The 52,849-nt window shown below is 69.4% G+C and carries 55 protein-coding genes and 1 pseudogene (2 of these 56 only partly in view); 26 read left to right on the top strand and 30 right to left on the bottom strand.

Annotation, left to right across the window (positions count from 1 at the left end):
• The 3 genes from BLT27_RS06150 to BLT27_RS06140 form a co-directional block, all read right to left on the bottom strand.
• Window positions 1-51: the 5' portion of a DUF7333 family protein gene (locus BLT27_RS06150; RefSeq protein WP_089732160.1), read on the bottom strand. It extends 141 nt beyond the left edge of the window; only the first 51 of its 192 coding nucleotides appear in the window; it begins with the start codon at window positions 49-51; the stop codon falls past the left edge of the window.
• A gap of 159 nt (window positions 52-210) precedes the next feature.
• Window positions 211-933, bottom strand: a complete 723-nt coding sequence (locus BLT27_RS06145; protein ID WP_089732159.1) for a hypothetical protein — start codon at window positions 931-933, stop codon at window positions 211-213.
• Window positions 934-988: 55 nt separating this feature from the next.
• A complete protein-coding gene (locus tag BLT27_RS06140; RefSeq protein ID WP_089732158.1) occupies window positions 989-1,819 on the bottom strand; it encodes an aldo/keto reductase in 831 nt (276 codons plus the stop codon).
• Between the two features lie 140 nt (window positions 1,820-1,959).
• On the opposite strand from BLT27_RS06140, the gene BLT27_RS06135 reads away from it, so the two are divergent.
• Window positions 1,960-3,156: a DUF6498-containing protein gene (locus tag BLT27_RS06135; protein WP_089732157.1), complete on the top strand. Its 1,197-nt coding sequence runs from the start codon at window positions 1,960-1,962 to the stop codon at window positions 3,154-3,156.
• 36 nt (window positions 3,157-3,192) lie between these two features.
• On the opposite strand, the gene BLT27_RS06130 is transcribed toward BLT27_RS06135, so the two are convergent.
• The 3 genes from BLT27_RS06130 to BLT27_RS06120 all read right to left on the bottom strand — a co-directional run bounded on the left by BLT27_RS06130 (window position 3,193) and on the right by BLT27_RS06120 (window position 5,429).
• On the bottom strand, window positions 3,193-3,783 hold the full coding sequence (locus BLT27_RS06130) for a DUF7110 family protein (RefSeq protein WP_089732156.1): 591 nt from the start codon (window positions 3,781-3,783) through the stop codon (window positions 3,193-3,195).
• Window positions 3,784-3,899: 116 nt separating this feature from the next.
• Window positions 3,900-4,241: a glutaredoxin family protein gene (locus BLT27_RS06125; RefSeq protein WP_089732155.1), complete on the bottom strand. Its 342-nt coding sequence runs from the start codon at window positions 4,239-4,241 to the stop codon at window positions 3,900-3,902.
• Window positions 4,242-4,367: 126 nt separating this feature from the next.
• Complete coding sequence (locus BLT27_RS06120) at window positions 4,368-5,429, bottom strand: DUF5787 family protein (RefSeq protein ID WP_089732154.1); 1,062 nt, start codon at window positions 5,427-5,429, stop codon at window positions 4,368-4,370.
• A gap of 102 nt (window positions 5,430-5,531) precedes the next feature.
• On the opposite strand from BLT27_RS06120, the gene BLT27_RS06115 reads away from it, so the two are divergent.
• Window positions 5,532-6,167 carry an HAD family hydrolase gene (locus BLT27_RS06115; protein ID WP_089732153.1) on the top strand — a complete coding sequence of 212 codons (636 nt, stop codon included), beginning with the start codon at window positions 5,532-5,534 and terminating at the stop codon, window positions 6,165-6,167.
• A gap of 37 nt (window positions 6,168-6,204) precedes the next feature.
• On the opposite strand, the gene BLT27_RS06110 is transcribed toward BLT27_RS06115, so the two are convergent.
• A complete protein-coding gene (locus BLT27_RS06110) occupies window positions 6,205-6,855 on the bottom strand; it encodes a helix-turn-helix domain-containing protein (RefSeq protein ID WP_089732152.1) in 651 nt (216 codons plus the stop codon).
• An 85-nt stretch (window positions 6,856-6,940) separates the two neighbouring features.
• Between BLT27_RS06110 and BLT27_RS06105 the strand changes: the two genes are divergently transcribed.
• Window positions 6,941-7,870, top strand: a complete 930-nt coding sequence (locus BLT27_RS06105; protein WP_089732151.1) for an alpha/beta hydrolase — start codon at window positions 6,941-6,943, stop codon at window positions 7,868-7,870.
• Between the two features lie 103 nt (window positions 7,871-7,973).
• On the opposite strand, the gene BLT27_RS06100 is transcribed toward BLT27_RS06105, so the two are convergent.
• Window positions 7,974-8,420 carry a bis(5'-nucleosyl)-tetraphosphatase gene (locus BLT27_RS06100; RefSeq protein ID WP_089732150.1) on the bottom strand — a complete coding sequence of 149 codons (447 nt, stop codon included), beginning with the start codon at window positions 8,418-8,420 and terminating at the stop codon, window positions 7,974-7,976.
• Window positions 8,421-8,521: 101 nt separating this feature from the next.
• Here BLT27_RS06100 and BLT27_RS06095 point away from each other — a divergent pair, with 101 nt between their 5' ends.
• The 4 genes from BLT27_RS06095 to BLT27_RS06080 all read left to right on the top strand — a co-directional run bounded on the left by BLT27_RS06095 (window position 8,522) and on the right by BLT27_RS06080 (window position 11,408).
• A complete protein-coding gene (locus BLT27_RS06095) occupies window positions 8,522-8,854 on the top strand; it encodes an uS10/mL48 family ribosomal protein (RefSeq protein WP_089732149.1) in 333 nt (110 codons plus the stop codon).
• A 256-nt stretch (window positions 8,855-9,110) separates the two neighbouring features.
• Window positions 9,111-10,382: an amidohydrolase gene (locus BLT27_RS06090; RefSeq protein ID WP_089732148.1), complete on the top strand. Its 1,272-nt coding sequence runs from the start codon at window positions 9,111-9,113 to the stop codon at window positions 10,380-10,382.
• An 81-nt stretch (window positions 10,383-10,463) separates the two neighbouring features.
• Entirely contained in the window at window positions 10,464-10,904 is a 441-nt protein-coding gene (locus BLT27_RS06085) for a hypothetical protein (protein WP_089732147.1), read from the top strand.
• A gap of 75 nt (window positions 10,905-10,979) precedes the next feature.
• A complete protein-coding gene (locus BLT27_RS06080; protein WP_089732146.1) occupies window positions 10,980-11,408 on the top strand; it encodes a hypothetical protein in 429 nt (142 codons plus the stop codon).
• On the opposite strand, the gene BLT27_RS06075 is transcribed toward BLT27_RS06080, so the two are convergent.
• On the bottom strand, window positions 11,409-12,779 hold the full coding sequence (locus BLT27_RS06075; protein ID WP_089732145.1) for a geranylgeranyl reductase family protein: 1,371 nt from the start codon (window positions 12,777-12,779) through the stop codon (window positions 11,409-11,411).
• Window positions 12,780-12,888: 109 nt separating this feature from the next.
• Here BLT27_RS06075 and BLT27_RS06070 point away from each other — a divergent pair, with 109 nt between their 5' ends.
• A complete protein-coding gene (locus BLT27_RS06070) occupies window positions 12,889-13,224 on the top strand; it encodes a 2Fe-2S iron-sulfur cluster-binding protein (RefSeq protein ID WP_089732144.1) in 336 nt (111 codons plus the stop codon).
• Here the strand turns inward: BLT27_RS06070 and BLT27_RS06065 are convergent, their stop codons facing one another.
• Both BLT27_RS06065 and BLT27_RS06060 read right to left on the bottom strand, forming a co-directional pair.
• Window positions 13,225-14,103, bottom strand: coding sequence for an AAC(3) family N-acetyltransferase (locus tag BLT27_RS06065; protein ID WP_089732143.1), 879 nt, complete (start codon window positions 14,101-14,103; stop codon window positions 13,225-13,227).
• A 66-nt stretch (window positions 14,104-14,169) separates the two neighbouring features.
• Window positions 14,170-15,330, bottom strand: coding sequence for an MBL fold metallo-hydrolase (locus tag BLT27_RS06060; RefSeq protein WP_089732142.1), 1,161 nt, complete (start codon window positions 15,328-15,330; stop codon window positions 14,170-14,172).
• Between the two features lie 110 nt (window positions 15,331-15,440).
• Here BLT27_RS06060 and BLT27_RS06055 point away from each other — a divergent pair, with 110 nt between their 5' ends.
• Window positions 15,441-16,073 carry a rubrerythrin family protein gene (locus tag BLT27_RS06055; RefSeq protein ID WP_089732141.1) on the top strand — a complete coding sequence of 211 codons (633 nt, stop codon included), beginning with the start codon at window positions 15,441-15,443 and terminating at the stop codon, window positions 16,071-16,073.
• A 49-nt stretch (window positions 16,074-16,122) separates the two neighbouring features.
• Window positions 16,123-16,779, top strand: a complete 657-nt coding sequence (locus BLT27_RS06050) for a DUF6517 family protein (RefSeq protein ID WP_089732140.1) — start codon at window positions 16,123-16,125, stop codon at window positions 16,777-16,779.
• A gap of 1 nt (window position 16,780) precedes the next feature.
• On the opposite strand, the gene BLT27_RS06045 is transcribed toward BLT27_RS06050, so the two are convergent.
• The 5 genes from BLT27_RS06045 to BLT27_RS06025 form a co-directional block, all read right to left on the bottom strand.
• On the bottom strand, window positions 16,781-17,203 hold the full coding sequence (locus BLT27_RS06045; RefSeq protein ID WP_089732139.1) for a hypothetical protein: 423 nt from the start codon (window positions 17,201-17,203) through the stop codon (window positions 16,781-16,783).
• 35 nt (window positions 17,204-17,238) lie between these two features.
• Window positions 17,239-18,027, bottom strand: a complete 789-nt coding sequence (locus BLT27_RS06040) for a hypothetical protein (protein WP_089732138.1) — start codon at window positions 18,025-18,027, stop codon at window positions 17,239-17,241.
• A 21-nt stretch (window positions 18,028-18,048) separates the two neighbouring features.
• The gene (locus tag BLT27_RS06035; RefSeq protein ID WP_175526402.1) at window positions 18,049-20,682 is read right to left on the bottom strand and encodes an alkaline phosphatase PhoX; all 2,634 of its coding nucleotides are present in this window, start codon (window positions 20,680-20,682) and stop codon (window positions 18,049-18,051) included.
• 422 nt (window positions 20,683-21,104) lie between these two features.
• Complete coding sequence (locus BLT27_RS06030; protein WP_089732137.1) at window positions 21,105-21,968, bottom strand: 2-oxoacid:ferredoxin oxidoreductase subunit beta; 864 nt, start codon at window positions 21,966-21,968, stop codon at window positions 21,105-21,107.
• Window positions 21,965-23,719, bottom strand: a complete 1,755-nt coding sequence (locus BLT27_RS06025; protein ID WP_089732136.1) for a 2-oxoacid:acceptor oxidoreductase subunit alpha — start codon at window positions 23,717-23,719, stop codon at window positions 21,965-21,967. Before BLT27_RS06025 ends, BLT27_RS06030 begins: the two co-directional genes overlap by 4 nt.
• 124 nt (window positions 23,720-23,843) lie before the next feature.
• Here BLT27_RS06025 and BLT27_RS06020 point away from each other — a divergent pair, with 124 nt between their 5' ends.
• From BLT27_RS06020 to BLT27_RS06010, 3 genes are all read left to right on the top strand, one after another.
• The gene (locus BLT27_RS06020; protein ID WP_089732135.1) at window positions 23,844-24,482 is read left to right on the top strand and encodes an FAD-dependent oxidoreductase; all 639 of its coding nucleotides are present in this window, start codon (window positions 23,844-23,846) and stop codon (window positions 24,480-24,482) included.
• 115 nt (window positions 24,483-24,597) lie between these two features.
• Window positions 24,598-25,182: an NUDIX domain-containing protein gene (locus BLT27_RS06015; protein WP_089732134.1), complete on the top strand. Its 585-nt coding sequence runs from the start codon at window positions 24,598-24,600 to the stop codon at window positions 25,180-25,182.
• Complete coding sequence (locus BLT27_RS06010; RefSeq protein ID WP_217639100.1) at window positions 25,179-25,748, top strand: NUDIX hydrolase; 570 nt, start codon at window positions 25,179-25,181, stop codon at window positions 25,746-25,748. Before BLT27_RS06015 ends, BLT27_RS06010 begins: the two co-directional genes overlap by 4 nt.
• Before the next feature lie 24 nt (window positions 25,749-25,772).
• On the opposite strand, the gene mce is transcribed toward BLT27_RS06010, so the two are convergent.
• Window positions 25,773-26,159 (bottom strand): methylmalonyl-CoA epimerase, encoded by a 387-nt coding sequence (gene mce / locus BLT27_RS06005; RefSeq protein WP_089732133.1) that lies wholly within the window; start codon window positions 26,157-26,159, stop codon window positions 25,773-25,775.
• 117 nt (window positions 26,160-26,276) lie between these two features.
• On the opposite strand from mce, the gene BLT27_RS06000 reads away from it, so the two are divergent.
• From BLT27_RS06000 to BLT27_RS05985, 4 genes are all read left to right on the top strand, one after another.
• Entirely contained in the window at window positions 26,277-26,516 is a 240-nt protein-coding gene (locus BLT27_RS06000) for a YgaP family membrane protein (RefSeq protein ID WP_089732132.1), read from the top strand.
• 63 nt (window positions 26,517-26,579) lie between these two features.
• Window positions 26,580-27,692 (top strand): aminotransferase class V-fold PLP-dependent enzyme, encoded by a 1,113-nt coding sequence (locus tag BLT27_RS05995; RefSeq protein ID WP_089732131.1) that lies wholly within the window; start codon window positions 26,580-26,582, stop codon window positions 27,690-27,692.
• Between the two features lie 87 nt (window positions 27,693-27,779).
• Complete coding sequence (locus tag BLT27_RS05990; RefSeq protein WP_089732130.1) at window positions 27,780-28,760, top strand: hypothetical protein; 981 nt, start codon at window positions 27,780-27,782, stop codon at window positions 28,758-28,760.
• A 90-nt stretch (window positions 28,761-28,850) separates the two neighbouring features.
• Entirely contained in the window at window positions 28,851-29,768 is a 918-nt protein-coding gene (locus BLT27_RS05985) for a hypothetical protein (protein ID WP_089732129.1), read from the top strand.
• Window positions 29,769-29,795: 27 nt separating this feature from the next.
• Here BLT27_RS05985 and BLT27_RS05980 read toward each other — a convergent pair whose 3' ends face one another.
• Window positions 29,796-31,478: an acyl-CoA mutase large subunit family protein gene (locus BLT27_RS05980; RefSeq protein ID WP_089732128.1), complete on the bottom strand. Its 1,683-nt coding sequence runs from the start codon at window positions 31,476-31,478 to the stop codon at window positions 29,796-29,798.
• A 96-nt stretch (window positions 31,479-31,574) separates the two neighbouring features.
• On the opposite strand from BLT27_RS05980, the gene BLT27_RS05975 reads away from it, so the two are divergent.
• Window positions 31,575-32,273 (top strand): hypothetical protein, encoded by a 699-nt coding sequence (locus BLT27_RS05975; RefSeq protein WP_089732127.1) that lies wholly within the window; start codon window positions 31,575-31,577, stop codon window positions 32,271-32,273.
• Window positions 32,274-32,291: 18 nt separating this feature from the next.
• On the opposite strand, the pseudogene BLT27_RS20135 reads toward BLT27_RS05975, so the two are convergent.
• Window positions 32,292-32,621, bottom strand: a pseudogene (locus tag BLT27_RS20135) (hypothetical protein).
• A 78-nt stretch (window positions 32,622-32,699) separates the two neighbouring features.
• On the opposite strand from BLT27_RS20135, the gene BLT27_RS05965 reads away from it, so the two are divergent.
• A complete protein-coding gene (locus BLT27_RS05965; RefSeq protein WP_175526397.1) occupies window positions 32,700-32,990 on the top strand; it encodes a DUF8142 family protein in 291 nt (96 codons plus the stop codon).
• Window positions 32,987-33,160 (top strand): deoxyribodipyrimidine photo-lyase, encoded by a 174-nt coding sequence (locus BLT27_RS19045; protein ID WP_139172264.1) that lies wholly within the window; start codon window positions 32,987-32,989, stop codon window positions 33,158-33,160. The genes BLT27_RS05965 and BLT27_RS19045 overlap by 4 nt, the downstream gene beginning before the upstream one ends.
• Window positions 33,161-33,167: 7 nt before the next feature.
• On the opposite strand, the gene BLT27_RS05960 is transcribed toward BLT27_RS19045, so the two are convergent.
• The 3 genes from BLT27_RS05960 to BLT27_RS05950 form a co-directional block, all read right to left on the bottom strand.
• Window positions 33,168-33,785, bottom strand: a complete 618-nt coding sequence (locus BLT27_RS05960) for a GNAT family N-acetyltransferase (protein WP_089732126.1) — start codon at window positions 33,783-33,785, stop codon at window positions 33,168-33,170.
• A gap of 77 nt (window positions 33,786-33,862) precedes the next feature.
• A complete protein-coding gene (locus tag BLT27_RS05955; RefSeq protein ID WP_089732125.1) occupies window positions 33,863-34,180 on the bottom strand; it encodes a DUF7521 family protein in 318 nt (105 codons plus the stop codon).
• A gap of 2 nt (window positions 34,181-34,182) precedes the next feature.
• Window positions 34,183-34,524 carry a winged helix-turn-helix domain-containing protein gene (locus BLT27_RS05950; RefSeq protein WP_245707639.1) on the bottom strand — a complete coding sequence of 114 codons (342 nt, stop codon included), beginning with the start codon at window positions 34,522-34,524 and terminating at the stop codon, window positions 34,183-34,185.
• 124 nt (window positions 34,525-34,648) lie between these two features.
• Between BLT27_RS05950 and BLT27_RS05945 the strand changes: the two genes are divergently transcribed.
• The 3 genes from BLT27_RS05945 (at window position 34,649) to folP (ending at window position 38,974) form a co-directional block, all read left to right on the top strand.
• Window positions 34,649-35,080, top strand: coding sequence for a hypothetical protein (locus BLT27_RS05945; RefSeq protein WP_089732124.1), 432 nt, complete (start codon window positions 34,649-34,651; stop codon window positions 35,078-35,080).
• 57 nt (window positions 35,081-35,137) lie between these two features.
• A complete protein-coding gene (locus BLT27_RS05940) occupies window positions 35,138-36,004 on the top strand; it encodes a hypothetical protein (protein WP_089732123.1) in 867 nt (288 codons plus the stop codon).
• 495 nt (window positions 36,005-36,499) lie between these two features.
• Entirely contained in the window at window positions 36,500-38,974 is a 2,475-nt protein-coding gene (folP, locus tag BLT27_RS05935; protein ID WP_089732122.1) for a dihydropteroate synthase, read from the top strand.
• A gap of 3 nt (window positions 38,975-38,977) precedes the next feature.
• On the opposite strand, the gene BLT27_RS05930 is transcribed toward folP, so the two are convergent.
• Window positions 38,978-40,048, bottom strand: a complete 1,071-nt coding sequence (locus BLT27_RS05930) for a glycosyltransferase (protein WP_089732121.1) — start codon at window positions 40,046-40,048, stop codon at window positions 38,978-38,980.
• A gap of 567 nt (window positions 40,049-40,615) precedes the next feature.
• Between BLT27_RS05930 and BLT27_RS05925 the strand changes: the two genes are divergently transcribed.
• A complete protein-coding gene (locus BLT27_RS05925; protein ID WP_089732120.1) occupies window positions 40,616-42,619 on the top strand; it encodes an AMP-binding protein in 2,004 nt (667 codons plus the stop codon).
• Window positions 42,620-42,721: 102 nt separating this feature from the next.
• Here the strand turns inward: BLT27_RS05925 and BLT27_RS05920 are convergent, their stop codons facing one another.
• The 4 genes from BLT27_RS05920 to grpE all read right to left on the bottom strand — a co-directional run bounded on the left by BLT27_RS05920 (window position 42,722) and on the right by grpE (window position 48,379).
• Window positions 42,722-43,438 (bottom strand): class I adenylate-forming enzyme family protein, encoded by a 717-nt coding sequence (locus tag BLT27_RS05920; protein WP_089732119.1) that lies wholly within the window; start codon window positions 43,436-43,438, stop codon window positions 42,722-42,724.
• A gap of 579 nt (window positions 43,439-44,017) precedes the next feature.
• The gene (dnaJ, locus tag BLT27_RS05915; protein ID WP_089732118.1) at window positions 44,018-45,193 is read right to left on the bottom strand and encodes a molecular chaperone DnaJ; all 1,176 of its coding nucleotides are present in this window, start codon (window positions 45,191-45,193) and stop codon (window positions 44,018-44,020) included.
• A 103-nt stretch (window positions 45,194-45,296) separates the two neighbouring features.
• Complete coding sequence (gene dnaK, locus BLT27_RS05910; RefSeq protein WP_089732117.1) at window positions 45,297-47,195, bottom strand: molecular chaperone DnaK; 1,899 nt, start codon at window positions 47,193-47,195, stop codon at window positions 45,297-45,299.
• Between the two features lie 149 nt (window positions 47,196-47,344).
• Window positions 47,345-48,379, bottom strand: a complete 1,035-nt coding sequence (grpE, locus tag BLT27_RS20490; RefSeq protein ID WP_089732116.1) for a nucleotide exchange factor GrpE — start codon at window positions 48,377-48,379, stop codon at window positions 47,345-47,347.
• A 121-nt stretch (window positions 48,380-48,500) separates the two neighbouring features.
• Between grpE and BLT27_RS05900 the strand changes: the two genes are divergently transcribed.
• Window positions 48,501-49,865, top strand: a complete 1,365-nt coding sequence (locus tag BLT27_RS05900; RefSeq protein WP_245707637.1) for a DEAD/DEAH box helicase — start codon at window positions 48,501-48,503, stop codon at window positions 49,863-49,865.
• On the opposite strand, the gene BLT27_RS05895 is transcribed toward BLT27_RS05900, so the two are convergent.
• The gene (locus BLT27_RS05895; RefSeq protein ID WP_089732114.1) at window positions 49,816-50,286 is read right to left on the bottom strand and encodes a hypothetical protein; all 471 of its coding nucleotides are present in this window, start codon (window positions 50,284-50,286) and stop codon (window positions 49,816-49,818) included. The two genes, BLT27_RS05900 and BLT27_RS05895, sit on opposite strands and share 50 nt — an antisense overlap.
• Before the next feature lie 89 nt (window positions 50,287-50,375).
• Here BLT27_RS05895 and BLT27_RS05890 point away from each other — a divergent pair, with 89 nt between their 5' ends.
• Complete coding sequence (locus tag BLT27_RS05890) at window positions 50,376-51,893, top strand: DUF790 family protein (RefSeq protein WP_089732113.1); 1,518 nt, start codon at window positions 50,376-50,378, stop codon at window positions 51,891-51,893.
• A 153-nt stretch (window positions 51,894-52,046) separates the two neighbouring features.
• Here the strand turns inward: BLT27_RS05890 and BLT27_RS05885 are convergent, their stop codons facing one another.
• Both BLT27_RS05885 and BLT27_RS05880 read right to left on the bottom strand, forming a co-directional pair.
• Complete coding sequence (locus tag BLT27_RS05885) at window positions 52,047-52,550, bottom strand: DUF7122 family protein (protein WP_089732112.1); 504 nt, start codon at window positions 52,548-52,550, stop codon at window positions 52,047-52,049.
• Window positions 52,547-52,849: the 3' portion of an RsmB/NOP family class I SAM-dependent RNA methyltransferase gene (locus BLT27_RS05880; RefSeq protein ID WP_089732111.1), read on the bottom strand. The gene runs 624 nt beyond the window's last position; 303 of the gene's 927 nt are visible here — the last part of the coding sequence; its start codon lies beyond the right edge, outside the window; it ends in the stop codon at window positions 52,547-52,549. The genes BLT27_RS05885 and BLT27_RS05880 overlap by 4 nt, the downstream gene beginning before the upstream one ends.

The following is a 52,849-nucleotide window of genomic DNA, read 5'->3' as shown; positions in this document are numbered from 1 at the left end:
CGCGATGAGGGCCAGGAACGCCACTGCGGTCTTCGTCTGGTCGAGTTCCATACGAGCTTCTGGGGGCCGGAGATAGATAATCCGTACGGAGCCAGTGAAGCTCGCTGTCGGTTCGGGCGCCGTCGCGCTGGCCCGGAGTATCCGTCGACTCGCCGACGGTCCGGCCCCGCACCGCGGACTCCCGCCCCGCACCGCGGAACCCAGCCCCCGCTACTCCGTCGGCCGAACCAGGTTCGCGAGCGTCACCAGAATACCGAGCGCCCAGCCGACGGGGACGGAGACGCCGAGCCAGAGCAGGACGTAGGCGACGCCGGTGAGGTCGTACTCGGTGCGGAGGTACTCGTTGATGCCGCCGACGGCGAAGACGTTGTCGAGGAACCAGATGGCGAGCGACTCGCTCTCGGTGAACACCAGCTCGCCGAGCGCGGGCGAGTAGAACGCGGCGACGACGGGCGGCAGGAAGACCGCGGTCGTGGCGAGCGGATAGGCGAGGACGACCGTGGTGACGCGGCCACCGACGCGCGCGAACCCGAGCGCGAGCGCGGTCGAGAGGGTGGCGACGCCGGCCGCAGCGACGACGGCGAGGAAGCCCGTGAAGGTGAACCGGACCCACGCGGCCGCCGAGAGCGCACCCCAGAGCAGCGCGACGAGGAGTACGGTCCCGACGACGCCCAGCGCACCGGCGAGGTCGTCCAGCCGATACGCGTTGTACCGGGCGACGACGCCCGCCAGCGCGAACGGATAGACGAGCGCGACGACGACCGCGCCGACGGCCGCCCAGCCGGTGTACGCGAGCTTGCCGCTCGTCGTCTCCGGTTTCCACTTACCCAGGACCGACTGGTCCGCCCCTCGTTGGCGCGGAAAGAACAGCTCCATCCAGGTCTCGTGCAGTCGCTTCAGGTCGACGCCCACGCCCTCGACGAACCCCGCCATATCACCTGGGTTCGCCCGCGTAGCGTTTTACCTTTCGGCTGGCACCGGGCGACAGCTACCAGGGGGCGAAGTCGGGGTCGACCTCCCGCTCGCGCTCGTCGATGGCGTCGATGGCCGCGACGTCCTCGTCGTCGAGGTCGACCGCGAGCGCCCCCCAGTTGTCGCGGATGTGGTCCTCGCTCGTCGCCTTCGGGATGGTCGTCACGCCCTTCTCGCGGAGCCAGGCGAGGCTGACGGCGGCCGCACTGACGTCGTGTTTCTCGGCGACGCGCTGGATCTCGGGCACGTCGAACACCTTGCCGCGGGCCAGGGGGGAGTACGCGACGACGTTCACGCCGGCGTCCTCACAGCGGGCGCGCAGCTCCTCCTGCGGGAGCAGCGGGTGGCACTCGAACTGGTTCGCGAACAGCTCCGCGTCGAGAGTGTCGATGGCCTCGTCGACGTGCTCGGGCTCGAAGTTCGAGACGCCGACGCGCTCGACTTTCCCCTCGTCGACGAGCTGGTCGAACGCCGAGAGCGTGGGCTCCGGGTCGTACGCCTCGGCCGGCCAGTGGACGTACAGCAGGTCGACGTAGTCGACGCCGAGCTTCTCGAGGCTCTCCTCGGTGCTCGAGAGCACGTCGTCGTGGGCCAGCTCGCTGATCCACACCTTCGTCGCGAGGAACACGTCCTCGCGGTCCACGTCGGCCTGCTCGATGCCGCGGCCGACGGCGGCCTCGTTGCCGTAGATCTGGGCCGTGTCGATATGCCGATAGCCCATCTCGAGGGCCGTGGCGACGCTGTCGGCGCACTGGTCGGGGTCCTCGTTCTGCCAGGTGCCGAGGCCGAGCATCGGCATTCCGTCGGCGGTGGGGACGCTCTCGGGGGTCTGTGAATCCTGAGACATCGTGTCCGGAAGGAGGCGTGTGACGTGGAAATGGGTTGTGGATGCGGCGAGGGCGTCCCGCGCCGTCGTGACACCGATGCAAAAAGCACGTGTGGGCGGACACGAGACTGGAGACGACGCGGTCCCATCGCCTCACACCCATGCCTCACCCCGGTTCGACCCGACGGACGCTCGCAGCCATCCTCGGCGCGAACGCCCTCCCGGTCGTCGGCGTGCTCGCGCTCGACTGGACTGTCTCGACGGTGCTCGCCCTCTACTGGCTCGAGACCGGTGTTCTCGTCGCCCGCGGGGGCGTCGAAGGCCTGTTCGCGGGCCGCCCACCCGCGACCGAGGCCGGGGGCTGGGCGCCGTTCGAGGACCTCGCCGACAAGCGCGGCGGTGTCGTGCTGTACGACGCGCTCGGGCCACTCTACCCCCGGAACGTCCCGGTGGCCGTGGGCGCGCTCTGGCTCGTCCTCCTCGTCTGGCCGCTGGGGGGCGTCGGCCTCTCCGTCGTGGGCCCCGACCGGTTGCTCGCCCCCGGGAGCGCACCGACGGTCGCCGTCGCACTCGCCGGCATCGTCGTGTCCAACGCGGTGGGGCTCGCCGCCGCGGTCCGCCGTGGCCGGTACGACGACCGGCCCGTCCACGCGGCCATCCCGCAGGGGCGTATCGTCGGCCTCGTCGCCCTGATTCTGGCCGCGGGAGCGTTCGCGAACCCACCCGAGACGGCGACCGTCGCCGGGACGAGCCTCGTCTTCGGCGTCGTCGTCGCGGTGAAGCTCTGTCTCGACGTGGGCGCGTTCCTCGCCGCGCGCGGCTCGGTCCCGGTGCTCTCGCGTCTCGCGGCACGCACCCAGGAGTCCGCTCCCGAAGAGCCCGCCCACGTCCCCACCGGGGACCCCGCTGCCCGCGTCCGGACGGACCGGACCGCGGTCCGTCTCCGGGCGGTCGGCCTCGGAATCGTGTCCGCGGTCCTACCGCCGTCCGGGCTGGTCGCGTTCGGCGGCGCGTTCCTCACCTGGGCCTTCCACGGCACGCTGGCGGCGGTCGCGCTTGCCCTCGCGGTGCTCGCGGTCGCGGTCCTCGTCCGCGTCGTCGAACAGGATGTGCTGTTCGGCCACCTGGAGTACCGCATCTACGACGAGGGTGTCCTCGCCTACGACCGGTTGCTCGACGCGCCCCAGTGGTTCGTCCCGACGCACGACATCGCCGACACCCGGACCAGCGACGGCCTGCTCGGGCACCGGTTCGGCTACGACACCGGCGTGCTCCGACTCCAGCGTCGCGACGGTGGCGACGCCCGGCTGGTGTTCCTGGACGACGCGGATCGGGTGCTGGCGACTGTCGACCGCTGACGAGAAGCCGCTCCGGAAGCCTCGGTGGAGAACGAGTCAGTCGCTGATGAACTTGTTGTCCCGCCAGTTGACGCCGCTGTTTGCGGCCTGGCCCTCGGACCGGCCCTCGACGACCTCGATGGAGGCCGGGCGGTCCTCGCCGTCGACGATGCGGGTCGCGTCGAGGTCCGTGTCGCGGGCCGTGATAGCGGTCAGCGTGCCCTTCTCGGCCTCGCGGGCGATGGCACACAGCACGAGGAACATCTCGTACTGGAGCAGCGAGTTCTGCAGCACAGTCTCGCGGTCGCCCTTGAACGCCGCGAACTCGACGAGTTCGGAGGGGATCTCCTCCTCCTCGTCCTCCTCGTCGCCCCAGCGCGGGCCGCGGTGCTGGTCCTCGGGTTCCTCCTCGTACACCCGGTTCTCGGTGACGCTGGCTTTCAGCTGGGCGGTCGGCGTGTACTTGCTCACCGATTTGTCGGCCGAGATGGCCTTGAGAATGAGGGTGTTGTTGCGTCGTGTGATGTCTACGGATTCGATACCGTCTGGAAGCTCCGGATCGCTCGAGAGGAACTCCCGAACGTCTTCGAGGGGGAGTTCCAGTGTCGAATGGAGCCTGAATACCTGACCGGAGTTTTCTGCTGACATGGTAAATGGGGGTGTGACGACGTGTCCGCTGGCCGTTCGCTCGGTCGCTAGTAGGGGCGTTGCGCTTAAATGACCTGCTGTTTATTTCCGACTGGTCGCCTGTTAAACTCTGCAGATCAGCCGACGAGCGTGGATTCGAGCTCGTCGCGCTCGTCGAGCTCCGCGAGGACGTCGCTGCCGCCGACGAACTCGCCGTTCACGAACGTCTGCGGGATGGTCTCCCAGCCGGAGTGCTCGGAGAGTGCACTGCGGAACTCCTCGAGCGAGTCGAGCGTGTCGACCGTCTCGAACTCCTCGCGGTACTGGCCGATGAGCCCGAGGGCACGGTCCGAGTAGCCACACTGGGGCATCATCTCCGTGCCCTTCATGAACAGGACGACCTCGTTCTCCTCGATAGCCGTCCGTACGCGCTCGTCGACTTCCTCCTGTGGGAGGCTCTGGTTCGGGTCGAACGTCATTACACTCCCGTAGGTTGGGCGGCCGGAAAGAAGTTGCGTCAACGGGTGCGTGTGCGCCGGACAGCCGTGCCACGGGGGTCGCACGCCGAGACTCGGGGGAGACGGGCTGCCGCCCGGTCCGGTGGGTCACTCGACCTCGTCCATCCCCGGCCGTCGGCGACGGCGACGCCGTGCCAGCAGCCGCTTCGTCGCGGCCCCCGGACCGCCCTCGATCGGCCAGCCCCTGGTCCGCCACGCGGGCGGTTCGGGCTCGAACTCGGGACACGCCCCAGAGCACTCGCCGGCGGTCTGGCAGCGGGATTTCGCGTCACACCAGGGCAGGACCGCGCCGTCCGCCCGGGGCCGGTAGTGCCGGCAGTCCGGGCGCATCGTCTCGACGTAGGAGCGCCAGCCGCGGGCGTAGGCGCGCTCGGCGATCTCGCGCCGCTTCGCCGCCTTCCACGCGGAGTCGACGTACTCGAAGCGCGCGGCGGAGGCGTCGAACGCGTCGCCGTCTGGCCGCTCCAGGATTCGGGTGCCGGGGTCCGTGACGGCCAGCGAACGGGCGTGCCAGGCGACGCTTCCCGTTGCCACACCGCCGGTGTCCGCCGTCTCGAGGGTGACGATGCCGGCCTCCACCGGTAGGTCCTCGAGCAGCACGGGCTCGACGGCACCGTCGGTGGCGCGGGTCGCCACCCAGGCCTCGTCGGCGAGCGAGAGCGCCACGTCGTACTCCAGCTGCGTGACGAGTGCGTCCGCCGCGCTCGCGTCGAGATCCGGCTTGTTCTCGATGGCGACGATGCGCCGGCACCAGTCCGGGTAGGGCCACCTGCGGCGGCACTCGATACGGTTGCCGGTCTTGCGTGTCTCGACGACGCCGCGGTCGGCAGCCCGGTGCAACGCCTCGCGAACGTACCGCCACGGGTAGCCCGGGTGCGGGAGCGCGTCGCGGTAGTAGGTCCAGTCCTCGGGCGCGTGCCGGACGACGTGGAGGAGGTCCGAGTCGAGCGCGTCCAGCCCGAACCGCGCCCGCTGGCGCAGCCCCGCTGGGTCGCACTCCAGGACGAGGGTGTCCCAGCGACGGTCCCGGATGCCCAGCTGGCGCGCGACGACGACGACCGAGTCGTCGCGCGCGGGTTCCCACGCGCGCTCGGCCCAGCGACAGGCCCGAAGCTCGAACGCGAACTCGGTGTCCTCGCCGGGGAGCATGCACGGCCCTGCGCGTTCGAGTACCGAAGCAGTTACGGGTCGACGACGGACGGGCGGCGGTTCGACAGATTGAACACTGGTCGGGAGTTCCGAAAGAATCCGATGCATCTCGTCCTCGACTACGGCGGCGTCATCGTCCAGAACGGCGACGAACGCGAGCACGCGCACCTACTGGGTGCCGACCCCGAAGCGGACCCCTACCCGGGGTGGATCGCCTACCTCGCGTTCCGCAACGGCTTCGTCCAGACCACGGACGGGTACGTCGACCTCCTCTCGACGCTCACGGGGGCATCCGAGGACGCGTGTCTGGACTACGTCGAGAAGACGTGGCTCGACCCCGAGTTCCCCGCGGCCAACGCCGATGCCCTCCGGACGCTCGCTGCCGAGCACACGCTCGTGCTCTTCAGCAACATGGCGCGCCCGTGGGTCGAGACGGTGCTCGCCGAGCACGGCGTCCGCGACTGCTTCGACGAACTCGTCGTCTCCTCGGAGATCCAGCGCGCGAAGCCCCATCCGAGGGGATACGTCGAGTGCCTGCCCGAGGGCGACGAGCCGGTCGCGTTCGTCAGCGACGAGTACAACGAGGACCTCATGATGGGCGAGTGTCTCGGGATGACGTCGGTGTGGGTCGAGAACGAGGACGACGAGACACCCTACAGGGAGCCCGACGTCCAGGTTCCGTCGCTCGCTGCCCTCCCGGACGCGCTCGCGTCGAACGGCGGACCGGTCGGTCGGTGACTCGCCGGCCGGCAGCGTCGAACCGCGTCCCGACCCGCTACCCCCGTTGCCCGCCGACAAAGCCCCGCACGAGCGCCCCTTCGGCCTTCCGGAGGAGCTCGCCCGCAGTGCTCCCCGCACAGCCGAGTTCTGCCGCCACGTCCGCGACACTCCCCGTTCTCGGCACCTCGTAGTAGCCCACCGCGACGGCAGCCGCGAGCGCCTCCCGCTGGCGCGCGGTCACGTCGACCGCGGGCGTGGCCCACCGTCTGAACGCCGCAACCCGCTCGACCGTCGCGTCGACGTGCTCCCGGAGGTCCGCGTGGAACGCCGCGAGGAACTCGCTCTCCCCGACGGCCTCGAAGCGGGCGCGCCCACCCGGCTCGAACGTCACCGGTGGCAGGAAGACGACGCCCGAATCGGCGACGAGGTCGAGCACCGGCGCGCCGAGTTCGTACTCGGTCTGGTGGACGAACGCGTAGGTGCCGCCGTCGCCCGCGACGAGGTCGACGGTGGTGCTGCTCTCGACCGCGTCGAGCAGCGACCGGACCGCGTCGGGCTCCCCCTCGTACCAGGCCAGCGTCGTCACCGTGTCCATCGGCCCCCACATCAGCAGCTCCGCGCGCGAGACCGGACTCTCTTCGAGCTGGCGATGCATCGGGTGCGCCAGGGACGGCGGGTAGTCGACGGCGAAGGTGACGCGTCGCACGGAGGGACGGTGCACGCCGGTAGTATTTAAAACGCCGCATCCATCCGGCCAAACTCCCTCTCCACTTCGGCGGGAACGTGTCCGTATGAGCTCGTCGCCCGACCTGCAGGACGCGCCGCCGGCCGACGCCGAGAGCGCCGGCGCGCGACCTGCGGAATCCGGCACCACCGCCACCGCCACCGCCACCACCGCCACCACCACAGACGGCCGCACCGTCGCCTACGCCGAGTACGGGGCCGCGGACGGCACGCCCGTCGTGTTCCTCCACGGGACGCCCGGCTCGCACGTGCTCGGCCGGCTGTTCGACGACGTGGCCCGCGAGCGGGACTGCCGCATCGTCGCCCCGGCCCGCCCCGGCTACGGCGACTCGGACCCCGCACCGGACGCCACCGTCGCCGACATCGCGGACGACCTCGTCGCGGTCCTCGACCACGCCGGCGTCGAGCGCGCGCCGGTCGTCGGGTTCTCCGGCGGTGCGGCCGTCGCGATCGCACTGGCCGGACGCCACCCCAACCGCGTCGAGGCGGTCCACAGCGTCTCCGGTGTCGCTCCGCCGTCGCTCCGGACCGAACAGCCGGCCGTCCAGCGACTGCTCGAGACGCTGGCGACACGGACGCCGCGCCTCCTCTCCGGCCTCGTCCGCGGGCAGTCCTGGGTCGCCGACCGCGGCTCCCCGTCGGTCGTGGTCTCGCAGTACACCGACAGCGAGGGCGCGGCAGCGCTGTCCGAGGCCCAGGCGGAGACGTTCCGCCGGGACTTCGTCGTCGGCGTCGGCCCGCAGCGGACCGGGTTCGTCACCGAGACGCGCCGCTTCGGCCACACCTGGCCCGTCCAGCCCGCCGAGCTCTCGGTGCCGCTGCACTGCTGGCACGGCGACCGGGACGCGAACGTGCCCGTTGCCGACGCGCGCCGGGTCGCGGACGCCGCAGACGGCGTGCTGACCGTCCGCGACGCGGACCACGCGACCGCGCTGGTCGAGTGCCGCGCGGCGCTGCTCGACGCCTGTCTGGAATGACTGCCGTGCCAGTTGGTGCATGGCCGGTGCGGAGTGCTGGGCCGTCGCTCGGCGGGTAGAATGGGAGAGACGATTGCGAGACGGCTCGCGGAGCCGGTGGCGACTAGTCGTCGCCGGCTTCTTTCTCTGCTTCGAGTTCGTTCAGGAACTCGTGGGCGTCCTCGAGGATTTCGCGTGGTCCGTCCTGCGTGACGGTGTTGAACGCCTGTTCGTAGTCCCGCCACTGGAGGTCGCGGTGCTCGGTCGAGAGCTCCGCGCTGGCCTCGAACGACCGGGCGATGAACAGGTGGACCGTCTTGTGGATGGTATCGCCACCCGCCTCGAAGACGTAGTCGTACTCTTTTCTGAATCCGTCGATGAGACGGAAGTCGTAGATGCCTGCTTCCTCTTTCACTTCTCGAATAGCCGTCTGCTGGAGTTCTTCGTCTCCCTCGACACCGCCCTTCGGGAACTCCCAGTCACCAGGGCGGCTCTTTAGCAGAAGGTACTCGCGCCGGCCCCGCGTGTCGCGAAAGAGGATGGCACCTGCGCTCGTAGCTTCGACTGCCATTACCACCTTGTAAAGCGTCACCAGTTAAGAGAATATCGGACGGTCCGCGTCGCGTCTCAATGGGTTTTTCACCGTCAGCCGCGACCAGTTCCAATACGACCATGAGCTTCGTCACACGCCTCACGCTCCAGAGCGGGGACCGCGCCGCCCTCGACAGCGTCGTCGAGGACATCCGCGAGCGCGTCTCCCGGAAGGGTGCGGAGATGAAAGGCCCCCACTCCGCCCCACCGGAACGCCTCCGCGTGCCGCAGTACAAACAGCCCACCGACGACACCGCCACCCAGTTCGGCGCCTGGGACTACACCGTCTACAAGCGCGAGATCGAGATCGTCGGCCACGACGAGCTCGCCCACACCATCGCCGCCGGCTCTGCGTTCCCCGACTCCGTCCACGTCGCCGCCGAGGTCGAACAGGTCCGGTCGCAGGGCTCGTAAGTCGTTCTCTCCGTCCAGTATTCTCTCGGCCGTTCTCACCTGGTTTCGCCGGTCGAAACGAGTGGCATCTCGAACAGCCAGAACGCTTCCGCCCGCTCGGTACGCTCCCGAGCGCGCGCCACCCGGTTGATTCCGCGCTGTCGCCCGCTGGAGGCTCCAATATGTGTGAACGCTCGAGCCGGTGCACCCGACGCCACAGCCGGAAACGCACCGCGACAACTCCGCGGTTAAGTGCCTCGGGCGCGTCGCCCCGGATATGGTAGACAGAGACAGACTCGTCTCGTTGCGGCGGGCGTTCCACCGCCAGCCGGAGCCGGCGTGGCGCGAGTACTGGACGACCGCGCGCATCGTCGAAGAGCTGGAGACCATCGGCGTCGACGAGCTCTACGTCGGCCCGGACGCGCTGAACACGGACGAGCGGATGGCCGTGCCGCCGGCGGCGGAGCTCGAATCGTGGTACGAGCGGGCGCTCGACGCCGGCGCGGACGAGGATGTGCTCGAACAGCTCCGGGGCGGACACACGGGCGCGGTCGCGGTCGTCGAGCAGGGGGCGGGCCCGACGGTCGGCCTGCGGGTCGACATCGACGGTCTCCCGCGCGAGGAGTCCACGGACGAGGCGCACGAGCCGGCGGCGGCGGGCTTCCGCTCGGGGACCGGCGCGATGCACGCCTGCGGGCACGACGGCCACGCGACCATCGGTCTCGGCGTGCTGGAGGCCGTGACGGAGAGCGACTTCGCGGGGACGCTGAAGGTGTTCTTCCAGCCCGCGGAGGAGGTCGTCGGCGGCGGGAAGGCGATGGCGAAGTCCGGCCACCTCGACGACGTGGACTACCTGTTCGCGCTCCACCTCGGACTGGACCACCCGACCGGCGAGGTCGTCTGTGGCATCGACGAGTTCCTGGCGGTGAAGCACATCGACGTTCGGTTCACCGGCGAGCCCGCCCACGCCGGCGCGAAGCCCGAGGAGGGCGAGAACGCCGTGCAGGCGGTCGCCAGCGCGATCCAGAACCTCTACGCGATACCGCGACACTCCGACGGGGCGACGCGGGTCAACGTCGGCCGGCTCGAGGCCGGAAACGCGACGAACATCGTCGCCGAGGCGGCCGCCATGGAGTGCGAGGTCCGCGGCGTGACGACGAAGCTCAAGGACTACATGGACGAGCGCGCCCACCGCGTCATCGAGAACGCCGCGGCGATGCACGGCTGCGAGTCCGAGACCAGCGTCGCCGGCGAGGCTCCCTCGGCGCGGAGCGACGACGAACTCGTCGACCTCGTGGGCCGAACCGCGGGCGGGAACGCCGACGTGGAGCGCGTGGTCGACCGCGACGCCCTCGGCGGCAGCGAGGACGCGACGTTCCTCATGCAGGCGGTCCAGCAACGCGGCGGCCTCGCGGCGTACGTCTGCGTCGGCACGGACCACCCCGGTGGCCACCACACCGCGACGTTCGACGTGGACGAGGACAGCCTCCCCATCGGCGTCGACGTCCTCGCCGGGACCATCGAGGCCGTCGCCGACGAGCGACCCTGACGGCGCGGGTTACTTTTTCCGATTGTTTCGCGAACTCTTCTCCGAAAGTATTATTTAGCACCGTCTTTTTTGACTAAATTAATGTCAGACTCTCCTGTTCGAACCGTCGGCGTCTCGGTCGCGGTCCTCGCCGGGAGCCTCACGGCGTCCGTCCTGGTGGTCGTGGGGCTCGCGCTGGGGCCGTTCGCGGTGGACCCGGGTGTGGAGGCCGTCTCGGCCTACGGGCCCTGGACCCTCGCCGGGGTCACGCTGGCCGCCGGCTTCCTCCAGACGTTCGTCACGACCGCAGTCCACCAGCAGTACGGCTGGGCCCGCGCCCCGGGCGTCCTGGTCCACCTCGCCTGGACGGCCGCCCTGGGCTACGCGCTCGTCACCGTCGGTATCAGCATCGTCCCGCTGGTGCTCTGCCTGGCGAACGCCTTCGCGACGGTCGGCCTGGTCAACGCCGGCGAGGCGTTCGACACCAGCCGCACGGACACCTCCGAGATGCACGCCACCGACATCGGCACCGGCTACCGCTGAGCGAGCATTCTATCCCATGCTGTGGCGATAATTTTAGGCCGAACCTTTTTGTTTTCAGTTGGCCAACCAGTTTCCATGGGGAGACCGACGTACCGGCCGACGACCGTCACGTTCGCGGCGTTCGTCGCGGCCATCGGGGGGTTCTGGACGCTCATCGACAGCGGCCTGCTGTTCGTCATCGGCGCATCGTTCGAATCACCGCTCGTCATCGCGTTCGGCGGAGCGATGATCGTGTTCGGACTGCTCCGGATACTCGTCGCCGGCGCGCTGTTCCAGATGCGGACCTGGTCGCGCCCGGTCGGGATGCTCCTGTTCGCGCTCGCCGGCGTCGTCAACGTCTGGACTCTCGTCACGGCCGGTGGCGGTGGGAGCATCGTCGCGCTCGTCGCCAACGGGGGCGCGTTCGTCGGACTCGCGCTGAGCGGTGACGCGTTCACGCCGGACATCGAGAGCGCCGACATCAGCGACGAGCCGGCGACGAAAATCGGGACGGGGTCGCGGTAGTCAGTACTTCGGCTCCGCGCCGGTCGTCTCGTACACCGCTTCCATCAGCGAGTCCCGCTTGGACTGCCAGAGCTCGAAGTCGGCGGGCGAGCTCGGGTAGTGCTCGTAGTGGTCCATCAGGTCGTCGGCGCACTGCTTCGTGCGGTAGAACTGGAGGATGTTCCGCCAGTAGCCGAAGCTCTGCACCGCGAGCTTGGCCTTGAACAGCGTGCTCATCTCGGTGCTGCCCTCGTACAGCGCCTCCGCGAGCTTCTCGCCAGGCAGGGAGGCGAGCAGCCCCATCAGGTCGTCGACGTCGACCGCGGTCGAGAGGATGTTGTACACGTCCAGCGCCGCGTAGCGAGCGCCGAAGTGGTCCATGACGCGCTCGTTGTACTCCCAGAGCGTCTCCTCGCTCACGTCGCCCCGCTCGATGGCCTCGATGGCCTGCTCGCCGGCGTACTTGCCCGCGTAGGCCGCGCCGGCGATGCCGCCGCCGGTGGTCGGGTTGACGTGACCGGCAGCGTCGCCGACGGCCATGTAGCCCGGCGCGACCGCCGAGTCGTAGGGTCGTCGGGTCGGGAGCGCGGCGCCGAGCTTGTCCTCGACCTCCGCGCCCGCGAACTCCCCGCGGTCCCGGAGGTCCTGTTTGAGGTCGTCGACGAGCGCCATCGGCTCCTCGGTCATCTGGAAGCCGAGGCCGGCGTTGATCTCCGTGTCGGTCCGCGGGAAGTACCAGAGGTAGCCCGCCGCGCGCTCGGTCGGCTTGAACACCAGCGCGTCGTCCCACTCGACGGGCTCGTCGACGTGAACGATCTCGCGGTAGGCCGAGCAGAACTGCGAGTAGTTGACGTTGGTGTCGAACGTCGCGTCGGAGAAGTCGACCTTGTCCTGCAGCAGTGAGAGCGAGCCCGCGCCGTCGATGACGACCTCGGCCTCGTACTCGACTGGCTCGCCCTTCCTGTTCGCTGTGAGTCCGGTGACGACGCCGTCGTCGTCCTGTCTCACGTCCTGGATGACGGTGTCGTAGTGGAACTCCGCGCCGGCGTCTTTCGCCCCCTGGATGACACAGCGGCCGTACTCCCAGCGGTCGATGACGGCCAGCTCGCCCGGCACCGGAATCTCCAGGACCGTGTCCTCCTGGGGGATCTCGAAGCGCCCGTGGTCCACGCCCGTGTTGGTGAAGGCCGGTTCCAGCTTCTCCTTCGGGATGGCCTCCGGGAACGCGTCCGCGCCCTTGAGAGCGTCCCCGCAGGCGATGTGCCCGGCTTCCTCCTCGTCCTTGCGCTCTACGACGACGACATCGTATCCCTCTCGGGCGATTGTCGCCGCCGCGTAGCACCCCGACGTCCCCGCACCGGCGACGGCGACATCGAACTCGTGGCTGGTCATGCTCATCCGTCGCAGCCGCAGGGAAAAAACGTTTTACTCCCGTTTCTGTCGCCTCACCGACCCCAGAAAAGGATAAAGAGTTTAGTCCGGAACCGCTGTAGCCGAAGCTATGACCGACTACACCGTCGAGTTCGTGGGGACCGGTGAGTCCATCACCGTCTCCGACAAGCAGACCATCCTGAAGCGATGCATCGAGGAGGGCATCGCACAGGAGTACTCCTGCCGGGTCGGGATGTGTCTGGCCTGCTCCGCCGAGATCGTGGAAGGCGACGTGACCCAGCCGGCCGCCCGCGGGCTCACCGAGGCGGAGCGCGAGAACTACGCGCTGACATGCATGGCACGCCCAACCTCGGACCTGAAGCTCGACCGCGGGAAGTACCCTCCGAGCATCGAGGACGACGCCGCGGTGGCCGCGGACGCGGGCGCTGCCGCGGACGACGACTGACTACGCCGACTCCCCGTCCGTCGACGACGTCTCGTCGGCGTCGTCGGCCGCTCGCTCAAGCGACTCGGGTCTGTTCTCGCCGAACCACGTCTCCGCGAAGTCCACGAGCGCGCGCTGGTCGACGAGCCGCGACTCCGCCTCCCCGACCCGACCGACGGTCACCGCCGCGGGGCGCTCGGCTTCGAACGCGTCGCCGACCAGCGGGAAGTCGCTCGTGTCGAGGGCGACGTCGTCGAACGCCAGCCAGATCCGTTCGCCGTCCCGGATGGCCGGGCCGCCGCCGGTCTCGCGCTCCGTCGGGAACTCGCCGCGGTACTCGGCGAGGTGGCAGGAGGTGGCCGTCTCGTAGTCGGTGCCGAGCATGAGCACCGAGGCGTCGTGGTCGTACAGCCGTGCGAGCGGCGTCCCCTCGCCGAGCGGTTCGTCGTCGGGGTGCGGGCGGACGATAGCCTCGGCGTCGGCACCCCACGCGGCGAACGAGACGACGGGGTGGTCGCTCCGGACGACGCCGGGGTACGACCGGAACGTGTTCGGGATGGCCCCGATCCGTGGACAGGGCGTCGACTCGGGGCGGAACGCCGGCATCGTCTCGCGGATGGTCGGCTCCCACTCGTCCGGGACCGGCGGGTTCTGCCAGCCGCTCGGGTCGGAGTAGTCGCCCGTGAACGTCGGCAGCACCAGCGTCCCGGCCTCGGTGACGGTCCGCTGGAGGGCGTCCACGACCGCCGCCGGGCCGCCGCAGACCCAGCCGAGCGCCGACAGCGAGCTGTGCACGAAGACGGTGTCGCCCGCCGACAGCCCCAGCTCGCGCAGGTCAGAGACCAGCCGCTCGACGGTGATCGGTTCGTCGCTCATCGCCTCGGGTGCCACGTCGCTCATCTGCGTGCCGTGGAGTCACGGCGCACCCGGTAAAAGTCTTCAGCAGGCGTGCGAGCCGTTCACACCTCACCGCGCCGCGCAGTTGTTGGGCCCGAGCTCGACCGCGAAGGCGTCCTCGTCGTCCAGCGTCTCGCGGCCGAGGTTCGTCTCGATGATGCGCTCGTACTCGTTGGGCTGGGGCGGCAGCGCCGCGAGCACGTGGTCGACGAACTCGTCGCGTCCGAGCGAGAGCGCCTCGACGCGGTCGCGCACCGTCCCGAGGGTCGCGGTGACGGTCCCGTCCTCGGCCCGCGGCGTCCCGTCGTCGCGGTGTCCCGGCGCGACGACCATCGCATCGGGGACGGTCAGCAGTCGCTCCCGCACGGAGTCGTACAGCTCGGCCGCCAGCTCGGCCGCACCCTCGTCGCCGTCCTCCAGGTCCGGCCGGGCGACGGTGTCGACGAACAGCCCGTCACCGGTGAACAGCACGCCGCTGGCGACGAGCGTCGTCATCTCGGTGGTGTGGCCGGGGGTCGCGACGGCCTCGATGTCGGTGTCGCCGACGGTGAGCGTCTCGCCGTCGGCCAGCGGGCGCACGTCGTACGCGAGGCCGCGCTCCCTGGCCAGCTCGGGGAGGACGGGCTCGGCGTCGCTCGCGACGGCGACGGCCCGCACGCCGGAGACGTGGTCGGCGTGAACGTGGGTGTCGATGGCGTACCGGATGTTCGCGCCCCGCTCGCTCGCGTCGGCGACGTACCGGTCGGCGAACGCCCGGAGCGGGTCGACGACCGCTGCCTCGTCGCCGTCGACGATCATGTAGGAGAGACAGCCACTCGAGGGCCGGTCGTACTGGACGACGGTGCCCGACGCGGCCTCGATATCGCGGGCGACGAGCAGGCGCGCCCAGGCGTCCATCCCGCCGGCGAGGTTCCGGGCGTCGTAGCCCGCATCGACGAGGAGTTCCGCGGCGTGCGCGCTCGCCTCGCCGTGGCCACAGACCGCGACGATGGGTTCGTCGGGGGCCTCGCCGACGAGCGAGTCCACGTCGCCGGTGACCTGCGCCTGCACGAACCTCACGTGGGGTACCTGCACCGCGCGGACCTCCGGGCCGTCGACGTGCCACGCCTCGAACTCGTCGCGGTCGCGGACGTCGAGCAGGGTGAACGGCTCGCCCGACCGGAGCAGCTCGTCGAGGGCTCGCGGGGAGAGCGACGGCGGCGCGCCGTCGGCTTCGGATGGGGCACTCATACCCCACCGTACGCCCGGCGGGAGGATAAAAACCGTGCGTGGACCGTTCGGTCCGCCAGAACCGCCGGTGTGGGACAACGTTGAAGCCGACACCGGCCGACACGTCAGGCATGGATGCGACCGCCTTCCGCGAGTCTGTCGAGGCCGCGAAAGCGACCGAGCTCGACCGACTCGGCTCCTCGAAGCTGCTCATCGCGCTGACCGACGCGGCCCTCTCCGAGGAGGCCGTCCTCCGAGCCGCCGCCTTCAGCGAGTTCCTCGCCCGCGAGACGTTCGAATCGTGGGCCGCCGACGAGCCGAACGGCGAGGCGAGCGCGGTGTTCGCGGACGTGGCCGCACAGGAGGCCGAGCACTACGAACGCGTCGTCGACGCTCTCGGCGAACCCGTCGAACCCGAGAGCGTCGGCCCGATGCACGCCTACCTGCGCGACCGCGACGACGCCGTCGAGCGCGCCGCCGCGGGGCTCGTCGGGCGCGGCCTCGTCAGCCTCCGGACGCACCTCCAGGTCGTCGGCTTCTTCGTCAACGAGGCGGACGCGGCGAACGCCGACCTGTTCCGCGACCTCCGGAGCGAGACCGAGGCCTCCCTCTCGGCGGGCCTCGACCTCCTCGACTCGGTCTGCGAGGACGACGCCGACTGGGAGCGTGCCCAGGCCGTCGCCGAGTACGTCGTCCAGCTCGCCTACGACGACTACGCGGACTCGCTCACCGAACTCGGCGTCGACCCGAAACCCATCTGTTGAGCCGGCGAAGGCCGGAACCTTGATTGCCGGAGGTGGCGAGGGACGAAGCATGGCTTCGAGACGCCTCGCGACGGTTCTCGCCGTGACCCTCCTGCTGACTGGTGCCGGCTGTATCGGCTTCATCACCGGCGAGGAGCCGCTGACCTACAGCGCCGAACGGGCGACGGTCGCCGACAGCGCGCTCGGCGACGGCGGAACGGGCTACACGGAGCGCTCCGTCGACCAGGAGGTCATCGAACAGACCAGCGAGGACCTCGGCAATCGGACCGTCGTCATCGAGAACTGGCTCGCGCGGTACGAGAAGCAGGACGACTTCATCGACGAGACCGTGGGCGTGTTCGCGGTCGTCTCGACCCACGAGGTCGACGTGGTGGGCGAGCCGCAGAACCCCATCGCGAACATGAGCGAGGGAGAGGTGCTCACCGAGCTCGTCGGCCAGTACGAGACGTCCTACGGCGACCTCTCGGGTGCCGAACGCACCGACACCCTGCAGGCCACGATGCTCGGCGAGCAGACCGACGTCGCCGTCTTCACCACCACGACGAACTTCGCCGGCCGCGAGGTCGAGGTGAACATCTACGTCAGCGTCGTCAAGCACGGCGACGACTACGTCGTGGCCATCGGCGGCCACCCGACGCAGCTGCCCGACGAACGCGACAACATCCTCGACCTCATCGAGAGCATCGAACACAGCGACGAGGAGTAACTCAGTCGAGCCCGCGCTCCCTGACCTGCTCCCGGATCTCGTCCGCGCGGGTCCGGACCCGTTCCGCGTATCGCTCGACCTTCTCCGGCCGCCGCCCGTAGAAGGAGGCGACCCACTGCGCGTCGCTGTACGGCTGTGTGAGGAAGTACGCCGCGAGCGTGTCCCGGCCCGCCTGGACGACCTCCGGCGGGATGCCTCGCTCGCCGGTGCCGGCCTCCTCGAAGCCGTTCACGTCGAAGTACACGTCTGCGTACAGCTCGGCGAGCTCGCGCGATTCGAACTCGCGGCCGCAGTGCTGTGGTGCCTCGAACCGGTAGCGAGTCTCGCCGGAGTCGCCGGTGACTTCGACGATTCGCACGTCGAAGACGTACTCGCTGACGACGGATTCGGTGCCGTTCGGTCTCTCTCGGTTTGTCCGTGACATGGGTGGGTGGAATAGCAAACGGTGGAGGGTGGTCGCTACAGTCGCCGACCCGCGAGGAGCCCGACGACCAGGAACGCAGCCCCGACTGCCGCGAGCACGATTGTCGGGACGCCACCGCCGTCGGGGGACGACCCACCGTCAGTCGGTGCGTCGTCCGGGCCGTCGGCGCTCGCCGGGTCGGCGTCGGTGCCGGGCGGCGCGGCGTTGGGTCGGACACCCGCCGTCGCCGTGCTTCCGTCGGCGTCCTCGACGGGGGTCCCGGTGGCGTGCGCGGTAGTCACCGTGACGACACCGGGCTCGGTCGCGGGCTCGAATCCGCGACCGTCGTCGGCGTCGAACTGCACCGGCTCGACGGTGACGCGGACCTCGCCGGGGTCGATCCCGGCGACCGAGAGGGTCGCGAGGGTCACGTTGCTCGCCCCGGGCTGGACCGACCGGTTCAGGTCGGCCGCCTCGAGGGCGACCGAGCGACCGTCGTCGGTGACGGCGGGGTCGGTCGTCATCGCGAATCGGTCGGGGTAGCTGGCACCCTCGATGCGGGCGACCTCGGCGTCCACGACGGCGACGCGGAGGTAGTAGCCCGCGAGGCCGTCCGGGGCGGACGAGAGCACGACGTCGACCGCGGTGGTCCCGTCGTCGCTGACGGTGCCACCGACGAAGTGCAGCGTCGGCTCCGCGGGCTGGGCGGCGGTCGAGTCGCCCGGGACGGCCGCGACCGTTCCGCTGAGGGCCAGACCTGCAAGCGTGAGTACCGCGAGCGCCAGTGTCGTGACCGTCACGGTGAACGCGACGTCACGCGTCACACGGGAGGTGTTCGAGGGCATGGGTAGGGGTACGCTGGTGCGTCAGTTCACTTCCTCGTACAGCGTCACGATGTCGTCGTAGTCGAGTTCGCCGTTCTCGTTGAAGTCGTAGGCCGCCGGGTTCAGCTGGACGCTGTCGGAGTCGAACTGCTGGAACAGGACGACGATGTCGTCGTAGTCGACCTGCCCGTTGCCGTTGACGTCCTCGTACAGGCCGTCGCCGTCGGGGTCTGTCGGCGGGTTCGGGCCGACGACCGGCGGCGGCCCGGCGACCACGATGCCCTTGCGGGTGGTCGCCTCGATGGGGCTCCCCTCATCGTCGTCGAGCTGGGTGACCTCGACAGCGAGGTCGCTCGTCCCCGTGTTCTCCGCGAGGATATCGAGCGAGGCGAGGGGCACGTCTATCTCGCCGGGCTGGACGGCACGGTCGACGTCCGAGAAGCGGATCTCGACCGACGAGCCGTCGTCGCTGACGGTGGCCTCCGTCAGCCCCACGTCGTCGGGGAACTCGACGCCGGTGATGCTCGCCACGTCGGGTTCGGTGACCGTGACGGTCAGGTCCCCGCCCGAGACGCCTGCCGGGAGCGAGGAGACGAGCAGGTCGGCGCTGCCGGTCGCCCCGTGCTGGACCGCGATGGACTGGACGTCGAGGATGACGTCGGGCTGGTAGACGTACAGCGCGTCGTTCGGGTACGAGCGACCGAACTGGTCGGCGTCCTCGCAGCAGAGCACGCGACCGTCGTCCATCACGTAGACGTTGTCGACGTTGACGAGCGCGTCGTCGGCCACGTCGGCCGGGTCGCTCGCGTCGGGCCCGGTGATGACCGGCTCCAGCACGGAGACATCGTAGTTGCGCTCGAGCTCGGCGCGGTAGACGACACCGCCGTCGACGCGGTCGAGCTGGATGTCGCCGACGTCGTTCGCGAGGTCGTCGTTGAACTCCGAGATGCCGAAGTAGACGAAGTCGCCGGGGCCGGCGTCGTCGCGGCTGTCGACGCCCTCGGCCTTGTTGAACTCGATGGACGCGCCGACCTCCTTGGCGGCGGCGCGGGTCTCGAGGAAGGGGACGCGACGCAACTCCTCGTCGACGCCGTCGGGGCCCTCGCTCTCGTACTGGGCGGCCCACGCGAGGATCTCCTCGTTCGTGATGTAGTTCCGGTTCCCCTCCTCGACGACGGTCTGGTCGGCCTCCGCGATGGCCCCTGCGAGGTCCTCGGTCCAGTCGGTCTCCGCGTGGGTCTCCAAGTACGTCTCCTGGGTCACGTCGTCGTACTCGGCGATCCACGAGGCGACCTCGGCGTTGGTCGCGTGGCCGAGTTCGAGCCAGTCGACGTGCAGCGGGACCTCCGCCGGCGAGCCACCGGCGGCGGCCGCCCCGTTGGTGATCTTCGGCGCGTACAGCGTGCCCGCAACGTCCATCGGGTCCTCGTAGCTGTCGATGGGCTCGTCGGCGACGAACTTGTAGATGCCCTTGCTGTCGCCGTCGGAGCACTCGTAGACGGTCTTCCTGTCGCCCTGCACGTCGGGGGCCTCCCACGCCGCCCGGCCCATGACGTAGTACTTCACGGGCTGGGGCGTGTCGGCTGCGGGCTCGCGGATGTCGACGTGGTAGCCGTAGCGGTACGGATTCGGGTAGACGTCGCCGATCGGGTTCGTGGTGTTCTGCTCGTTGCCACCGGTCTGGTCGACCGGCTCCGCGCCGAGGTAGTACGCGAGGAACTCGACGCCGGTGAGCGCCCAGTAACCCTGGATGTCCCACGAGTTCTCCCCGTAGTAGTCGTCGACCGCGCCCTGAATCTCGCTCGGGTTCGGGCGGTTCCAGAACTGGCACGCGCCGACGTGGCCCCGTCCGGTCCCCGCCTCGGCGATGTCGCCGACGGTCGAGGTCATCGAGACGCGCGGATGGGCGTAGTTCTCCTCGGAGGAGAGCATCGTCCCCCACGGACTCAGGTCGCCGTAGCAGTTGATGCGCGTGCCGCCGACCTCGCGGAAGGCCTCGGTGTTCGAGAGGTTCATCGCGTTCTCCAGGTCCGCGCTCCACTCGCCGTCGTCGTCCTGACTGAGTGGGACCCGCGAGACGTTGCCCGGACTGTTCTCCCAGTTGGTGAACAGGTAGCCCTCGGTGCCCTCGTCGTTCGTCGCCACGAACTGGTTGCAGTCCGGGTTGTACCCCGCGTTCCCGTACTGGGTGCCCGCGAAGTTCTCGCGCGAGATGTTCGTCCCGTCGGGTGTCTGGGAGACGCCGAGCAGCTCAGCGCCGCCCCGTATCTCGTCCTCCTCCTGTGCGAGGGGGACCCACTCGCCCTCGCCGGAGCGGACCGCCCCGCGCTCGGCTTCTGTCTCCGGAATCGACAGCTCCTCGAAGTCGCCGTTGCTCCCGTCCATCTCGAACTGGAACCCGCTGAAGTAGCCGACCCCCGCCCGGTCGAACGGCGGTTCGTTGTCGCGGCTCGGGTGCTGCAGGCTGTACAGCAGCGACCCGTCCGCGAAGACGTAGGGACCGGTCACCTCCGCCCCCAGTGCGGTCGTCGAGAACCGCTTCAGCTCCCCCTTCACGCTCGGTGCCCCCGGTGTGTCCGGATCGTCGACGACGGCCGTCGCCTTCCCCGCGACGCTGGCTCCCAGTGCAGCGGCCACGGACGACGCCATCAGGTTCCGTCTGGTGAACTCCATGATGCAGGTGAGCGATAGCAGCATCGGCCAAAAGCGCTTTATAATAGATGTACTGCCCGCGCCCCTCGTCTACGTTCCAGCACTACTGGCAATCACCGGATATGTACCGACTATAGACGGCTATCCGTCTACTGTCACGATTCGCCGACAGGTCGAGCCGACGCCGAACGAATGATAGTAGCGGAGCTGCCAGAACGTGTCGAAGCAGCGACCCGGAACGGTCGCGACGGGGGGGGGAAGCGTCGATACGCGACGACCGTCGACCGAGAGACGTCCGCGCTCGCGTCAGCGGGCTCACGGACCTCCGCAGGCTCCGGCCCGTTCGCCAACGAGGCGACTGCGTCGCCTCGCTTAGCCCGGCCTTTTTGTCCGAGCTTTTTGACGTGAGGGTCGCGCTCCGCGCGACTCTCACGGGAAAAAGGTCGTTAGTAGAACTCCCGGACCAGGTCCATCGACCCGTCGGCGGCGCCGTCGGGGATGTCGGTCATGTCCTCGGTGACACCGTGGGTCTGGTGGTACGGGACGCTCTCCTCGTCCTGCCAGAGGACGCCCATGTACTCCTTGTCGCCCTCGAGGATCTTCTCCTTGGCGTCGTCGTAGTCGTGCGGGTCGTGGTCGGCCTCCTTCAGGTCGACCAGCGAGTCGCGGAAGTAGTCGTACGTGTCGACGTCGTTGAACGTCACGCACGGGCTGAACACGTTGACGAAGCCGAAGCCGTCGTGCTCGATGGCCTGCTCGATGATCTCGGCGTGGCGGAGCGCGTCGCTGGAGAACGACTGCGCGATGAACGTCGCGCCGGAGGCGAGGGCGAGTGCGAGCGGGTTGACCGGGGGCTGCTGCGGTCCCTCGGGGGTAGTGCTCGTCTCGAAGTCCTCGCGCGAGGTCGGGGACGCCTGGCCCTTCGTCAGTCCGTAGATACGGTTGTCCATGACGACGTAGGTCAGGTCGACGTTCCGCCGAACGGCGTGGACGAAGTGGCCCGCGCCGATGGAGTAGCCGTCGCCGTCGCCGCCCGCGACCATCACTTCGAGGTCGGGGTTGGCGAGCTTGACGCCGGTGCCGACGGGGAGTGCGCGCCCGTGGACGCCGTGGAGCGCGTAGCTGTGCATGTAGGTGCCGATCTTGCCGGAACAGCCGATGCCGGCGACGACGAACGTGTTGTCGGGGTCGTTGCCCGTGTTCGCCAGCGCCTTCATCATGCCGTTCATCGTGCCGAAGTCGCCGCATCCCGGACACCAGGTCGGCTGCTTGTCGGACTTGAAGTCGGTGAAACGTACGTCTGAGCTCATTGTGCTTTCGCCTCCGTCTTGAGGGTCTCCTCGATGTCGTCTGCCAGCTCGTCCGCCTTGAAGCGGACACCGTTGTACTTGTTGATGCGTTCGACGCGCTGGAGCACGTCGTGCTCGATGATGTCCGCGAACTGCCCCGTCGCGTTGCACTCGACGACGATGACGTTCTCGGCGGCCTCGATGTCAGCCGTGAGGTCGGGACGCGGGAAGATGTAGGGCACCGAGAGGAAGCGCACGTCGACGCCGCGCTCCTCGAGGTAGTCGATGGCCTCGACCATCGCGCCCTCGTTCGAGCCCCAGGAGATGACGAGGTTCTCCGCGTCGGGGTTGCCGAACTCGCGGTAGTCCCAGTTCTCCTGCTCGCGCGCGGTGTCGACCTTCCGGTTGCGCTTGTCGACCTGCTCGATGCGGACGTTCGTGTCCTCGGTCCGGCGTCCGAGCTCGTCGTGCTCGAGGCCGGTGGACATGTGCGCGCCGTCGGCCGTGCCGGGGAACGCACGCGGCGAGACGCCGTCCTCGGTGTTCGCGTGGGCTCGGAAGCGACCCTCCTCGTCGAGCCACTCGTCGACGGTGTCGTCGTCGACGACCTTGCCGCGGTCGATTTCGACCTCGTCCATGTCGAACGTCTCCGGCGGGAACGTCTGCTCGGTGACGGCGAGTGCGAGGTCGGCGACGAGGTAGACCGGCGTCTGGTACTTCTCGGCGTAGTTGAACGCCTCGACGGTCTTCCAGAAGCACTCGTCGATGCTCGTCGGGGCGACGACGAACCGCGGAATCTCGCCGTGGCCGCCGTACAGGGTCATGTTGAGGTCGCCCTGCTCCTGCTTCGTCGGCATCCCGGTCGAGGGGCCGGAGCGCATCACGTCGACGATGACCAGCGGCGTCTCGCTGGTCGCGACGAGACCGAACGTCTCTGTCATCAGGTCGATGCCGGGCCCGGAGGTCGCGGTCATCGAGCGTGCGCCGGCGCGTGCCGCGCCGAGCGCGAGGTTGATGGCGGAGAGCTCGTCCTCGGCCTGGACGACGTGACCGCCGAACTCGTCGATGCGGCCGGTGAGGTACTCCATCACGTCCGTCGCGGGCGTGATGGGGTAGCCGGCGTAGAACCGGCAGCCCGCGGCGATGGCACCCATCCCGATGGCCTCGTCGCCGTTGAGCAGGACGTAGTCGTTGTCCGTCTCGTCGATGTCGTAGTCGACGTCGAGGTCGTAGTTCTCGGCGACGTACTCCTGCCCGAGTCGGGCGGCCTTCTTGTTGTTCTCGACGATCTTCTCGCCCTTGGCACCGAAGCGCTTCTCGAGGGCCTCGTCGAGGTTCTCGATGGAGAAGTTCGTGATCTCGCAGGCGGCACCGAGCGCGACGATGTTGCGCATGATCGCCCCGCCGGCCTCCTCGGCCAGCGATTTCAGCGGGACATCGACCCCGGTGATGTGGTCGGGGTACTCGGCCTCCCAGGAGCGCTCGCCGTCGTAGATGACGGCGGACTCGTCGTGGAGTTCGTCGAGGTTCTCGTCGATGGTCCGCTGTGTCAGTGCGACCAGAATGTCCAGGCGGTCGACGACGCTCTGGACCTGTTCGGTCGACGTGCGAATCTTGTAGGCGGTGTACCCGCCACGGATGCGCGACGCGAAGTCTTTCGAGGTGAATACGTGCCGTCCGGCCCGTGAGAGGGCCTGGGCGAATATCTTACCGGTGGAGTCGATACCGTCGCCGGCCTCGCCACCGATAGCCCAGTTTAGGTCCTCGGCCATGTTGTGCTGTGGCTACCAAGCGTGGGAGCAAAAGGCTTCTGAAACACCCGACGACGGGCCGAGGGCGGTTTTGCCGCAAGCCGGGAGAGGAACGCCTTTACCGATGCCATGGCTACCGCCGACCATGGACGAGAGGGTCGTTACCGTTGCAGCAGTCGAAACGGTGGGGCCGGGAACCGTCGCGATAGACGTAGAGACACCCGAGGGGTTCGAGGCGCTCCCGGGACAGTTCGTGCTCGTCCGGGCGACGGTCGAGGGCGAGGAGCTGTCGCGGTACTACACGCTCTCCTCGCCCGACGTCGACGGGACGTTCGAGCTGACCGTCGGCGTCGACCCCGACGGCGACATCTCCCCGTGGCTGGCCGACCTCGACGCCGGCGCGGAGCTCACCATCGAGGGGCCGTTCGGGAACGTCAAGTACGACGACGGGGGCGACGTGGTGGTCGCCGCGGGCGGGCCGGGCATCGGCCCCGCCGTCGCCATCGCCGAGCGCGCCGTCGAGCACGGACACGAGGCCGTCGTGCTCTACCAGGACGACGGGCCGGCCCACACGGACCGCCTCGACGCACTCGAAGCCGCCGGCGCGACCGTCCACGTCTTCGACGACGACGCGGACCCCGACCTCGCCGACGCCGTCGGCGAGTACGGCGACGACGGCGAGGTGTACGTGTTCGGCTTCGCCGACTTCTGCGGGGCCGTCACCGACGCGCTCGAGTCGGCCGGCCTCGACGCCGACGCGGCGCAGGTCGAGAGCTTCGGCTAGACGGCCTCGTCGTCGCGGTCGAACTCCATCCGGTGCTTCGCGAGGCCGAGCAGTAGAGCGACTGCCACGGCATTTCGACGGCTATTAGTCGTCCCTCCGTTTTCCTACGCAGTCCATGCCGCCCGAGAGAATCAACGCCGCCGAGGTCGACCGCCGCCTCGACCGGCTCCACGAGCGATACGGTGAGTTCCCGGTCGCGGAGAACCGCGAACCACTCACAACGGAGCAGTACGCCGACTGGACCGACGACGTGGACGCGTACGACTACATCGGTGGTGCGTACTGCTGGATTCGACGCGGTGAGACCGAGGCCCCGTCCCTCTCCGAGTCGATGCCCGACGAGGCGGCCGCCGACGGCGACCGGGTCCTGCTCATCATGGGCCGTGGCGTGAGCCACTGGGGTGTCCCCGGCGGCGGCATCGAGGACGGCGAGACGGCGGAAGCGGCCGCCGAGCGCGAGGTCGGCGAGGAGGTCTCCATCGACTGTTCGGTCTCCGACGTCCTGTTCGTCGAACGCGTCGTCGGGACCCACGAGGAGACCGGCAGCGAGGTCCACCTCTGCTACACGTTCTTCGAGGCGGACTACGTCGACGGCGAGGTCGCCATCCAGAGCGGCGAACTCAACGGCGCGTGCTGGTTCCGGGAGCTGCCGGCGGACCTCCACCCGGCCATCGAGGACCGCGCCCACGAGTGGCCATGAGCGACGACGACCCGGCGACCGGCCTCGGCGACCGGATGCGCGCCGACGTCGACGCCGAACTCGCCCGGCTCAGCGACCGGTTCGGCGACTTTCCGGTCCACGAGGAGACCGTCGGGAACGAGCCCGACTACTTCGAGTCCGGCGTCGAGCTGGCCCGCGACGGCTGGCGCGGCGACGCCGGCGCGTTCGTGGTCGACGGCGACGGTCGCGCGCTGTTCATCCGGCACGAGGGCGCGCCCGACACCTGGGGCCTTCCGGGCGGCGGCCACGAGCCCGGCGAGAACCACGTCGAGACGGCGCTCCGCGAGGTGGACGAGGAGACCGGCATCGACGCCGAAGCCGTCGACGTGTTCCAGACAGTCCGGAGGACCATCGTCCACGCCGAGGACCCGACGCGGACGCTGGCGATGCTGACGGTGCACGTCGACGCGCGCCCGACCCGCGGGACCGACATCGCGGTCGGCGACGACGAGGTCGTCGAGGCGCGGTGGTTCCATCCGGCCGACCCGCCGACGCCGGTGTACGAGCCGTTCGCGGACAGGGTCGCGCGGTGGGCCGACGGGTAGCGCGCAGTCTCCCGGGAGGCCGGCTCAGTGCTGGACGAACTCCACGAGCACGCCGCCGGTGTCCTTCGGGTGGAGGAACGCCACGTCGTGTCCCCACGCACCCGGGCGGGGTTCCTCGTCGATGAGCCGGACATCGTGCTCCCGCGCCCTATCGAGGGCGGCGTCGATATCCTCGGTGGCGAGCGCGACGTGATGGATACCAGGGCCGCGGTTCGCGAGGAACCGCGCGACTGCGCCACCCTCCTCGAGCGGTTCGAGGAGTTCGAAGTAGCCGTTGCCCACGTCGAGGAAGACGACGTGCATCCCGTCGAACTCCTCCTCGTGGGCGGTCTCGAGCCCGAACAGGTCCCCGTACAGCTCCGCCATCCCCGTCGCGTCGTCCGTCGCGACGCCAGCGTGATCGAACTCCATATCCGACCCGACACGTCGCACCGACATGAAGGTACAGCCTCCGCCGCGGCGGGTGTCACTCCCGCAGAGTGAGAACAGTGATGTCCATTTATCCCTACTTAGCACAATACTACTCCTATGGAACTCAACGTCGGCTCCACAGACCGTATCGTTCGCCTCGTCCTCGGGGCAGTCATGCTGGTCGCTGCAGCCGTCGTCGGGGCGGGTATCCTGAGCGTCGGCAGCGGCACCGTCGCGACCGTCGGTGCGCCGCTCGTGCTCGCCGTCGTCGGGCTCGTCCTGCTCGTCACCGGCTACACGCAGACCTGCCCGGCGTACAGCCTGCTCGACATCCGCACCCTGCGGCGCGGGAACTGACCCGCCCGCGGACCCGTCTCGTTTTCGGCCCGGCGGACGTACCCTGGACACACACCACCCACTATGAACCCATCTCAGCTCCGTGACGACATGCCCGTCCTCGACGAGACGACCTACCTGAACACCGGCGCGAGCGGCCCCAGTCCCCGCCACATCGTCGATTCGACGGAGTCGTGGCACGAGTTCCACGAGTTCGAGTCGGCGGCGGGACCGGGGATGTACGAGCCGGCGTTCGAACTGTTCGACCAGGCGCGCGCGACCGTGGCCTCACACATCGGCACAGAGCCCGGCAACGTCGCACTCACCGGCAGCACGACCGACGGAATCAGCCGGCTCCCCCTCGCAATGGACTGGGACGCCGACGATGTCGTCGTCCGGACCGACGTGGAGCACGCCGCCGGCATCCTCCCCTGGCGCCGCCTCCGGGACGAGTACGGCGTCGAGGTGCGCGTCGTGGAGACCGACCGGGGCTGGATCGACCCCGACGACTGGGAGGACGCTGTGCAGGGCGCGACGCTCGCGACGTTCAGCTCGGTCTGCTGGACCTCCGGCGTGCGCGCCCCGGTCCGCGAGCTCACCGAGCGCGCCCACGACGCGGGGGCACGCGTCGTCGTCGACGCCGTGCAGTCGCCCGGCCAGCACCCAGTCGACGTCGAGGAGTGGGGCGCCGACGCGGTCGCCGCCTCGGGTCACAAGTGGCTGCTCGGGCCGTGGGGCGCGGGCTTCCTCTACGTCGACCCCGCGTTCGCCGAGACCCTCGCACCGGCACAGCTCGGCTACCGGAACACCGTCGACCCGTACGCCGACCCCTACGAGTACGCCGAGGGCGCGCGGCGCTTCGAGTTCGGCACCGTCGCACCCGCCCCGTACGCCGGCCTCCAGACGGCCATCGAGACCATCGAGGATATCGGTATCGACACCGTCCAGTCCCGCGTCGAACGCCTCACCAATCGGCTGAAGGAGGGCCTCGATGCGGACAGTCTCGTCTCGCCCCGCGAGTACCACACCGGGCTCGTCTCGTTCGCTGACGACGACCCCGAGGCGACGGTCGAGCGGGTGGCCGAACGGGGCATCGAGGTCCGCTCCATCCCGACGACCGGCGTCGTCCGTGCGTCGATCCACGTGTTCAACACCGCCGACGACGTGGACGCCCTCCTCGACGCCCTCGATGAGTGAAAGCCGTCTTTGACCGGACTTTCGACCGGTAAAACACTCCTTTCAGCTTGGATAGGGGTTAATCCCTCGGAGCGAGTATGGCCGGGTATGAAGCGACGGACCCTCCTGAGCTCGCTCGCAAGCATCGGCGCGGTCGGCGTCACCGGCTGTATCGACGACAGCAGCCCCGGCGACTCCGGCACGGACAACACCACGACCGACGAGCCGGGCACGACGCCCGACGACGGCACCGACACGCCCGACGGCACCGACGATGACGACGGCTCGGAGTTCAACCCCGACGAGCAGACCGAGGCCGCCCGCTTCGAGGTCGGCTCCCCCGAGGGCGTCGCCTTCGCGAACAACAACAAGCCCGTCCCCGTCCACGTCCGCAACGACGCCGACGAGGAGCGTGACTTCGCGCTCCAGGTGACCCGGCCGACCCCCGGCCCGAGCGACGACCTGCAGGTCCGGGACCTCGGCACGACGACGCTCTCGGCCGACGCGTACGTGACGGTCATGTTCTACGTGCCCGCCACGTACACCCTCACCGTCGATGGCAACGGCGAGACGCTGCACGAGCACCAGCTCGGCCACGGCGACTTCACCTGCAACAGCGGCTTCACCTCCATCACGGTCGCCGAGGACTGGTCGGTCGAGACCAGCGGCGTCAGCACGAGGATGGCGTGCCCCAGCCCGTCCGCGCGCACCGTCGGCGTCGGACAGGGCGAAGGCGAGTGCGCAGACGGCGAGGACCACACCGCGACCGTCTCCTACGGCGACGAGGAGGTGACCGTCGAGGGCGCGTTCGTCACGCCGACGCCCTGCTACTCGGTCGAGGTGACCGAGTCCAACTACGACGAGGAGACCGACGAGTTCGAACTCGTCCTCGTGGCGACCGAGAACGACGCCGAGAGCTGTGTCGAATGCGTCGGCGTCGTCGACTACGAGAGCACCGTCGGCTTCGAGGCGGACTTCCCCGCCCACGTCTCGGTCGTGCACCGGACGAACGACGGTGACACGGAGGTCGCCCGCGCGACCTGGAACGCCGGCTTCGAACTCGGCGGCGACGACGCCGCGTTCCTGTAGGGTCCCCGCCACCGTCGACCTCGCCGCAGGAACACGGTTCCAGGCAAAACAGTCGAGGGGATTTACTTTCCCTCCCGCTCTCCGTCGCGTATGCAGCGTCGTGCCCTCCTGTCCACGGTCGGCAGCCTCGGCATCGGGTCCCTCGCAGGCTGTTTCGACGGTACCGGTGTCGGCGATATCGGCACCGGTTCGACTCGAACCCGCGACCCACCCCAGAACTACGCTGACCCGCGGTTCAGTCGCGACCGATACGACGCCGTCGCTCGGTACGAGATAGGACACGTCGACGGCGACGCGTTCCCGGGGCAGGACATCGACCAGGACGTACCCATCGACTGGGTCGTCTGGAACCACGCCGACACGGCGCGCGACCTCCGCGTCCGCGTCACGACCGGGTGGGACGAGCGCGACCTCGGCGTCCACTCCTTCGAGCCGTGGGAGTACGTGTGGCTCCGGTTCCCGGTCCCGATGGAGTACGCCCTCCTGGTCGACGGTGACGGGCGGCGGCTCCACGAGTCCCGGTTCGCCCACCGAGAGTTCGACTGCAACGCGAAGGGGCGCGTGGTGCGGGTGCACGACGACTGGTCCGTCGACATGACCCGGGGTAGCACGCTCGCGGGCTGTCCCGGCGTCAGCGTAACGAATGTCGCCGTCGATCGTTCTGAGGGCGACTGTGCCGACAGCTCCGCCCACCGGGCGCGTATCGAGTACGGCGGGACCGAGGTGGCCGTCGACGGCAGGTTCTTCACACCCGACCCCTGCCACTCGGTCGAGGTGGTCGAGTCGACCTACCGGGAGGACGAGGACCTGTTCCGGGTCGTCCTCGACGCCATCGAGGACGACGGCGCGTGTGCGGACTGCGTCGGTGCCGTCGACTACGAACTGACGGCCGGCTTCGAGTACAGCTTCCCCGGACACGTCGCCGTCGTCCACCGCGAATCCGACGGTGACACGGAGGTCGCCCGCGCGACGTGGAACGCCGACGTGGACCTCGGCGGAAGCGACTGACCGGACGAGAACGGCCCAGGACCCGGATTACAGCGCGCTGCCGGGGTGGTACTCCCCGAACTCGTCGCGGAGCACGTCGCAGACCTCGCCGACCGTCGCGTACGCCTTCACGCAGTCGACGATGTACGGCATGAGGTTGTCGTCGCTCCGGGCTGCGGCCCGCAGTGCTTCGAGCGTCGCCGCGACGTCCTCGTCGTCGCGGTCCTCCTTCACCGCGGCGAGGCTCTCCTTCTGGCGGCGCTCGTCCTCCTCCGTGACCTCCTCCAGGTCCATCTCGGGCTCCTCGTCGACCTGGTACTCGTTGACCCCGACGATGACGCGCTCGCCCTCCTCGATCTCCTCCTGCCGGTCGAACGCCGTGTCCTGGATCTGGCGCTGGACCCACTGGCTCTCGACGGCGTCGAGCATCCCGCCTTTCCCGTCGATGGTCTCGATGATGTCCCGTGCCTCCTGCTCCAGCTCGTCGGTGAGGTCCTCGACGTAGTAGCTGCCCGCGAGCGGGTCGACGGTGTCCGCGGCCCCGGACTCGTGAGCGAGTATCTGCTGGGTGCGCAGCGCGGTCCGCACCGACTCCTCTGTCGGGAGCGCGAGCGCCTCGTCCTTCCCGTTGGTGTGCAGGCTCTGCGTGCCGCCGAGCACGGCCGCGAGCGCCTGGTAGGCGACGCGGACGATGTTGTTCTCGATCTGCTGGGCAGTCAGCGTCGAGCCCGCGGTCTGGGTGTGGAACTTCAACTGCTTGGACTTGGGGTTCTCGGGGTCGAAGCGCTCCTCCATCAGCTTCGCCCAGAGCCGACGGGCGGCGCGGAACTTCGCGACCTCCTCGAGGATGTTGTTGTACGATGCGAAGAAGAAGGAGAGCTGTGGTGCGAACTCGTCGACGTCCAGGCCGGCGTCGAGCGCGGTCTCGACGTACTCGATGCCGTCGGCGAGCGTGAAGGCGATCTCCTGGGCGGCCGTCGAGCCGGCCTCGCGGATGTGGTAGCCCGAGATGGAGATGGTGTTGAACTTCGGCGTCTCGTCCGCGCAGAACTCGAAGATGTCCGTGATGATGCGCATCGACGGCTCCGGCGGGTAGATGTACGTGTTCCGCGCGATGTACTCCTTCAGCACGTCGTTCTGGATGGTGCCCCGCAGCTCCTCGCGGTCGATGCCCTGACGGTCTCCGACGGCGATGTACATGGCGAGCAGGACGCTGGCGGGCGCGTTGATGGTCATCGAGGTGGAGACCTCGTCGAGCGGGATGCCGTCGAACACCGTCTCCATGTCGGCGAGCGTGTCGATGGCGACGCCCGACTTGCCGACCTCGCCGGCGGCCATCGCGGCGTCGGAGGCGTAGCCCATCTGCGTGGGGAGGTCGAACGCCATCGAGAGGCCGGTCTGGCCCTGGTCGAGCAGGTAGTGGAACCGCTCGTTGGTCTCCTCGGGCGTGCCCATCCCCGCGTACTGGCGCATCGTCCACAGTCGGCCCCGGTACCCCGTGGAGTAGACCCCACGGGTGTAGGGCTCCTCGCCGGGGAAGCCGAGGTTGTCCTCGTAGTCGAGGTCCCGCACGTCGTCGGGCGTGTACAGCCGGTCGACCTCGTGGCCACCCGTGTCTGTCGTGAACGTCTCCTTGCGTTCGCCGAACCGATCGACGACCGGTTCGACCTCGTCCGCCTCCCACTCCGACTTCGCGGACCGGATGGCGTCGAGGTCCTCTTCGTCGAACATTACTCGAAGCCACGACGGCCTCCGCATTAACCTTTGACGAACCGACGGAAACCGCCAATCCGTGTGTTTTTGTGTGGTCCCCGACGATTCCGGACGATGCGACGACGTGCCCTCCTCGCCAGCATCGGCACCGCCTCGCTCGCCGGCTGCCTCGGCGCCGCCGAGGTCGCCGAACCACAGCCGTGCGAACCCGGGAACGACTCCCTCGGCTCCCTCCTCGACGCCGTGACGACGGAGGAGCCGCCGCGAACCGCCCGGGTGCGTGCCGTCGTCGTGCACGTCGGCTACCGGCTGGTGCTGACCGACGGCACCGGCTGGGGGGTGCTCGACCCGGAACGCGAGTCCGAGTCGCTCGACATCGAACGGGGGGACTGCGTCTCGGCGCACTGTTACCTCCGCGAGGGTGCGAGCAAGATGACCGGCGTCACCCGGCTGGCCGTCCATCTCGGCGACCGGGTCACGACCACCGACGAGAACCCCGCCGGTGAACCTCCGACGATGCCGTCCCCGCCGGAGGCCCTCTTCGACATGCGCGCCGATGGGAACGAGGCCATCGTGCTGCAGAACGTCGGCCCGGCGTCGGTCCCGGCCGGACGACTGCAGGTCCGGAACGTGTCGGGCGACCGGGAACTGCTCGACACCGCGCGCTGGTCGGACCTGACGGAGAAGGCCCCCGGCGACCCGGTGACCGTCGGCGACTCCCTCCGGGTCGACTGGCCCGGCGAGAGCGTGCTGTGCTGGCGGGGCGAGTCCGGCTGGGTGGAGACCGTCACCGACTGGTGGACCCTCGAGTAGCCCCCGGGACCGTCCGATTCAGACCGCGTCGTCCGGCTCGTGCGCCGCCTGCATCCGCGACGCCTCGGTCGCGAACCACTCGCGCTTCCCCTCGTCCTCGACTCGCCCGAGGTTCGAGACCTGGACGTCGAGCGCCGCGAGCGTCTCGCGCTGGTCACCCGTGTAGCTCGTCAGTGCGCGCTCCTTCCGGTGGTACCACTCGCCGTCCGGCGTCGCGTACGTGAGGATGACGATGTTGGGGTTCCCCGTGAGAGCGCGCTCTCACGGTGCGTCGTCGGAGTAGGTCCGTTCGACGAGCCACACACGCCGGGTCTCGGCCCCTTCCTCGACGCTCGTCTCGGTGTCCATACGACAGCTACGCCACCGCGAGGGGAGAATCTACCGCCGACCGCGGCATTTTTCGTCGTCCACACCCGAGACCGGAGTATGGATGACACGGACGACCGCGCGCGGGAGGACGCGACGGTCGACCCTGCGGGCGCCCCAATCCCGGACGACGACGACGAAGTGTCGCGCAAGCAGGCCGCGCTGTTCATCTCGCCGTTCCTCGCGCTCGGGCTCGCGGACGTCGTGCTGCTGCTCGGCTGGGGGCTCGACCCGCTCTGGGGCTTCATGATCCTCCCACCCATCCTCTTCATCAGCTTCCTCGGCTGGGTCGCGTTCAAGTACGGCTTCGTCGGCGACCGGACCGACGGGGACGACGCCGTCGGCGAATGAACCCGGTGGTCGTCTGGCACCGGGTCGACCTCCGCCTCGCCGACAACCCCGCGCTGGCGGCCGCCGCCGACGCGGCGACCGAGGCCCTCTCCCGGCGCAGGCGGGGCCGTCGGGGCGACGAGGGCAGCCACGAGCGAGACGACGGACGGGCCAGCCTCGACCAGTTCTGACCGGCGGCTACTGTCCCGTGTCGTACTTGTAGGTCGCCTTCTCCGGGTCGATGCCGAAGTCCTCCGGCGCCTCCTCCGCCGCGGTGGACTCCTCCTCGCCGGCGTCCTTGAACCGCTCGCGGAACCGGTCGGGGACGTCGAACTCGTCGACATCGAGCCGCATCGGGCGCGCCTCGGGCGTCGTCGACTCTCGCTTCGTCGTCAGCCGCTCCTGGAGCAGCGGCGGCAGAGCGTCCGCGTCGATGGCGTCGAAGCCGAACTGGGCGAGGTAGCCACCCTCGTCGGTGAGTGCGTACACCCGCTCGAAGCCCGCGTCGCCCGCGTACTCGACCAGCCGCTCGATGATGTGTGCCCCGACGCCCTGGCCCTGCCAGCCGTCGAGGACGCCGATGCTCGTCAGCTCGCAGACGTCATCCTCGTCGGGGTCGCGCCGACCGCTCTGTGTGCGCTCGCCCTCGCCCGCCGTGTGGACGCGGATGCGGCCGAAGCCGGCCTTCGAGCCGGCCTCCTCGTCGATAGCCACGACGTAATCGCGCGACCGGAACGCCGTGTCGTCCAGTCCCATGGCCTCGATGTGGTCCAGCAACCACACTTCCTCCCTGTTTTTCGCGTCCCGGACGTACATGGCTCGACGTTACAGTCCGAACACAATATGAGTTGTCCCGGCTCCGTCTGTCGGTCGTCCCGACGGTCCACCCGGCGTCAGCCGGCGCGTGGCGTCCACAGCCCGTAGAGGATGGCGACCATCCCGACGAGTTCGCTCACCTGGCCGACGCTGTTGATGACGGGAATCGGGGCGTCGAACACGACGTACAGGACCAGTGCCGCGGCCGCCGGCACCCCCACGACGAGGGCGAACCCGGCGGCCACGAACAGCATCGGCCGGCTCTGGTTCCGCCGATAGCCCCGGTAGGCGATGTAGCTGATTGCCAGCCCGAGCAGCACCGTGAGGCTCTCGCTGAGCTGCCGGGCGAGACTGAGCGTTTCCAGGTCGAACGACTGGAGTGGGAGTTCGAGCATCATCACATCTCCTCTACGAGCCGCGTGAACCGGTCCGCCATGCGCTCCCGACGCGCGATCTCGACCTCGAAGCCGTCGTCGGTGAGGTCGAGTTCGACGCCGTCGAGCCGCGCACGGTAGACGCTGTAGTTCTTCCCGTCGGTGACCACCTGGACCTCTTCGGCGACGAGGTCGGCCGCCTGGAGCCGCTCGAGCCGCCGGTACACCGTCGGCTCCGAGGCGCCGGTCCGCTCGCTGAGCGCCGCCGCCGGGAGCGCCTCACCCCTCGTCTCCACCAGTATCTGTCGGGCGCACTCGTCGGCGAGCAGGTCCGCGAGGGTGTCGATGTCTGGCGGGTCGGCCACGACGGCTGTGTCATCTCCACAGATGGCCATAACTGTTCGGCCACCGTCCACGTTTCGGCTGGCTTCAGCCGTTGAAGCCAGCCGTGCGGGACGATGTACCGCAACCACATGCGTCCAGACACGGATGGCACGCTCGAAGCAATCGCTCACGACGCGAATCGGACGAGTACTCCTCGGCAGTATCACCGTGCTGGTGACCGCCCCGACGGGCCTCGGTGCCAGCCTCGGCGGCTGGCTCGCGGGCCGGGGAACGGACGGCCCTCTGCGCGGCGCGGTCGCCGGCGGCGCCGCCGGCCTCCTCGGCTCGCTGCCGTGGGTCGCGCTGGTGTACTTCGCCAGCGCCGGCGCGTTCGCCCCGGTCGGCTACCACGAGAACGGCGTCCACATCGGCATCAACACGATGGCTCCCGGCGCACTGACGCTCTGGCAGGAGCTCGGCATCGCCGCCCTCATGGGCGGTATCTTCGTCGGCTTCGCGGTCGTCGGGGGGCTCGTGGCCGGGCTCTCCACCACGGTGCTCGCCGAGCTGCGGGCCGACGGCTCGGCGGCGAGCTGAGTCACGACCGTAGCCGACGACGGAAAGCCCTTCACGCGTCGTCACGCAGTCCCCCGCATGGGACTGTTCGACCGCGTCCGGGGCGTCTTCGGCGGCGACGACCCCGAGCCGGAGCCGGCGACCGGCCACGACGACGCCGAGGCCGCACCGGAGCCGACGACCGACCCCGATGGCCGCGGTCGCGGCGGCGTCAACGAGGCCGCAGACGGCGAGAAGAGCGGCAGCCACGGCAGCCACTGGGACACCGTGACGACCGGGCAGATGGACGTCATCAGCACCATCCGCGGCGCGGTCGAGTCCGGGATGCCGACCGAATGGCGTACCGACGACGGCGAGACGGTCGTCGGCTACCGGGCCGGCGCCGGCCCCGTCTCCACACTGGTCGTCACCGGCCCCGACGGCGACCTGTGGACCGCCTACCCCGTCGCCGAGGGCATCACCCACGAACTGTCCGTCGAGACGGTCGTCCCCTGGGCCAACGGCGCGGAGGCACAGCTGACGGGCGCACTCGGCGACTCGACCGTCTCGGTGTTCGCGACGAACTACGTCACCATCGACGAGCGCATCGAGGGCTCCCGACAGGTCGAACTCGCCGCGCTCTGCTACGACCTCAATCCGGCCACCGACGAGACCCTCACCGTCGACGACGAGCACGAGTTCTCCACCGCCGGGATGGCCGGCTTCGTCCCGTTCGACGGCGGGGACGTCGACGACTACGTCTTCCAGACGCGCATCGAGTCGGTGAAGCAGGTCGCGTTCGGCGACGCGACCATCTACCGCTGTCGCGCCCCCCTCTTCCGCGACGCCCACGGGAACGACTACGAGATCTCCCTGTACGCCGCCGAGCACGCCTGCGACGGCTACGTGCCCGAGCCCGGCGACGACGTGGAGGGCGTGTTCTGGCTGCAGGGCTGGCTCGCCTGACCACAGGAGTTTACGAATATTGTAAACCCTATGCCCACATCGAGCGCTGACCAGCCGGCTGGCGCGCGGCTGGCGAGCGTGTCGAGCGCCAGCGAGACCGCGAGCCCCACTCGTGCGAGGGATGAGCACCGCAGCGCTAGCGAGGAGCGCAAGAGGCTGGGGAGGCCTGAGGTGCGGTGCGGTTGCGGTGGGCGGGACTGAAAGGGGCGGCGGGCTACGCGAACCCCGACGAAGCAAGCACCGCAGGAACGAGGAGCGTGGTTCGAAAGACGCCTCCGGCGTCTTTCGTCATCACGAAAGAGCGCTCCGCGCTCTTTCGAACGACAGCGAGTCGCGGGAGCGTAGCCCGCCGGGACTTTCTGGCTGTTCGCGGTTCAAGAGAATCCCACGACGGCCGGGGCTTTCTGGCGGTCCACAACACAGTCAAACCGCCTCACGAGCAGAACCACATTCGGACTCCGACACGCTAAAGCGCCCACCGAGGAATGCTCGCGTATGCAGTATCACGAGGCGGCGAGCCTGCTGTTCGATCTCCGTCGCTACGGCGCGAAGCCGGGGACGGAGTCGACGGCGGACCTCCTCGCGACCGTCGGTGACCCCCACGAGGACCTGGCGTGTGTCCAGGTCGCAGGGTCGAACGGCAAGGGCAGCACGAGCCGGATGGTGGAGTCGGTGCTGCGGGAGGCGGGACTGACGGTGGGGCTGTACACGTCGCCGCATTTCGAGGACGTGCGCGAGCGGGTCCGGGTCGACGGGCGGACCGTCCCGCGCTCGACGATGTGCGAGTTCGTGGCGGCCATCGAACCGCACGTGGTCGAGCGGGCGGCCGACGGGGAGTCGCCGACGTTCTTCGAGGCGATGACGGCGCTGGCGCTGTGGCACTTCGCCCGGGAGGACGTGGACGTGGCGGTGCTGGAGGTCGGCATCGGCGGGAAGCTGGACGCGACGAGTGTCGTCGACCCCGTCGCGAGCGCGGTGACGAACGTCTCGCTGGAGCACACGCAGCTGCTCGGCGACACGGTCGAGGAGATCGCGACGGACAAGGCCCACGTCGCACCGGCCGACCGGCCGCTCGTCACGGGCACGACCGGGGACGCGCTGGCGGCGGTTCGGGAGCAGGCGGGGGACGTGCTCACCGTCGGCGGCGACGACGCGGCCGTTCGGACGAGCTACGACGGCCGGGCGAACCACGTCGAGGCGGGCGTCTCCGTCGCTGGCGGGGATGGCGACGGCACGGAGTGGCGGGTCGAGACGCGCATCCCGACGCTGGGCGCGCACCAGGCGACGAACGCGGGCATCGCCTGCGCGCTGGCCCGGCAGGCCGGCGACGTGGCCGGCGCGGCCGTCGACGAGGCGACGCTGGCTCGCGGCCTCCGGAACGCACACTGGCCGGGGCGGTTCGAGGTGCTGGACGACGCCCCGGTGACGGTGCTGGACGGCGCGCACAACCCGGCGGCCTGCGAGCGCGCCGGCGAGACGCTCGCGGAGTTCGACTACGACGAGCTACACGTCGTCTTCGGCGCGATGCACGACAAGGCCCACCGCGAGATGGCGGCCGGACTGCCCGAGCCGAGCGCCGTCTACACCTGCGAACCGGACCTCCAGCGCGCCGAGGACGACGCCGTCCTCGCGCGGGTGTTCGCGGATGCCGGCGTCGCCGACCCACAGCCCTGCGGCGCGGTCGATTCGGCGCTCGACCGGGCGCTCGACGCCGCCGGCCCCGACGACTGCGTGCTCGTGACGGGCTCGCTCTTTACCGTCGCGGAGGCCCGCACGCGCTGGACCCGGGTGCAGGTCCCCACGATGGTCCGCGACGTCGACGACGCGACCGAGGTGCTGACCGACGCCGCCGTCGCCGACGACGAGATACGGGAACTGCGCGCCGACGGCGTCCACCGCGTGCTCCGGACGCGACTCCAGGGGAGGCAGGCGACGAAGATACGCGACTCCCTGCTGACCCACGGCGGCCAGTGCGCCGTCTCCGGGCTCGAGACCGAGGGCGAGCGCCTCGACGTGGTGCTCATGGGGACCCTCGCGGAGTTCGAGGCGCTCGCGGACGACATCGCTGACGGCCCCGACGGACTCGCGCAGTTCGCCCGCGAGCTGCGGGCGACACTGGACCTCGACGCCGGCGGGACCGACGACGCAGACTACCCCTGGACGGACGGCACCGCCGTCATGGGCATCCTGAACGTCACGCCCGACTCGTTCCACGACGGCGGCGAGTACGACGCTGTCGAGGACGCACTGGACCGGACACGGGAGATGGTCGACGCCGGCGTCGACATCGTCGACATCGGCGGCGAGTCGACACGGCCCGGCGCGGACCCCGTCTCCATCGAGGAGGAGCGCGACCGCGTCGTCCCCGTCATCGAGGCCATCCGCGACGCCGGCATCGACGTGCCCATCTCGGTCGACACGCGCCGAGCCGACGTCGCCCGCGCCGCACTCGACGCCGGGGCCGACATCTGCAACGACGTCTCCGGGCTCGGCGACCCCGAGATGCGCTTCGTCGCCGCCGAGTACGACGCCCCACTCGTCGTCATGCACAGCATCGACACGCCCGTCGACCCCGAGAACGACATCGCCTACGACGACGTGGTCGCGGACGTGCTCGACCAGCTCCGCGAGCGGGTGCTGCTGGCTGAGAAGGCCGGCCTCGACCGCGAGCAGATCGTCGTCGACCCCGGCCTCGGCTTCGGTAAGACGGCCGCCGAATCGTTCGAGCTTCTCGACCGCATCGAGGAGTTCGAGGCGCTCGGCTGTCCCGTCCTCGTCGGCCACTCCCACAAGTCGATGTTCGGGGCCATCGGCCGCGACGACGGCGAGCGGCTCCCGGCGACCGTCGCCGGAACCGCCATCGCGACGGACCGCGGCGCGGACGTGATACGGGTGCACGACGTCCGGGAGAACGTCGACGCCGTCCGGGTCGCCGAGGGCGTGCGTGACCAGACAACGTTGGACGGCTGAGCGTCAGAACAGCCCCACCGACTCCATCTCCTCGCGGTAGCACTGCAGGTAGCGTTCGAGTATCTCCCGCCTGTCGAACTCCGCGAACCGGTCGTCGACGGCCAGCCGCTCCATCCCGGCCGCCTCGCTGATGGCGTCGGCGAGCTCCTGCTCGCTCGTGGTGCGGAAGCCGCGGTCGAACTCGGCGTCACGCCGCACCAGCAGTTCGTGCGCCGACGAGTCGGCGTGGTACTCCACGATGCCGATGCAGCCACACGCCAGCGCCCACAGCAGCTCGGTGGCGAAGCGGCATTCGTGGGCGGTCTGGGCGAACACGTGCGCGCCGCGGTACACCGCCACCCGCTGCTCGCGGTCGCACTCGCCCAGCCACGTGATGCGGTCGTCGATGCGCAGGTCGCGTGCCTGCTGCTCGTACGCCGCCCGCTCCGGCCCGTCGCCGATGACGACCGCCGACCAGTCCACCTGTCGCAGCTCCGCGAGTGCCAGCAGCACGGACTCCAGGTTCGCCCCCGCGTCCAGCCGCCGGGCGTACACCACGTCGGCGACCTCGCGCGGCTCGACCGACTGCAGCAGGTCGAAGTCGATGCTGTTCGGGACCACGTCGACGGCGTCCTCACTCGCGCCGTGCTCCCACGCGTGCGTCCGGACCATCTCCGACGGCGTGACCACCCGGTCCGACTTCTGCAACGCCTTCCGGTGGGCGCGCCCGTACTCGTCGCAATCGCCGTACCAGTCCGTGACGAGCGGCGCCCGCGCGACCCGGGCGGCCTTCTTCGCCGCGGACACCTGCTTCGGCGGCCGCCCCGCGGCGTGGACGACCTCCGCCCCGAACTTGCGGACCGCTATCGGGAGCGCGTACCGGAACTTCCGCTCGGACTCGCACTCGTCGACCAGCCCGCGGTAGACCACGTCCTCGTGTTCCCACTCGGCCATGTCGCCGGTCCACCACTTCGCACAGAACACGCAGACGTCGTGCCCGCGGGCCGCGAGGTCCTCCGCGAGCCTCTTCAGCCGTCGGTTCGCCTCGCTGTCGACGTGGAGTGCCGTCTCCAGCGCGACGAACGCGACACGCATCGTCTATGCGAAGTAGGCACCCGGTTCGGTAATAAAGACCCCGGCTCTCGTGCGCATCGTCTCGTCCCTTCCCGTTGCGGGTCGTTGTCGGTCGAGACGGGTCGACCTCCTGAACTACGACTGGTTCCCCCGCTCAGCCAGCACATCCTGCCCACCGCGACCGCACCGGCCCAGCCCTCCCCCTCGACACCCACGCGCCTGCCGGCGCGGGGTGTCTTGGCCCCGTGGCTGGGAAGGGCTTCGCCGAGCCAACCGGCACGGCGCGCGGCTGGGGAGGCCCGAGGTGGGTCGCGGTCGGGTGTCCCCGCGAGCGAGCCTGCGAGCGAACGGGGGCTCGTCGGAGCTTGCTCCGACGGTGGGGCCGAAAGGGGCGTTCACGGGCCCTCCGCGCCCGTGAGCTCGGGAGCGCCGCGCTCTCCCGTCGGGGCTTTCTGGCTGTTCCCGTCACCAGCGGTTCCAACGATTTATCCCAACCCTATCCCACGAGGAGACCAGCCAATCCACACAGAAACCGCACGAACGTTGAGGGCAATTTCTATGACCCGTCCCCGAAAAGCACCACACGACATGGAATCCCTGGAAGACGTATCCGAGGTCGCGTTCGAACCCTCACAGGAGTTCGTCGAGTCGACGAACGTCTGGCAGTTCATGCAGGAGTACGACATCGCGGACTACGACGAGCTCATCGAGCGGACGACCACCGAGGTCGACGGCGTCGACGAGTCGGGCGTCGACTGGTTCTGGGACGAGCTCGTGGACTACCTGGGCATCGAGTTCTACGAGGAGTACGACACGGTCCGTGACGACAGCGAGGGGCCGCAGTTCACGGACTGGTACCCCGGTGGCGAGATAAACCTCGCGCACAACGTCGTCGACAGGCACGCGGCCGCCGACAGCGAGACGCGCAACAAGGTCGCGACCATCTGGGAGGGCGAGGACGGCGAGGTCCGAGAGGTGACGTACCACGAGCTGGCCAGGCAGTCAAACCAGGTCGCGAACTACCTGGAGTCGGTGGGCGTGGGGACGGGCGACACGGTCGGGCTGTACATGCCGATGGTGCCGGAGGTCGTCTCCATCCTCTACGGCTGCTTCAAGGTCGGCGCCATCGCGGTGCCCATCTTCTCCGGCTTCGGGGTGGACGCGACGGCGACGCGCATCTCGGACGCCGAGTGCTCGGTGCTGTTCACCGGCGACGGCTTCTACCGCCGCGGCGGCGAGGTCCGACTGAAGGGCGCGGCCGACGACGCCATCGACGAGGCGGGCCACGTCGAGCACACCGTCGTCTACGAGCGCCTCGGTCTCGTCGAGAGCGAGGAGGAGTCCATCGAGTGGACCAGCCGCGACGACACCTGGGCGGAGGCCATCGAACCCCGGTCCGACGAGTACGACTCCAAGTCGCTCGACTCCAGCCAGGAGTCGATGCTGCTGTACTCCTCGGGGACGACGGGCAAGCCAAAGGGCATCGTCCACACCCACGCCGGCGTCCAGCTGCAGTGCGCCAAGGAGCTGTACTTCGGCTTCGACCTCAAGCCCTCGGACCGGTTCTTCTGGGTGAGCGACATCGGCTGGATGATGGGACCGTGGACGCTCATCGGCAACCACACGTTCGGCAACACCATCTGCATGTACGAGGGCGCGCCGGACCATCCGGAGCCCGACCGCTTCTGGGAGATGATCGACCGCCACGGCCTCACCCAGTTCGGCATCTCGCCGACGGCCATCCGCGCGCTGCGCAAGCACGGCGACGAATGGGTCGCAAAGCACGACCTCTCCAGCCTGCGTATCCTCGGCTCGACCGGCGAGCCGTGGGACCCCGAATCCTGGCAGTGGTTCCTGGAGACCGTCGGCGGCGGCGAGGCCCCCATCATCAACATCTCCGGCGGCACGGAGATCTGTGGCTGCTTCCTCATGCCGATGCCCATCAACGACCTCAAGCCCTGCACGCTGGGCGGCCCCGGCCTGGGGATGGACATCGACATCGTCGACGCCAACGGCGAGTCCATCGTGGACACCAACGAGCGCGGCTTCCTCGTCGCGCGTGACTCCTGTCCCAGCATGACCAAGAGCCTCTGGTCGGGCGACGAGCGCTACCTCGACGAGTACTGGTCCTCCTGGGACGACCTCTGGGACCACGGCGACTGGGCCCAGAAGGACGCGGACGGCTTCTGGTTCCTCCACGGCCGCGCCGACGACGCGCTCAACGTGGCGGGCCGGAAGGTCGGCCCCGCCGAGGTCGAGGGCGCGCTGATGGACCACGATGCGGTGAACCAGGCCGCCGCCGTCGGTGCACCCGACGACACCACCGGCACCGCCGTCGTCACCTACGTCATCCTCGAGGAGGGCTACGAGGAGACCGACGAACTCCGCGACGAGCTCCGGGCACAGGTCGGCGAGGAGCTCGGCAAGCCGTTCCGTCCGCGGGAGGTGCTCTTCGTCGACGAGTTCCCGAAGACCCAGTCCGGGAAGATAATCCGGCGCGCCATCGAGGCGACGTACCAGGGCGAGGACCTCGGCGACATGAGCAGCATCGAGAACCCCGAGGCGCTGGAGCGGCTCGAGAACGCACGGTAGCGCCGTCGCGGCCGTGGGGCTGACGGTGTTCGCTCATACCTGGAGAGACGACGTTCACCCGGGTCGGACTCGAGCCAAGCTGTTGGACCGCTCGCTCCCGCGCTACCGCGACGCTTCGACCCGGTCGAAGAACCCGGGCGACACGTCGACGCTCGCCCCCTCAGCGACCGCGACGGCGTCCTCGTCGCCGTCGTCGAGTCGGATGGATGCCCCCGCGACCAGCGGCGCGATGACGCCGGCTGCGAGCACCGCCGGGGAGGCCACCCTCCCGCTGACCACGACCGTGTTCTCGGCGGTCAGCCCCAACTCGTCGGCGGCCCACTCGGCCCCCGCGACCAGGTCCCCGTGCGTGTACTGTCGGTCGCCGTCGTCGAGTATCGGGTCGGACGGTGCCGTCGGCTCGGGCGGCATCGTCGGGTTCTCGCTCCAGACCCCGCCCTCCCAGTAGTCGTGCGCCGGGTTCTCCGGGTCCGTGCCGTAGCCCACCGTCGCCGTCCCCGGCGCGATGTCGAACTCCCCGAGCCGGTCCGTCGGCGCGACGAACGCCCGCGCCTCGACCGCCTTGGGCGGGTCGAACGTCGTCACCGCCCCCAGCAGCGACGCTCCGAGGAACGTCAGTACGGGCTGGGCGCGCGGCGACGGCACGATTGCGACCTCCGCCCCCGTCCGCACGCCGCGCTTGTGCAGCAGGTTGCCCGTCTTCCACGCCGTCGTCAGGAAGCGCCGGTAGTCGTAGCGCTGCGTCGTCGGCCCATCGGCGAACAGGGCCGGCGCGTCGCTCCGTCGGTCCCGTGCCAGCACGTCGGCGAGGGTCTCCATAGCTCGATGTTGGACGCAGGTCGGGAAAAGTGCGTGGAGTCTCCGGTGACGATGTTGGAGAACCTCCCCGGTGGCGCGCGGCTGGCGAGCGTGCCGAGCGGTGCGCGGTTCGGAGTGAGCGCTAGCGAGCGAGAACCGCGACTGCGAACGGGGAGCTTGCGACCCGTGAGCGCTAGCGAGGCCGCTCGCCACACTCGTGCAAGGGATGAGAAGCGCAGGGAGCCTGCGACCGAGCATCGCAATCGGCTGGGGAGGTACGAGGTGCGGTGCTGTGCGGGGTATCCCCGTGAGCGAGCCTGCGAGCGAACGGGGGCTCGTCGGAGCTTGCTCCGACGCTGGGACTGAAAGGGGCGAGGCGCTGGAGGAAGGCGGACGACGCAAGGACCGCAGCGGAGCGAGGACCGCGCGAGTCCCCCGACTCCAGCGCCTCGGGGCTTTCTGGCTGTCTGCGGTCCCAAGGGGGCCTCACGTTCGCCGGGGCTTTCTGGCTGTTGTCGTCGCCAGGGATTCCCGCGACTAACCGGCTTACCGAACCGAGAACGACACAACCAACACCCGAAACGATCCACCCGGATATGTTCAGAAGAAGCTCTCGATCTTCTCGAAGAACCCCTTCTTCACCTCGATGTCCTCGCCGCCGGCTTCGGCGAACGCCTCCAGCGCCTCGCGCTGCTCCTCGTTCAGGTCCGACGGCGTCACCACGTGGACCTGGACGAACATGTCCCCCTCGCCTCGGCGACGCAGGTGCGGCATCCCCTTGCCGCGCAGGCGGAAGGTCTCGCCGCTCTGGGTGCCCTCGGGGATCTCCAGTTCGACGCGGCCGCCGAGGGTCTCTATCTCGACGGTGTCGCCGAAGACCGCCTGCGGGAACGAGACGGGGAGCCGGTAGTAGAGGTCGTCGCCCTCGCGCTCGAAGTCGTCGTGGTCGGCGACGCTGACCTCGATGATGAGGTCGCCACGTGGCCCGCCGGGCTCGCCGACCGCGCCCTCGCCACCCATCCGGATGGTCTGGCCGTGCTGCACGCCCGGGGGAATCTCGACGGAGAGGGAGGCCTCCTCCGCGACGACGCCGTCGCCGCCGCAGTCCGCACACTGCTCGTCGTACAGCTCGCCCTCGCCCTCGCAGCGGCGACAGGTCTGGGTCTGCTGGACCCGCCCGAGAGGGGTCTGCTGGACGCGCGTGACCCGACCCTGGCCGTTGCACTCGGGACAGGTCTCGACGTCGGCGTCCGGCGGGTGACCCTCGCCCTCGCACGTGTCGCAGTGCGCGGGCCGAGATATCGTCACCTGCTTCTCGACGCCCTCGTACACCTCCTCGAGGTCGAGGCTGATCTGGGTCCGGAGGTCGCGGCCGGGCTGTGGCCCGCGGCTCTGCCCGCGCTGGCCGCCCTGGCCGCCGCCGAAGAACTGCTCGAAGATGTCGTTGATGCCGCCCATACCTCCCTGACCGCCGAAGGGGTCCCCACCGCGACCGCCGCCGAAGCCGCCCGCACCGCCGCCAGCGCCCTGGTCGAAGCCACCGCGCTTCTCGGCCTGCTCGAAGCGCTCGTGGCCGAGGCGGTCGTACGCCTGGCGCTTCTGGTCGTCGGTGAGGACCTCCTTCGCCTTCTTCACCTGCTTGAACTTCTCCTCGGCGTCCTCCGCATCGGACACGTCCGGGTGGTACTCGGCGGCCTTCTTCCGGTAGGCCTGCTTGATCTCGTCCTCGGACGCGTCCCTGCCGACACCGAGAACGTCGTAGAAGTCCTCACTCATTGGTTATCACACTGTAGCGGATTGGAACACTTGAAAAGAACGGGTTCGGCTGGCGAGCGTCCCCGTGGGAGACGACGGCGGCGCCGTCGTCGGATTCGACTCCTTACTCCTCGTCGTCGTCGACGTCCTCGAAGTCGGCGTCGACGTACTCCTCGTCGTCCTCGGCCGCGTCACCGCCGGGGGCTGCGCCGCCGGGGCCCGCCGCACCGCCGGGGCCTGCTGCGCCGCCCGCGGCGCCGGCACCGCCCGCAGCCGCCGCGCCCTCGTACATCTGCTTGCCGATCTCCTGCAGCTCCGTCGAGAGCGACTCGGCTGCGTCCTCGATCTCCTCCTTGCTCGCGTCGTCGTCGGAGATGACCGCCTCGACCTCGTCCATCTCGGCCTCGATGGTCTCGCGGAGGTCGTCGTCGACGGCGTCCTCGTTCTCCTCGAGCAGCGTCTCGGCGCGCTGGAGCGTCGCCTCGGCGTTGTTCTTCGCCTCGATGCGCTCGCGGCGCTTGCGGTCCTCCTCGGCGTGCTCCTCGGCCTCGGCCTGCATCTGGTCGATCTCGGCGTCCGAGAGGCCCGCACCACCCTCGATGGTGATGTCCTCGCGGTTGCCCGAGCCCTTGTCCTCGGCGGAGACGTTGACGATGCCGTTCTCGTCGATGCTGAAGGTGACCTCGATCTGCGGCGTTCCGGCCGGCGCCGGCGGGATGCCGGTCAGGTGGAACTCACCGAGCAGCTCGTTGTCCTCGGCCATCTCGCGCTCGCCCTGGAACACGCGGACCTGCACGGACGTCTGGTTGTCCGCGGCCGTGGTGAAGATCTTCGACTCCTCGGTCGGGATGGTCGTGTTCTTCTCGATGAGACGCTCGAACAGGCCACCCTTGACCTCGATACCCAGCGAGAGCGGCGTCACGTCGAGCAGGACGATGTCGTCGACCTCGCCGCCGAGCACGCCCCCCTGGATGGCCGCGCCGAGCGCGACCGCCTCGTCGGGGTTGACGTTCTTCTTGGGCTCCTGCCCGATGAGCTCGGAGACCTTCTCCTTGACCTGGGGCATCCGGGTGGAGCCACCGACGAGCAGCACCTCGTCGATGTCGCCCTTGTCGTAGTTCGCGTCGTCGAGCGCCTGCTCGGTCGGTTCGACGGTGCGCTCGATGAGGTCCTGCGTGAGGTTCTCGAACTTCGCCCGCGTCACCGACTTCTCGAGGTGGATGGGGCCGTCGTCGGTCGCCGTGATGAACGGGAGGTTGATCTCCGTCTCCTTCCGGCTGGAGAGCTCGATCTTCGCTTCCTCGGCGGCGTCCTTCAGACGCTGGAGCGCCTGGCGGTCCTCGCGCAGGTCGATGCCGTGGTCGTCCTCGAACTCGTCGGCGAGCCAGTCGATGATGGCCTCGTCCCAGTCGTCGCCACCGAGGTCGTTGTCGCCGTTCGTGGCGACGACCTCGTAGACGCCGCCGCCCAGGTCGAGGATGGAGACGTCGAACGTGCCGCCCCCGAGGTCGTACACGAGGACGGTCTGGTCGGAGTCGTCGTCGAGCCCGTACGCCATCGCGGCGGCCGTCGGCTCGTTGATGATGCGCTCGACCTCGAAGCCGGCGATCTCGCCGGCGTCCTTGGTCGCCTGGCGCTGGCGGTCGCTGAAGTACGCCGGTACCGTGATGACGGCCTTCTCGACCTCCTCGCCGAGGTACTCCTCGGCGTCGCGCTTGAGCTTCCCGAGGATCATCGCCGAGATCTCCTCCGGTGTGTAGTCCTCGCCGTCGATCTCGACCGTGTAGTCGTCCTCGCCCATGTGCCGCTTGATGGACGCGATGGTGCGCTCGGGGTTCTGGATCGCCTGGTTCTTCGCCGGTTTGCCGACCAGGCGCTCGCCGTCGTCGGTGAACGCGACGACCGAGGGCGTCGTCCGGTTGCCCTCGCTGTTGACGATGATCTCCGGATCGCCACCTTCCATCACCGCGAACGCGGAGTTGGTCGTCCCAAGGTCGATTCCGATTATCTTGTTGCTCGCCATGTTAAGGTCTACTAACTCGCTTGAGGTTTTAAAACTTGCTTTACTCGACTCTCCAACGAATTAAAGCCGTTGCTCGCCAGCATGCCGGCCGTAAAGCTAATTTTCGCGTTTGTCGGGGTTGGCTTTACGCTTCCGGCCGCTGACCGCCGTCAGTGCCGGTTGTCGCCCGCGGCGGCTTCCTCCTCCGCCGGTGCCTTCTCGTCGTCTGCCGACCCTGTCCCCTCGTCGGCCGAGGCCTCCGACGCGTCGTCGGTCGACTCCTCCGACGCGTCGTCCTGCTCGACTTCGCCGCCCAGAGCGACCGCCTCGTCGGGCTCGTGGTCGGCACCGTTGCTCACGGTCACCTGCGCGGTCTGGATGACCTTGTCGGCCATCTCGTACCCCGGCCGGTAGACGTCGACGATCTCGCCCTCGGGGAGCTCGCTGTCGACCCGCACCATCACTTCGTGGCGCTGTGGGTCGACCTCGTCGCCCGCCGACGGGACGACCTCCTCGACGTTCTCGTCCTCCAGGACGCGGTCGAAGTCACGCAGCGTCGCCTCGACGCCCTCGCGGATGTCCGCGTCCTCGCCCTTCTGGTCGAGCGCGCGGGTGAGGTTGTCGCGAACCGGGAGGAGTCGCTCGACGAGGTCCTCCGTGGCGCGCTCTCGAATCTGGTCCTGCTTCTTCTTCGAACGCTCCTTGTAGTTCTTGAAGTCCGCCTGCTTCCGGACGAGACGCTGTTTCAGGTCCTCGCGCTCGTCTTCGAGGTCCTCGACCTCGCCCTCCAGCTCGTCGACCCGGCGACGCAGGTCGTCCGCGTCGTCCTTCAGCTCGAACGCCCGCTCGACGAGCGCCGCCACCTCGGCCCCGAGCTCCTCCTCGTACTGGCTGGCGCGCTCGACGAGGTCCTCACCGACGGGCGAGCCCGCTGGCTGGGCCCGCTCGTCCGACGCGGCGGCGTCCGCACCCTCGTCCGGTTCCGACTCCGCTTCGTCGGCGGCCGCGTGCGCGCCTTCGGGTCCTGGTTCCTCCGGGGGCGTTTGCGCGTCGGACTCGGCCGACGCGTCGGCGGTCCCATCCTCGTCGACCGCCGCGTCGTCAGTGGGTTCCTCGACTTCCTCCGGAGGCGACTCCGGCGGCTCGTCTGCGGCTGCCGACCCCTGCTCCGGGGTCGACTGCTCCGTATCCTCGTCTTCGTCCATGTGCGAAACAAACCAGTGGGTGACCAAAAGGGTTCAGGTACGCGGCGAGGGAGGCAGCCGAAGTCGGCGGTCAGCCACCCACCCGGAACACGTAACTCGACCGGGCGGCAATCACCAGCCAGTGACGGTCTCGCTCCGCTTCGAGGACGGCACGCTGCGGGTCGAGAGCGACGGGTTCGACGAGATACCAGACGTCGAGTACGACGCCCGAAGCGACACCGGTCGCGCGCCAGCGCACCGGTACGCCGCGGTTCGCGACTGGCTCGCCAGCCACGACCGCGCGGTCGACGACCACGTGCTCACCCTCGACCCGGTGCCCGACCTCGGGTCCGACTACGAGCTCCGCAGCTACCAGCAGGATGCGCTCGACGCGTGGGCAGCAGGGGGTGACGGCGACGAGCCCCTCCCGAACCGCGGCTGTATCGAACTTCCGACGGGCAGCGGCAAGACGGTCGTCGCGATCGGTGCCATCGAGCGACTCCGGACGCCGACGCTCGTCGTCGTTCCCACGCTCGACCTGGTCCACCAGTGGCGTACCGAACTCGAGCGCGAGTTCGACGTGCCAGTCGGGCAGTTCGGCGGCGGCGAGCAACGCGAGGAGGTGCTGACCGTCTCGACCTACGACTCGGCGTACCTCAAGGCGGCCGATGTCGGCGACCGCTTCGGCCTCGTCGTCTTCGACGAGGTCCACCACCTCGGCGGCGAGGGCTACCGCGACATCGGCAGCCTGCTCGCCGCACCCGCCCGGATGGGTCTCACCGCGACCTTCGAGCGCCCAGACGACGCTCACGAGGTCATCGCGGACCTCGTCGGCCCGCTCGTCTATCGCCTCACTGCCGACGACCTCGCCGGCGACCACCTCGCCAGCTACGACGTGAAGCGGCTCACCGTCGAGCTCACCCCCGAAGAGCGCGAGCGCTACGAGGACCACCAGTCCACGTTCACCGACTACCTCGCCCGCAGCAACATCCGGTTCACCAGCGGGAGCGACTACCAGGAGCTGGTCAAGCGCTCCGGCACCGACCCCGAGGCACGCGAGGCGCTGCTGGCGAAGCAGCGCGCCCGCCGCATCATGATGGGCAGCCAGGCGAAGGTCGACGCGCTCGAGGCCATCCTCGACGACCACCGCGAGGACCGCATCATCGTCTTCACGGCGCACAACGAGCTCGCGTACGACATCTCCGAGCGGTTCCTGATCCCGACCATCACGCACGAGACCGGGACGGGCGAGCGACGCGAGGTGCTCGAGAGGTTCCGCGACGGCAGCTACTCCCGGGTCGTCACCTCGAACGTCCTCGACGAGGGCGTCGACGTGCCCGACGCGAACGTCGCCGTCATCCTCTCCGGCAGCGGGAGCGAGCGGGAGTTCACTCAGCGACTCGGGCGCATCCTCCGACCGAAAGCCGATGGGGGCCGCGCGCTGCTGTACGAACTCGTCAGCGCCGAGACCGCCGAGGAGCGCGTCGCGAGCCGCCGTCGGGGGTAGCACTCCCCGCCAGCTCGCGCCACTCGAAGGAGATGGAGCCGACCCGGTCGAACGTGAACTCGAACCGGCCCGTCGCCCCGGCAGCGAGCCGCACTCGACGCTCCCGTTCGACCCGTTCCCCGTCACGCGTCCAGACCGCCACGAGCGTCAGGTCGACCATCGCCTCCCGGTTGTTGGCCACCACCGCGGTCGCGAGGAACTGGTCGTCGCTCTCGTCGGTCTCCAGTCCGACCGAGAGGCCCTCACCGAGCCGTCGTGTGGGTTCGGCCGTCGCATCGGTGACGTCGTCGGTCGTCGGCACCGGCGGCTCGGTCTCGGGCGGCCGATGGTCCGCGCCGGGCTGGTCGCCAGGGCGGCGGCTACAGCCCGTGAGCAGCACGGCTCCGGTGACGAGGCTCCGGCAGAGGGCACGCCGTCGCATCGAGCGCGGCTTCGATGGGTCGGTACGAAACCTTTGTGACTCCGGTCGGGGAGTGGCGCTTTTCACTGCCCGGCTCCCATGAACGGACGATGCTGACGAAGGACCTGCTCCGGGTGTCACGCGCCGGCGGCGGCTACCACCCGCAGTTCGCCCGCCCGGAGCACGAGGAACTCGTGGCGCGCACGCTCGGTGTGTTCCAGGGCCACGTCGGGGAACAGCGCGGGGACCTCCAGGACGTGCTCGCCGAACTGGAGGCCGACGCGCCGGACTTCAAGCTCGTCCGCGGGTTCGCGAAGCTCATCGAACGGGAGACGGCGTTCGAGACACGCGCCCCGGTCGAGCCGGAGCGCGCCCGGCGAGCGGCGTTCGAGGCCGCCGAAACCGTCGGCGTCGTTACCGCCGCGGAGCGCGACGAGGCACTTACACGGGCGGCGACGGCCCGTGGCGTCGCCGCCGCCGACCTCGCCAGGTCGCTCTACGCCGACCTCGAGGACCGGCAGGTACTCGCGAGCGTCGACCCGCCCTGGTCGCCACCCGAACTCGTCGCGCAGTACAACCTCTCGCTCGCACAGACGGCGCTGTTCGACGCGACCGAGGTACGGGTGCGCTCGTCGGACCCGAAGGCGCTCGTCTCGGCGGTCAAGCGCCTCCGCCTGCTGTACGAGATACACCGGACCGACGACGGCCGCGAGGTCGTCGTCACCGGCCCCGACGCGCTGTTTCGACGGTCGCGCCGCTACGGGACCCGGTTCGCCCGGCTGCTCCGCACCGTCGCGAAGACCGACGACTGGCGACTGTCGGCGACCATCGACGACCACGGCACCGAGCGGGAACTGGTGCTGACGGACGACGATCCGGTTCGGGTGCCCGGCACCGAACCGGTCGCCGAGGTCCAGTTCGACAGCGAGGTCGAGCGCGACGTGGCGACGCGGTTCGAGTCGCTCGGGCTGGACTGGGACATCGTCCGCGAGCCCGAACCGCTCGCGACCGGCTCGCGGGTGATGATCCCGGACTTCGCGTTCGACTGGCGGCCCGGCGACGACGAGTTCCGTGTCTACTTCGAGGTGATGGGGTTCTGGACGCCAGAGTACGTCGCCAAGAAGCTCGCCCAACTCGACGAGCTGGAGGACGTGGAGATGCTCGTCGCGGTGGACGAGTCGCTCGGCGTCGGCGAGGAGATCGCAGCGATGGACCACCGCGTCATCACCTACTCGGGGTCCATCCGGGTGAAGGACGTCCGCGACGCGCTCCGGCGCTACGAGGACGAGCTGGTCGCGAGCGCGGCGGAGGAGCTACCGGCCGAACTCCTGCCGGACGACGACGTGGTGACGCTGTCGGCACTCGCTGACCGCCACGGCGTCAGCGAGGGCGCGGTCGAGGGCAAGTCGTCTCCCGAGCACGAGCGCGTCGGGCGGACGCTCGTGCGGCAGGCAGTGCTCGACGCGGTCGGCCAGCGCATCGAGACGGGGATGGCGCTCGACGAGGCAGAGGCGGTGCTCGACGAGTTCGGACTGGACGACGCGAGCGCGACGCTCTCGCACCTGGGGTACCGGGTCGAGTGGGCCGGACTTGGCGGGGGGACGGTGCGCGAGACGGACGGAGCGTAAGCGGACGGGGCCCGAGCCGTCGCTGCCTAACCGCTGGGTGGCGAACAGGCGACGCAGCAGCTCGCGCGACGGTGCGTCACGCACCCGCCTCGGCCGTCGCGCGGCGTGTGGTCAGGTCACGCCCCGTCTGGGTGCGTGTTCGGGTAAAAAGGCTCAGACCGACCGCTGTCGCCCCTTCGGCACCGTCGACTTGAGCTCGCCGTAGACGTAGAGTCCGACGCCGATTGGCTCGCGCTCGCCCGCTAGCTCGTGGGCGGCGATGACGTAGCCCCAGTCGCCGTCGTAGGGGATCTCCTGGTCCTGCCCGTCGACGAAGCGCTCGGCCTGCTCGTCGGTCAGCTCGAACACGTTCTTCGTGGCGAGGCGACCGAACCGCTGGACGGCGTCGGTCGTCGGCTTCCAGTGTTCCTGTCGCGTGCGGAGGAACGTCATCCCGAGCCCCTCGATGGTGATCGGGCTCGGCGCGTCGCCCGCGAAGATCCAGATCTTGCCCGCGCCCTTCTCCCAGAACGTGTGGTCGTCGAACGTCTCCGGGGAGATGCCGAACCGGTCCGCCCACCAGTCCACGACCTCCTCGCGGGTCGCCCGGCCGTCGACCTCGCGCTCCGCGGCGGTCGCTGGGAGACGGTCGAAGCGCTGCCCGTCGTTCTCGCTCATGCGCTCACCTCCAGTTTCGCGGTGAAGAACCCCCCCGTGTCGTTCTGGTGGGGGTAGACGCGCTTTGCCTTCGCAACCTGCGGGTCGAACTCGGTGTCGCGCCACTCTGTGAGCCCGTCGTCGTGTTCGAGCGCGAGGTCGTAGTCGACGAGGCGGCAGTCCTCTCTCTCGAGGACGTGGTCGAGGACGGCCTCGTTCTCCTCGGGGGCGAACGTGCAGGTGGAGTAGACGACCTGCCCGCCGTCGCGGGTGACCTGGATGGCCCGGCGGAGGATGCCCTTCTGGACGCCCGCGATGCC

This window comes from Haloarchaeobius iranensis (assembly GCF_900103505.1).
GTDB lineage: Archaea > Halobacteriota > Halobacteria > Halobacteriales > Natrialbaceae > Haloarchaeobius > Haloarchaeobius iranensis.
Note: the sequence above shows the minus strand (reverse complement) of the source record. Positions and strands in the feature narration are given on the sequence as shown.

What these genes read in the sequence shown, in the direction of transcription:
- BLT27_RS06120 (WP_089732154.1), bottom strand. Translation starts at nt 5,429, where the DNA reads ATGCTCCCCGGCGAGGACACCGAGTTCGCGTTCGAGCTTCGGGCCTGT.
- mce (WP_089732133.1), bottom strand. Translation starts at nt 26,159, where the DNA reads ATGGAGTTCGATCACGCTGGCGTCGCGACGGACGACGCGACGGGGATG.
- BLT27_RS05980 (WP_089732128.1), bottom strand. Translation starts at nt 31,478, where the DNA reads ATGTTCGACGAAGAGGACCTCGACGCCATCCGGTCCGCGAAGTCGGAG.
- BLT27_RS05885 (WP_089732112.1), bottom strand. Translation starts at nt 52,550, where the DNA reads ATGAGCGAGAACGACGGGCAGCGCTTCGACCGTCTCCCAGCGACCGCC.
- BLT27_RS06145 (WP_089732159.1), bottom strand. Translation starts at nt 933, where the DNA reads ATGGCGGGGTTCGTCGAGGGCGTGGGCGTCGACCTGAAGCGACTGCAC.
- BLT27_RS06050 (WP_089732140.1), top strand. Translation starts at nt 16,123, where the DNA reads ATGGCTTCGAGACGCCTCGCGACGGTTCTCGCCGTGACCCTCCTGCTG.
- BLT27_RS06060 (WP_089732142.1), bottom strand. Translation starts at nt 15,330, where the DNA reads ATGAGTGCCCCATCCGAAGCCGACGGCGCGCCGCCGTCGCTCTCCCCG.
- BLT27_RS06115 (WP_089732153.1), top strand. Translation starts at nt 5,532, where the DNA reads ATGCATCTCGTCCTCGACTACGGCGGCGTCATCGTCCAGAACGGCGAC.
- BLT27_RS05995 (WP_089732131.1), top strand. Translation starts at nt 26,580, where the DNA reads ATGAACCCATCTCAGCTCCGTGACGACATGCCCGTCCTCGACGAGACG.
- BLT27_RS06015 (WP_089732134.1), top strand. Translation starts at nt 24,598, where the DNA reads ATGCCGCCCGAGAGAATCAACGCCGCCGAGGTCGACCGCCGCCTCGAC.
- BLT27_RS06055 (WP_089732141.1), top strand. Translation starts at nt 15,441, where the DNA reads ATGGATGCGACCGCCTTCCGCGAGTCTGTCGAGGCCGCGAAAGCGACC.
- BLT27_RS05955 (WP_089732125.1), bottom strand. Translation starts at nt 34,180, where the DNA reads ATGCTCGAACTCCCACTCCAGTCGTTCGACCTGGAAACGCTCAGTCTC.
- BLT27_RS06130 (WP_089732156.1), bottom strand. Translation starts at nt 3,783, where the DNA reads ATGTCAGCAGAAAACTCCGGTCAGGTATTCAGGCTCCATTCGACACTG.
- BLT27_RS19045 (WP_139172264.1), top strand. Translation starts at nt 32,987, where the DNA reads ATGAACCCGGTGGTCGTCTGGCACCGGGTCGACCTCCGCCTCGCCGAC.
- BLT27_RS05895 (WP_089732114.1), bottom strand. Translation starts at nt 50,286, where the DNA reads ATGCGACGGCGTGCCCTCTGCCGGAGCCTCGTCACCGGAGCCGTGCTG.
- BLT27_RS05940 (WP_089732123.1), top strand. Translation starts at nt 35,138, where the DNA reads ATGGGACTGTTCGACCGCGTCCGGGGCGTCTTCGGCGGCGACGACCCC.
- BLT27_RS05965 (WP_175526397.1), top strand. Translation starts at nt 32,700, where the DNA reads ATGGATGACACGGACGACCGCGCGCGGGAGGACGCGACGGTCGACCCT.
- BLT27_RS05975 (WP_089732127.1), top strand. Translation starts at nt 31,575, where the DNA reads ATGCGACGACGTGCCCTCCTCGCCAGCATCGGCACCGCCTCGCTCGCC.
- BLT27_RS06000 (WP_089732132.1), top strand. Translation starts at nt 26,277, where the DNA reads ATGGAACTCAACGTCGGCTCCACAGACCGTATCGTTCGCCTCGTCCTC.
- BLT27_RS06090 (WP_089732148.1), top strand. Translation starts at nt 9,111, where the DNA reads ATGGTAGACAGAGACAGACTCGTCTCGTTGCGGCGGGCGTTCCACCGC.
- BLT27_RS06085 (WP_089732147.1), top strand. Translation starts at nt 10,464, where the DNA reads ATGTCAGACTCTCCTGTTCGAACCGTCGGCGTCTCGGTCGCGGTCCTC.
- BLT27_RS06095 (WP_089732149.1), top strand. Translation starts at nt 8,522, where the DNA reads ATGAGCTTCGTCACACGCCTCACGCTCCAGAGCGGGGACCGCGCCGCC.
- BLT27_RS06020 (WP_089732135.1), top strand. Translation starts at nt 23,844, where the DNA reads ATGGACGAGAGGGTCGTTACCGTTGCAGCAGTCGAAACGGTGGGGCCG.
- BLT27_RS05985 (WP_089732129.1), top strand. Translation starts at nt 28,851, where the DNA reads ATGCAGCGTCGTGCCCTCCTGTCCACGGTCGGCAGCCTCGGCATCGGG.
- BLT27_RS05925 (WP_089732120.1), top strand. Translation starts at nt 40,616, where the DNA reads ATGGAATCCCTGGAAGACGTATCCGAGGTCGCGTTCGAACCCTCACAG.
- dnaJ (WP_089732118.1), bottom strand. Translation starts at nt 45,193, where the DNA reads ATGAGTGAGGACTTCTACGACGTTCTCGGTGTCGGCAGGGACGCGTCC.
- BLT27_RS06125 (WP_089732155.1), bottom strand. Translation starts at nt 4,241, where the DNA reads ATGACGTTCGACCCGAACCAGAGCCTCCCACAGGAGGAAGTCGACGAG.
- BLT27_RS05945 (WP_089732124.1), top strand. Translation starts at nt 34,649, where the DNA reads ATGGCACGCTCGAAGCAATCGCTCACGACGCGAATCGGACGAGTACTC.
- BLT27_RS06065 (WP_089732143.1), bottom strand. Translation starts at nt 14,103, where the DNA reads ATGAGCGACGTGGCACCCGAGGCGATGAGCGACGAACCGATCACCGTC.
- grpE (WP_089732116.1), bottom strand. Translation starts at nt 48,379, where the DNA reads ATGGACGAAGACGAGGATACGGAGCAGTCGACCCCGGAGCAGGGGTCG.
- folP (WP_089732122.1), top strand. Translation starts at nt 36,500, where the DNA reads ATGCAGTATCACGAGGCGGCGAGCCTGCTGTTCGATCTCCGTCGCTAC.
- BLT27_RS06100 (WP_089732150.1), bottom strand. Translation starts at nt 8,420, where the DNA reads ATGGCAGTCGAAGCTACGAGCGCAGGTGCCATCCTCTTTCGCGACACG.
- BLT27_RS06080 (WP_089732146.1), top strand. Translation starts at nt 10,980, where the DNA reads ATGGGGAGACCGACGTACCGGCCGACGACCGTCACGTTCGCGGCGTTC.
- BLT27_RS06025 (WP_089732136.1), bottom strand. Translation starts at nt 23,719, where the DNA reads ATGGCCGAGGACCTAAACTGGGCTATCGGTGGCGAGGCCGGCGACGGT.
- dnaK (WP_089732117.1), bottom strand. Translation starts at nt 47,195, where the DNA reads ATGGCGAGCAACAAGATAATCGGAATCGACCTTGGGACGACCAACTCC.
- BLT27_RS05960 (WP_089732126.1), bottom strand. Translation starts at nt 33,785, where the DNA reads ATGTACGTCCGGGACGCGAAAAACAGGGAGGAAGTGTGGTTGCTGGAC.
- BLT27_RS05990 (WP_089732130.1), top strand. Translation starts at nt 27,780, where the DNA reads ATGAAGCGACGGACCCTCCTGAGCTCGCTCGCAAGCATCGGCGCGGTC.
- BLT27_RS06140 (WP_089732158.1), bottom strand. Translation starts at nt 1,819, where the DNA reads ATGTCTCAGGATTCACAGACCCCCGAGAGCGTCCCCACCGCCGACGGA.
- BLT27_RS05930 (WP_089732121.1), bottom strand. Translation starts at nt 40,048, where the DNA reads ATGCGTGTCGCGTTCGTCGCGCTGGAGACGGCACTCCACGTCGACAGC.
- BLT27_RS06045 (WP_089732139.1), bottom strand. Translation starts at nt 17,203, where the DNA reads ATGTCACGGACAAACCGAGAGAGACCGAACGGCACCGAATCCGTCGTC.
- BLT27_RS06030 (WP_089732137.1), bottom strand. Translation starts at nt 21,968, where the DNA reads ATGAGCTCAGACGTACGTTTCACCGACTTCAAGTCCGACAAGCAGCCG.
- BLT27_RS05890 (WP_089732113.1), top strand. Translation starts at nt 50,376, where the DNA reads ATGCTGACGAAGGACCTGCTCCGGGTGTCACGCGCCGGCGGCGGCTAC.
- BLT27_RS06135 (WP_089732157.1), top strand. Translation starts at nt 1,960, where the DNA reads ATGCCTCACCCCGGTTCGACCCGACGGACGCTCGCAGCCATCCTCGGC.
- BLT27_RS06070 (WP_089732144.1), top strand. Translation starts at nt 12,889, where the DNA reads ATGACCGACTACACCGTCGAGTTCGTGGGGACCGGTGAGTCCATCACC.
- BLT27_RS06075 (WP_089732145.1), bottom strand. Translation starts at nt 12,779, where the DNA reads ATGACCAGCCACGAGTTCGATGTCGCCGTCGCCGGTGCGGGGACGTCG.
- BLT27_RS06010 (WP_217639100.1), top strand. Translation starts at nt 25,179, where the DNA reads ATGAGCGACGACGACCCGGCGACCGGCCTCGGCGACCGGATGCGCGCC.
- BLT27_RS06040 (WP_089732138.1), bottom strand. Translation starts at nt 18,027, where the DNA reads ATGCCCTCGAACACCTCCCGTGTGACGCGTGACGTCGCGTTCACCGTG.
- BLT27_RS05920 (WP_089732119.1), bottom strand. Translation starts at nt 43,438, where the DNA reads ATGGAGACCCTCGCCGACGTGCTGGCACGGGACCGACGGAGCGACGCG.
- BLT27_RS06105 (WP_089732151.1), top strand. Translation starts at nt 6,941, where the DNA reads ATGAGCTCGTCGCCCGACCTGCAGGACGCGCCGCCGGCCGACGCCGAG.